Source organism: Streptomyces sp. V4I2, from assembly GCF_030817655.1.
Taxonomy (GTDB): domain Bacteria; phylum Actinomycetota; class Actinomycetes; order Streptomycetales; family Streptomycetaceae; genus Streptomyces; species Streptomyces plumbiresistens.
The window spans coordinates 4,233,656-4,291,326 of the sequence record NZ_JAUSZM010000003.1 but is presented as its reverse complement, the minus strand read 5'-3'; the positions used below and the strand labels follow the sequence as shown (position 1 = coordinate 4,291,326).

Sequence of the window (57,671 nt, the reverse complement as noted above, 5' to 3'; positions counted from 1 at the left end):
TCGGCTCCAAGGCGTCCGACGCGGTGCCGAAGAAGGCGTTCGCCGACGTGTACGCGGCCTACAAGAAGAAGTCCGGCATCACGGTCGACGTGAACACCAAGGACTCGAACACGTTCCAGGAGCAGATCAACTCCTACCTGCAGGGCACGCCGGACGACGTGTTCACCTGGTTCGCCGGCTACCGGATGCAGTTCTTCGCGGCCAAGGGCCTCGCCACGCCGATCGACGACGTGTGGCAGAAGATCGCGGGCAACTTCCCCGAGGCGATGCAGAAGCTCAGCAAGGGCGAGGACGGCAAGTACTACTTCGTGCCGCTGTACACGTACCCCTGGGCGCTGTTCTACCGGAAGAGCGTCTTCAAGCAGTACGGCTACGAGGTCCCCACCACGTGGGACGACTTCGTCGCGCTGTGCAAGCAGATGCAGAAGGACAAGCTGGTCCCGATCGCCTTCGGCGACAAGGACGCCTGGCCCGCGCTCGGCACCTTCGACCAGATCAACTTCCGCAAGAACGGCTACGACTTCCACGTCGACCTGATGGCGGGCAAGGCCTCCTGGACCGACGCCAAGGTGAAGTCCGTCTTCGACCTGTGGGCCGAGATCCTCCCCTACCACCAGGAGGGCGCCGTCGGCCGCACCTGGCAGGACGCCGCGCAGACCCTGGTGTCGAAGAAGGCCGGCATGTACCTGCTGGGCACCTTCGTGGGCCAGCAGTTCACCAACCCGGCCGACCTCGAGGACCTCGACTTCTTCGCCTTCCCGGAGATCGACCCGGCGTACGGCCAGGACACCGTCGAGGCACCTACCGACGGCTTCATGATGAGCAAGAGCCCGAAGAACAAGGCCGAGGGCGTCAAGCTCATGGAGTTCCTGGGCACCCCCGAGGCCGAGGAGGCCTACCTCAAGGCCGACCCGAGCGTCGTGGCCGCCTCCACCAAGGCCGACACCTCGGCGTACACGCCTCTGCAGAAGAAGGCGTACGACATGATCGCCGGGGCCAAGAGCCTCACCCAGTTCATGGACCGCGACAGCCGCCCGGACTTCACCTCGACGGTGATGCAGCCCGCGCTGCAGAAGTTCGTCCGTGACCCCAAGGGCGTCGACAGTCTGCTGTCCTCGATCGAGCGCCAGAAGAAGACGATCTTCGCCTCGTCATGACAACGGAAACCACAGAGGAGATCCCGGAGGCGGCCGCGGTGCCGCCTGCGGGCACTGCCCCCGCCAAGAAGAAGGTGCCCCACGGGCATCGCCGTCTGCTCACCCGCCGCGACCGGTTCACCCTGGCGTTGATGGCGGGTCTGCCGACGCTCCTGCACATCGCCCTGGTGTGGGTGACGGCCTTCGCGTCGATCGCGCTGGCCTTCACCACCTGGGACGGCATCGGCTTCGACTCGATCAAGTGGGTCGGGCTCCAGAACTTCAAGGAACTCTTCGAGCAGAACCCGCAGTTCTGGCCGGCCGTCCAGCACAACGTGATCTGGTTCGTGGTCCTGATCGCGATCCCGACCCCGCTGGGCCTGTTCCTGGCCGTGCAGCTGGACAAGAAGATCCGCTTCAGCCGGGTCTACCAGACCGCGTTCTTCCTGCCCGTGGTCATGTCGATGGCCGTGATCGGCTTCGTCTGGCAGCTCATCTACAACCCCGACACCGGCCTGATCAACAGCGTCATCGGGGCCAACGAGCCGGGCAAGTACATCGACTGGATCGGCGACCCGGACCTCAACCTGTGGGCCATCCTCATCGCCGCGTCCTGGCGCCACACCGGCTACATGATGATCCTCTACCTGGCCGGCCTCAAGGGCGTGGACCCCTCGCTGCGCGAGGCGTCCTCGCTGGACGGCGCCAACGAGTGGCAGACGTTCAAGAACGTCATCTTCCCCACCCTGCGCCCCACCAACACCGTCGTCCTGGTCGTCACCATCATCGAGGCGCTGCGCGCCTTCGACCTGGTCTTCGTCTTCAACAAGGGCGCCGAGGGCACCGAACTGCTCTCCATCCTGGTCACCAACAACATCATCGGCGAGTCCAGCCGCATCGGATACGGCTCCGCGATCGCGGTCGTGCTGCTGCTGATCTCCCTCGTCGTGATCATCCCGTATCTGGTGTCCACCTTCCGGAAGGAGCGGCGCGCATGAGCACCACCGTCATGACCAAGACCCGCACGCCCGTCCGCCCCGCCCGGATCCTGCTGCACCTCTTCCTCGCGGGCGCCTCGCTGGCCTGGCTCGCGCCGCTGCTCTGGGCGCTGTACTCGGCCCTGCGGCCGTACTCGGAGACCAGCGAGAAGGGTTATGTCTCCTGGCCGGACAAGCTGAGCCTCGACAACTTCACGAACGCGTTCACGCAGTCCGACATGGGGCACTACTTCGTCAACACGATGATCATCGCCGTGCCGGCGGTGCTGGTGACGCTGTTCCTGTCGTCGATGGTCGCCTTCTACGTCAGCCGCTTCGACTTCCGCGTCAACCTGTTCCTGCTGCTGGTCTTCACCGCGGGCAACCTGCTCCCGCAGCAGGTCATCATCACCCCGCTGTACCGCCTGTACCTGCTCGTTGACCTGCCCGGCATCACCATGTCCGGCAAGCTGTACGACTCCGCGCTCGGCCTGGTCCTCATCCACGTGGCGTTCCAGTCCGGCTTCTGCGCGTTCGTGCTGAGCAACTACATGCGCTCGCTGCCGCACGAGCTGACCGAGGCCGCGCTGGTGGACGGCGCCTCGGTGTGGCGCATGTACTGGCAGATCGTGCTGCCGCTGTGCCGACCGGCGATGGCGGCCCTGGCCACGTTGTTGTCCATCTGGATCTACAACGACTTCTTCTGGGCCCTGGTCCTCATCTCCACCGGCGAGAACATGCCCATCACCTCCGCGCTGAACAACCTGACCGGCGCGTACTTCACCGACCCCAACCTGGTCGCCGCCGGCGCCCTGCTCACCGCGATCCCGACGCTGATCGTGTACTTCGTGCTCCAGCGCCAGTTCGTCAGCGGCCTGACCCTGGGCGCCAACAAGGGCTGACCGCCCCCCGCTTGAAAGAGACCTCCGTGCACAACCCCTTCACCCCGGTCGCCTCCGTGCCCGTGGACGCGCGGAACGCCCGCGTCCACGAGGAGGGCTGGCAGTCCTGGAGCCCCAGCGGCGCCTACGCCCTCGACGCGACGCCGTACCGCCCGACGAACGACAACTGGGCGACGGTCTGCTACCGGCCGGGCGTCATCGTCCCCGAGGGCACCTTCCAGGGCGAGGGCCTGCTGGCGCTCGACCCGGGCGACGGTTCGCCGGTCCGGCTGTGGGCGGCGGCGGACCCGCTGACGGAGGTCCCGTCGATCCGCCTGCTCGTCGAGGGCGACACGGCGGAGATCAGCGCCGACGGCCCGGTGAAGGAGTTCACGGGTACGGACATCCGGTCGACGCTGGCGGACTGGGCCGCGGGCCTCGGGCTCGCGGCCCCGCGTCCGGCCCCGTCGGTCTGGTGCTCCTGGTACGAGTACTTCACGGCCGTCACCGAGGACGACATCCACGAGAACCTGCGTGCGATGGACACCCTCGACCTGCCCATCGACGTCGTCCAGATCGACGACGGCTACCAGAAGGCCCTCGGCGACTGGCTCACCCTCTCCGGCCGCTTCCGCTCCCGCGCGGGGATCGCCGACGCGATCCGCGCCCGGGGCCGCCGGGCCGGCATCTGGACGGCCCCCTTCCTGGTGGACCCGGCGAGCGACCTGGCCGCGGAGCACCCCGACTGGCTGGTCAAGGACGCCGACGGCGGCTTCGCGCACGCGGGCCGCAACTGGGGCCACGACCTGAGCATCCTCGACACCACCCACCCGGCCGCGGCGGAGTACCTGACCTCGGTCTTCACGACGCTGCGCGCAGAGGGCTACGACTACTTCAAGGTCGACTTCCTGTACGCGGGGGCTCTGGACGGCGTACGGCATTCATCCGTGGACGCTCTCCAGGCGTACCGCTCCGGCATCGAACTGATCCGCGACGCGATCGGCGAGGACGCCTACCTGCTGGGCTGCGGCGCCCCCCTCCTGCCCTCCATCGGCCTGTTCGACGCGATGCGGGTCAGCCCCGACACGGCCCCGCACCGCCGCCCCGAGGCCGACGACTACAGCCAACCCGGCCAGGACCCGGCCGAGTTCACCGGCGCCGGCCGCCAGTGGCAGCACGGCCGCCTCTGGATCAACGACCCCGACTGCCTGATGGCCCGCCCCGCGGTGGAGACCCGGGAGCGGTGGGCGGCGCACGTCGAGGCGACGGGCGGCCTGATGGCGTCCAGCGACCGGCTGCTGTCGCTGGACCAGTGGGGCGTGGAGACTACGCGCCGTCTTCTGACGGGAGTCGACCGTTGAGCACCTTGAAAGTTCCGGGTATCGCCTACGGCGGCGACTACAACCCCGAGCAGTGGCCCGAAGAGGTCTGGGCCGAGGACGTACGCCTCATGCGCGAGGCCGGCGTCACCATGGTCAGCGTCAACATCTTCGCGTGGGCGCTGCTGGAGCCGCGCGAGGGTGAGTACGACTTCTCGCGCCTCGACAGGATCCTCGCCCTGCTCCACGAGAACGGCATCGCCGCCGACCTGGCGACGCCGACGGCGGCCCCGCCGGCGTGGTTCTTCCGCGCGCACCCGGACGCGCTGCCGGTGGACCGGGACGGCCGCGGACTGTCGTACGGCAGCCGCCAGACGTTCTGCCCGAGCAGCCCCGCCTACCGCGAGGCCGCCCTGCGGATCACGGGCGAACTCGCCGCGCGGTACGCCGATCACCCGGCCGTGGTGATGTGGCACATCCACAACGAGTACGGCTGCCACAACGCGGAGTGCTACTGCGACGAGAGCGCGGCGGCTTTTCGCAGGTGGCTTCGGGTGAAGTACGACGACTTGGCGGCGCTGAACGCCGCCTGGGGCACCACCTTCTGGAGCCAGTGGTACTACGACTGGGACGAGATCATCCCGCCGCGCGCCACCGGAGCCGTCCCCAACCCGACCCACCAGCTGGACTGGCGTCGCTTCTGCAGCGACGAACTGCTGTCCCTGTACAAGGCGGAGCGGGAGGTGCTGCGGGAGGCGGCCCCTTCTGTGCCGGCCACCACCAACTTCATGGTGATGTACAACTTCGACGCGCTGGACTACTGGCGCTGGGCCCCCGAGCTGGACATCGTCTCGAACGACCACTACCTCCAGTCCGCGGACCCGGAGTCGGAGATCGACATCGCGCTGAGCGGCGACCTGGTGCGGTCGCTCGCGGGCGGGCGTCCGTGGCTGCTGATGGAGCACTCGACGGGCGCGGTGAACTGGCAGCCGGTCAACCGGGCGAAGAACGCGGGGGAGTTGCGCCGCAACGCCCTCGCCCACGTGGCGCGTGGCGCGGACGGCATCGCCTACTTCCAGTGGCGGGCCGCCAAGGCGGGTGCTGAGCAGTGGCACTCGGCGATGCTGCCGCACGCCGGGACGGACAGCCAGATCTGGCGGGACGTCGTCGCACTCGGCGCCGACCTGAAGGCACTGGCGGAGGTGCGCGGCAGCACGGGCACGGCGAAGGTTGCCATCGTCTGGGACTGGAACGCCTGGTGGTCCGTCGAACTGGCCTCACAGCCCAGCGGCGAGGTCCGCTTCCAGGACCTGGTCCGCTCCTGGTACGAGCCGCTGTGGCGGGCGGGCGTCGCCGTGGACTTCGTACGTCCGGACGCCGACCTGTCGGCGTACCGCCTGGTCCTGGCCCCGAGCCTCTACCTCGTCGACGACGAGGCCGCGGCCAACCTGACACGCTTCGCGGAGAGCGGCGGCACGCTGGCCGTCGGCTTCCACAGCGGCGCGGTGGACGAGAACTGCCATGTGCGGCTGGGCGGTTACCCGGGGGCGTTCCGGAAGGCGCTGGGTGTGCGGACGGACGAACTCTTCCCGTTGCTGCCCGGAGAATCGGTCGGCCTGAGCGAAGGCGGCACGGCGGGCCTCTGGTCGGAGCGCGTGCACCTGGCCGGCGCCGAGGCGATCACCTCGTACACGTCCGGGCCGCTGACTGAAGTCCCGGCGGTGACCCGCCACCCCCACGGCACGGGCACGACGTGGTACGTGGCGACGCTCCCGGACCCGACGACGCTCGCCGCGCTGCTGGACCGCATGTGCACGGAGGCGGGCGTCGAGCCGGTTCGCGTCACGCCGGAGGGCGTGGAAGCAGCACTCCGGCGCGGGGCGGACGCCGACTACCTCTTCCTGATCAACCACGGCGACCGGGACGCGGAGATCGAGGTCTCGTGCGACGGCGCCGAGCTGTTGACGGGCAACCGGGTCGAGGGCGGCACGGTCACCGTCCCTGCGGGGGACGTCGTGGTCGTGCGGGAGCCGCGCGGGTGAAGGACCGAGCTGAACTCCTCCTCGTTTCATAATCTGGGCTCCATGAGCGAGACCTCGTACGGCATCGGGGAAGGGCCGGCCACCCGGGTCAGCCTTTCCCTCCCGGAGGGGACGGCCGAGGCGATCCGCCAACGGGTCGGCAAGCGCGAGTTCTCTGCGTTCGTCACCGAGGCGGTGGAGCGTGAGCTGCGAGGCCAGATCCTCGACGAGTATCTGGCCGGCTACGAGCGCCGCAACGGACCGATCTCCGAGCAGGAACATGAGGGGGCCCGGCGCGTCTTCGACGAGGTGTTCGCCGAGGAGGGCCACGCCGTCCCGGTCCTCGCCCCGATTGACCCCGACGCGGTGCTCCGTGTCCGGGACGTCGTGTTCGCGCATCTGGGGCTCAGCGACTGAAGGTTCCCACCTTGACGGCGTGCAGGAGGTTGGCCAGGGCACGGGGCGTGGTCGTGGCGATCTCGTGTGGGTGGTCGCTTTCGCGGAGGCGGATGCAGGACGGGGCGGATGCCGCCAGTTCTACGCACTCGCCCTCGCCGCCGGTGCTGAACGACGACTTCTGCCAGGCGAGTTGAGGCACGGCAAGGTTCCTTTCAGCGGATTGTGAGTGCGCATCACCGTCGAGCGTGATTCCAGTTCTGCCAGGTCCCGGGCTGCGGGGCCGATCGTGTCGGCGAACTCGTCCCACCATCCCTTGCCGCGTTCCTGGGCCATGGCCATCAGGGTGTCGAAGTAGGGCCCGGGTGGGCAGCCGTATTCCCGGAGCACCTTGTACAGGCGGTTGTGGGACACGTCTAGGCGCCCGGTCTCGATGTTGCTGATGCGAGCACGGTCCGCGTCGAGGATCGCAGCCGCCTTTTCGCCGGACAGCCCTGCGCGTACGCGCAGCTTGCGCAGCTCTGCTCCCAGCCTGCGCTGACGCTCGCTGGGATTACTCCTGGGTGCCATGGTCAACCTCCTGATCAAGCAGTCTGCCGACCTCAACGCACTCGTCTTCCCGCCCCACCCCGCCTGGGTCCGCACCGCCCGCGAAACGGTCCGCAACCTGCTCGCCGTATCCGGTAGACACGAACTCGCCGACACCGTCGCCCTGTTGACCTCAGAGGCCGTCACCAACGCCATCAACGCCTGCGCCGACAAGGGCTGCACCACCCCCGTCACCCTCTTCGCCGGCTGGACGGACCCGCATCGCCTCCGCATCCTCATCCGCGACGAGGCCCCGGGCCTGCCCACCGTCCGCATCCCCGCCCAGGACGACGAGGACGGCCGCGGCATGCACCTCATCTCCCACGGCGCCGACGCCTGGGGCGTGTGCACGCACGGTCCCGGCCCGGGGAAAGCCACCTGGTTCGAGCTCGTGGATATACTGGATTCGCCAACGGATATCCAGGAGGTCCTCTCATGACCAAGACGCTGATCGACATCGACGAGGAACTGCTGGCCGAGGCGGCCATAGCGTTCGGGACCAAGACCAAGAAGGACACGGTCAACGCCGCACTCAGGGAAGGCGTCGAACGCAAGAAGCGCGCGCTCGCACTGGCCCGGCTCGCGGCACGGGCGGACGCCGGTGACTTCGACATGCTGCTGGACAAGGAGAGCTACCGTCGATGAGCGCGGCCACCTACCTCATCGACACCAGCGCATTGGTCCGCATCCTTAAACAGCAGGCTCGCACCCTCTGGGAGAAGCCGCTGCAAGAGGGCCTGATCGCCCGCTGTCCGCTGACCGAAGTCGAGTTTCTCCACAGCGCCAGGAACGCCGAGGACCGGGCCGTTCTGGTCCAGGATCTGGACGCGCTGTTCGGCTGGACGCCCCTCGACGACCGGGCCGTGACACGCGCCTGGGACGTGCAGGGGGAACTCACCGAGAAGGGCCAGCACCGTTCCGCAGGTGCGGTGGACCTGCTCGTCGCCGCGACGGCCGAACTCCAGGGGCTGACCATGCTGCACTACGACAACGACTTCGAGACCATCGCCTCGGTCACCGGGCAGCCGACTCAGTGGCTTACGGCCCCGGGCAGCCTCTGAGCCCTCCGAACCGCGAGCCGCGGCACGTCCCCTCCACGTGCCGCGCCCCGTCCCCCGGCCCCCCGGACAGTGGCTTACTCGGCCGCCGCCACCGGCGGAAGCGTCCCCGTCCGCGCCGCGTCGCGGTACCACAGCGCGCTCGACTTCGGTGTCCGCTCCAGCGTCGCGTAGTCCACGTACACCGCGCCGAACCGCTTGCCGTAGCCGTACGCCCACTCGAAGTTGTCCATCAGGGACCACAGGTAGTAGCCCCGCACGTCCGCGCCGTCCGCGATGGCGCGGCGGACCGCGCGCAGGTGGCCGTGGAGATACGCGATCCGCTCGGGGTCGTGGACGCGGCCGTCGGGGTCGGGCTTGTCGTCGTAGGCCGCGCCGTTCTCGGTGATGTAGATCGGCAGACCCGGCGCCTCACGCGTGTAGCGCATGATCAGGTCCTGCAGGCCGGTCGGGTCGATCGTCCAGCCCATCTCCGTGCGCTCGCCCGGCGTCTGGTGGAAGGCGACGTCGTCCGCGCCCGGCCAGGGGGACTGCGAGCTGGAGCCGTGGCCGTCGGCGCGCGGGCCGCTCACCGAAGTGTCCGCCGCCGACACCAGCGTCGGCGTGTAGTAGTTGAGCCCCAGCGCGTCCAGCGGCTGGTTGATCGCCGCCAGGTCGCCGTCCTGGACGTACGACCAGTCCGTGATCAGCTCCGTCGCGGCGTACAGCGTCTCCGGGTACGCGCCGTGCAGCATCGGTCCGTGGAAGACGCCGTTGGCGAGGTCGTCGATCTTCTGGGCGGCCGCCAGGTCGGCGGGGTCCTGTGAAAGCGGCCTGACCACCGAGGAGTTGAGGCTCACCGCCACCGAGTTGCGGGCCGGCATCGCGGCGCGCAACGCGGAAGCGCCCAGACCGTGCGCCAGGTTCAGGTGGTGCGCGGCCTTCAGTGAGGCCGCCGCGTCGGTGCGGCCGGGGGCGTGCACCCCGGAGGCGTAGCCCAGGAAGGCGCTGCACCACGGCTCGTTGAGGGTGATCCACTGCTCCACCCGGTCGCCGAGCGCCTCGCCGACGATCTGCGCGTACTCGGCGAAGCGGTACGCCGTGTCGCGCTCGGGCCAGCCGCCCGCGTCCTCCAACTCCTGCGGCAGGTCCCAGTGGTAGAGGGTGACGGCCGGCTTGATGCCCACGGAGAGCAGCTCGTCCACCAGCCGGCGGTAGAAGTCCAGGCCACGCTGGACCGCCGGGCCCCGGCCCGTCGGCTGCACCCGCGACCAGGAGATCGAGAACCGGTACGCGGTCAGGCCGAGGCCGGCCATCATCGCCACGTCGTCGCGGTAGCGGTGGTAGTGGTCGACAGCGATGTCACCGGTCTCGCCGCCGGCCGTCTTGCCCGGCGTATGGCTGAAGGTGTCCCAGATGGAGGGCGTACGGCCGTCCTCCCGCACCGCCCCCTCGATCTGGTAGGCGGAGGTCGCGGCGCCCCAGAGGAACGCGGGAGGAAAGGTCACCGGGGTCGCCGGGGTCGCCGGCGTTTCGGACTCAGGCATGGAAGCGCTCCCATAGGAGGTCGTGCCGACCGACAGTCGGGGGATGGGGGGAAGAGAGGGAAGAGAGGGGAGGAAGAGAGCGGGGGCCGAGGCAGCGGTGGCTCGGCCCCCGGAAGCAGCAGCGGACCGGGCCTCAGCCCTTGACCGCGCCCTGCATGATGCCGCCCACGATCTGCTTGCCGAAGATGGCGAAGACGAGCAGCAGCGGCAGCGTGCCCAGCAGCGCGCCCGCCATGATCAGCGACTGGTCGGGCGTGAAGCCGCGGCCGAGTCCCGCGACCGCGACCTGCACGGTGGGGCTGCCGGTCTGGGTCAGGACCAGGAACGGCCACAGGAAGTCGTTCCACGTCTGGACGAACATCAGCATGCCCAGGACGGCCATCGCGGGCCGCGCGGCCGGGAACACCACGTGCCACACCACCCGCCAGCTGCTCGCGCCGTCCACCCGGGCCGCCTCGATGATCTCGTCCGGCAGCGCCTGGATCAGGTACTGCCGCATGAAGAACACACCGAACGCGCTCACCAGCGACGGGAAGATGACGGCCTTCAGCTGATCGGTCCAGCCGAGCTCGGCGACCATCATGTACAGCGGGATCACACTGAGCTGCGGCGGCACCATCATGGTGCCGATCACGATCAGCATCATCGCGCCCCGGCCCTTGAACCGCAGCTTGGCGAAGGCGAACCCGGCGATCGTCGACAGGAACACGATGGTCGCCGCCGACACTCCCGCCACGAAGGTGGTGTTGATGAACGCCTCGCCGAGGTTGGCGTCGTTCCAGGCGATCTCGAGGTTGTCGAAGAGGTTCGAGCCGAACCAGAACGGCGGCGGCGTCTGCGCCAGGCGCTGGGTGTCGCGGGATGCGGCGATCGCCGTCCACACCAGTGGGAACAGCGAGCCGATGGTGAACAGGGCGAGGATGATGTACGCGATCGGACCGGCGTGCATCTGCCCGCCCGCGCGCGCCGACCTGGGCCGCCGTATGCGCTTGGGCTTCTCGTCGGTCGTGTCCTGCGGGGTCAGTGTCGTCGTCACGGCCGGTTCTCCTAACTACTGGCGCGCAGCCGGCGCGAGATGACGTAGTTGATGATCCCGACCACGATGAGGATGAGGAACATCGTCCAGGCGATCGCCGAGGCGCGGCCCAGGTGCTGGTTGACCCAGCCCTGCTCGTACAGGTAGAGGCCGAGCGTCTGGAACTGGTGCTGGGAACCGCCGGAGGTGCCCTTGTTCGCGTCGAACAGCAGCGGCTCACCGAAGAGCTGGGAGGCGCCGATGGTCGACACGACCACGGTGAACAGGATGGTCGGGCGCAGCGACGGCAGGGTGACGTGGATGAACTGCTGCCAGCGGTTGGCCCCGTCCAGGGCCGCCGACTCGTACAGGTCCTGCGGTATCGCCTGCATCGCGGCCAGGTAGATCAGCGCGTTGTAGCCGGTCCAGCGCCAGATCACGATCGACGAGACGGCGAACTGGGAGGCCCACTTGTCGTTCTGCCAGTCGATGTTGTCGATGCCGACGGCGTTCAGCGCCCAGTTGATCATGCCGTAGTCGCGGCCGAAGAGCAGCACGAACACCAGGGAGGCGGCCGCGATCGACGTCGCGTACGGCGCGAGCATCATGACCCGGTAGAAGGTCGAGCCGCGCAGCTTGTAGTTGAGGATGTGGGCGATGCCCATCGCCATCAGCAGCTGCGGGACCGTCGAGATGATGCCGATGGTCAGGGTGTTCTTCGCGGCGTTCCAGAAGAAGTCGTCCTCGAAGATCCGGGTGTAGTTGCGCAGGCCCGCCCACTCCATGTCGGTGGGCGCGGTCATCTCCACCGTGTGCAGCGAGGCCCAGCCGGTGTAGATCAGCGGGAACAGACCGAACGCGAGGAAGAGCAGGAAGAAGGGCGAGACGAACGCGTACGGGCTCCAGCGCATGTCCCGCTGCCAGCGGCGGGAGAGCCGGGCCCGGCGGCGCTTGTCCACCTCGGGCACGGCGTCGGCGGGCGGGCGGCCCGGGGCCGCGCCCCCCTCCTTGTCGGGGGGCGCGGCGGTGTCGTGCCGGGTGGTCATACCGGTCACTTCTCCAGGTTGTTGTCGATGGTCTTGGTGGCCGTCTCCCAGGCCTCCTTGGCCGACTTGCCCTGGGTGACCAGGATGACGCCGTTGTCGGTCAGACCCTGCTGGATGATCTGGTCCTTCGGGCCGATCACCTGGGCGGGGATCTGCTTGGCGGCGTCGGCGAAGATCGTGCCGATCGGGGCGTCACCGGTCATGGTGTTCTTCGCACCGGTGACCTGCGGCAGAGAGTACGCGGCCGGGGCACTCGGGAAGCTGCCCTGCTTGGCGAACAGCTTGGCCTGCTGCTCGGGCGCGGTCAGCCACGCGGCGAGCTTCGCGGCCTCCTCGGTGTTCTTGCCGGACTTCGGCACGGCGAGGAAGGTGCCGCCCCAGTTGCCGGGCTTGGGCGAGGTGGCCACGTCCCACTTGCCGGCCGCCTCGGGCTTCGACTTGCCCTTGATGTAGCCGAGCATCCACGGCGGGCAGGACATCGCGGCGAACTTGCTGTTGGCGATCGTCGTGTCCCAGGCGGGCTGGAACTGCGTCTGGTTGCCGATCAGCCCGTCCTCCGCGGCCTGCGCGGTGAGGTCGAAGGCCTTCTTGATGGCCGGGTTGGTCTTGTAGATGACCTCGCCGGAGGCGTCGTAGAACTTCTCGCTCTCACCGCTGACGATCGCGTTCAGCAGACCGCCGGGGGAGTCCAGGAAGGTGGTGCCCTTGGGCGCCTTCCCCTGGTAGGTCTTGCCCACCTCGACGAACTTCTCCCAGCTGCCCGCCCACGACTTGCCGACCTCCTCGCGGTCGGAGGGCAGACCGGCCTGCTCGAACAGGTCCTTGCGGTAGCAGATGGCCATCGGGCCGACGTCGGTGCCGAGACCGATGGTCTGGCCGTCCTTGGTGGTGGCCTGCTTCCACTTCCAGTCGAGCCAGTTGCTCGACTGGACGCCCGACACCTTGGACAGGTCCATCAGCTTCGCGGCCTGGGTGTTCACGACCTCGGCGATGTTGCCGACCTCGACGGCCTGGATGTCCTGCAGACCGCTGTTGGTGGTCAGGTGGTTGACGAGAGCGGGGTAGTAGTTCTCGTTCCGCTCGACGACGTTCTCGGCGATCTTGATCTTCGGGTTCAGCTTCTCGTACTCGGCGTAGAGGCCGGCTTCCTTGAAGCCCTGGGTGCCGAAGAGACCCAGAGTGATCGTGGTCTTGCCGCCGCCGCCTTCGCCCGAAGACGAACCGTCGCCGCCGTCGTCGCCGTCGTCGGCACAGCCGGCCAGCAGCCCGGAGCCCAGCGCGGCGACGGCCGCGAGGACCATCGTCTTGCGGGCGATTCGGGTACGTGCTCGCATTGCGTCCTCCTGTTGCCCTGACGTGCCGACCCCCCGGCCAACTGCGTTGTTGGGCCCGTTATTTCAAGCTGCGGCTCGGGCGGGGAACGTGCGGGATGTGTATGTGTCAGGTACCGTGGGAGCGCTCCCACCGGTGATGTGTTGAAGCGTCGTCGGTCCGAGCGGGGGTGTCAAGGGACTGGGGGCGGAGAGATGCGTTCAGTTATCGGGCTGTTAACTGGAACCCCGGGATCAGGTTTCGGCCACCCCGGGTGACTTCCTGCGGAAACCCGGGAGCCGACCAGGGACGGGCTCCCCTTTGACGATGACTGTTAGATTCCAGGCCAATGCAAGGGTCGACGGGAGGGCGAAGCCCATGGCAAGCCACGGAGCGCGGAGCCGGAGCGGTGGCCGGCCCACCCTCGAAGAGGTGGCAGCCCGTGCCGGCGTGGGCCGCGGCACGGTCTCCCGGGTGATCAACGGCTCGCCCCGGGTCAGCGACGCCACCCGCGCTGCGGTGGAGGCGGCGGTCGCCGAGCTCGGCTACGTCCCCAACACGGCCGCGCGCGCCCTCGCCGCCAACCGCACCGACGCGATCGCCCTCGTCGTCCCCGAGCCGGAGACCCGCTTCTTCGCCGAGCCGTACTTCTCCGACATGCTCAAGGGCGTCGGCGCCGAGCTGTCCGACACGCAGATGCAGCTGCTGCTGATCTTTGCGGGCAACGACCGGGAGCGGGCCCGCCTCGCCCAGTACCTCGCCGCACACCGGGTCGACGGCGTCCTGCTGGTGTCCGTGCACGCCGACGACCCGCTGCCCGACCTGCTCTCCCAGCTGGAGATTCCGGCCGTGATCAGCGGCCCGAGATCCGCCGCGGAGACCCTCCCCTCGGTCGACTCCGACAACTACGGAGGCGCCCGCTCCGCCGTCGAGCATCTGCTGGCCCGCGGCTGCCGGGCGGTCGCCCACATCACCGGCCGCCTCGACGTGTACGGCGCCCAGCGCCGCGTCGACGGCTACCGCGCCGCCCTGCTCGGCGCCGGCCACGAGCTGGACGAGCAGCTGATCCAGCCCGGCGACTTCACCGAGGAGGGCGGTCGGCGCGCGATGACCGAGCTGCTGGCCCGCCGCCCCGACCTGGACGCGGTCTTCGCGGGCTCGGACGTGATGGCGGCCGGCGCCCGCCAGGTCCTGCGCGAGGAGGGCCGCCGTATCCCCGACGACGTGGCGCTGGTCGGCTACGACGACTCGGCCATCGCCCGCCACATGGACCCGCCCCTGACGAGCGTCCGGCAGCCCATAGAGGAGATGGGCCGCAGGATGATCGACCTGCTCCTGACCGAGATAGCGGACCGGCGTCCCGCCGTCACCCGGGAACTGGAACGCAGGCAGGTGGTCCTGGCGACGGAGCTGGTGGCACGGCGGTCGTCCTGACGCGGTCATCGTCGGTGCCGTCCGCGCGGCCCCTCGGTGCGGTGCGTGGCGAACCAGGCGATGCCCAGCAGTACGACGCCGGCCAGCCAGAAGAAGATCACCAGCCAGGCGGCGGTGGACGAGCCCAGGTCGACCGCGTCCCGGCACAGCTCGCCGCCGCACCTCTGGCCGCCCTCGCCCGCCGCGTCCAGAGCGACCACGAGCCACAGCAGCATCCCCAGGTTGAACGCGAGGATCACCCACGTCAGCAGCCGCCACCGGGGAATCCGCCGCGACCGCATGACGAGCCTCCCGCCTCACGAATGGCTCACAAGGCGACAATACGCCCCTGTGATCCCGATCGGACCGGCGCGTCGGACCCTCGCGGGGCGGCCGTTCAGCGCCCGGCCGTCGAACGGACGGCGCGCGCTTTCAGGCGTCAGTCGCCCACGAGCAACCGCCACCGCCGCTCGCCGTCCTGTTCCTCCTCGGTCGGCGCCAGCCCGGCCGCCGCGGCGACCGCCGCCGACGCGAGGTGGTCGGGGTGGATGTGGGCGACCACCGTCCGTACGGGCACCCGCCCGAGCCACTCCACGAGCGCCCGCGCCGCCTCCGAGGCGAACCCGCGGCCCTGCCAGGGCGTGCCGACCACCCAGGCGATCTCCGCGGTGTGCCGTCCGGTGACCGTGGCCTGGACGGTGCCGACGAGACGGGCGTCCTCGCGCGGCCGCAGCACCCAGTTGCACCAGGAGACCCCTGGATCGGGCGCCCCGGTGACCAGCCGCTCGTAGCGGGCCCGCAGGGCGCCGGGGGAGTCGGGCGTACCGCCGATGAAGGCGTGCAGGGCCGGGTCGGACAGTACGGCGGCCATCTCCTCGGCGTGCTCGACGCGCAGGGGAAGGAGGTCCAGGCGCGGTGTGGCGAGAGGCTCGGCCGACACGAGAGGATCGGTCATCGGCCCAGCCTAAGAGCGCACGCGCTCAGCCCCACCCGGCTTGGAGCGCCTTCTGACGCATCGGCCCCGGCCCGACTGAAGGCCGGCGCCGGAAACGACGTCAGCCGGTGACCTTGTCTCCAAGGTCACCGGCTGACGTATCAGGGTGAGTGACGGGACTTGAACCCGCGGCATCCTGGACCACAACCAGGTGCTCTACCAGCTGAGCTACACCCACCATGTCGGCTGTTCGGATTGCTCCGACCGGCCGAGAAAAAGTGTACAGGGTCGAAAGGGGTGCTCGCGCCCGGCTTTCGGCGGCGCCTACTCCGCAGGCAGGACGTACTTCGCGGCGATCGTCTTCGCGGTGTCCGAGTCGGGTCCGGGCTGCGGTACGAAGACGGCCTCGCGGTAATAGCGCAGTTCCGCGATGGACTCCCGGATGTCGGCGAGGGCGCGGTGGTTGCCGTTCTTCTTCGGGCTGTTGAAGTAGGCGCGCGGGTACCAGCGGCGGGCCAGCTCCTTGATGCTGGACACGTCGACGATCCGGTAGTGGAGGTAGTCCTCGAGGGTCGGCATGTCCCTCAGCAGGAAGCCGCGGTCCGTGCCGACCGAGTTGCCGCACAGCGGGGCCTTGCCCGTTTCCTTCACGTGCTCCCGTACGTACGCCAGGACCTGCGCCTCGGCGTCCGCGAGCGTCGTGCCGCCGGACAGCTCCGTGAGGAGTCCGGACGCGGTGTGCATCTGACGCACCACCTCCGGCATCGTCTCCAGCGCCCGGTCCGGTGGGCGGATGACGATGTCGATACCGTCGCCGAGGATGTTCAGCTCGGAGTCGGTGACGAGGGCGGCCACCTCGATGAGCGCGTCGTCGGACAGCGAGAGGCCGGTCATCTCGCAGTCGATCCACACCATGCGATCATTCATGCGACCACCCTACGGCTGGCGTGCGGTTTTGTGGTCCCTGGTACGGGGGTGCACGTTCCTGGGGGCTTCGCCCCCAGACCACCGGGCCTATGCCCACCCACCACCCGACTCCACCCGACTCGGTCTCTTGATTGGTTCACCCCTCGACCCACCGAGTCCGGCGGTGGGTGGGCGAAGGCCGGGGGTCCAGGGGGCGGAGCCCCCTGGTACGGGGTCGAAGGGGCAGCACCCCTGGAGGATGGGACGGGTAGGGGTGGCGGGGGCGAGTTCCGCCCCGGCCACCCCCACCCACCTCACCCGAACCTCACATCCCGCTGCGCTGCCCCGGCAGACTCGCCCGGCTCCCCGCGTACGCCTCGCGCCCGCTGTCCGAAGAAGACGAGGACGAGGACGAGGACGATGCCGACGCCGACGACAGGGACGCGGACGTCCCGACCGGACTCGGCGGTGCCGTGCGACGGGTCTGGAGCGGTACCGGACCGCCCTCGGAGTGCAGCGAAGACGGCGCACTCGGCGGCCCCGCCGCGCTCTCGGGATCCGGCTGCCGCTCGGCCTGCGGCCGCCGCGCCCGATAGGCCGCACGGTACGCGGCCGGCGACGACCCCAGCTGACGACGGAAGTGCCCGCGCAGCGCCACCGGCGAACGGAAGCCGCAGCGACCCGCGACCTCGTCCACCGAGTAGTCCGACGTCTCCAGCAGACGCTGTGCCTGAAGCACCCGCTGGGTGATCAGCCACTGCAACGGCGCGCTGCCCGTCAGCGAGCGGAACCGGCGGTCGAACGTACGCCGGCTCATGTACGCGCGCGCGGCCAGCGTCTCCACGTCGAACTGCTCGTGCAGGTGCTCCAGCGCCCAGGCGACGACCTCGGCGAGCGGGTCGGCGCCGATCTCCTCTGGTAAAGATCGATCGAGGTAGCGCTCCTGGCCGCCGCTCCGGCGCGGGGGGACCACCAGGCGTCGGGCCAGCGCACCGGCCGCCTCGTTGCCGTGGTCCGTCCGCACGATGTGCAGACAGAGGTCGATTCCGGCCGCCGTACCCGCGGACGTCAGCACATCGCCGTCGTCCACGAACAGCTCACGCGGGTCGACATGCACCGACGGATAGCGCTTGGCGAGCGTCGGTGCGTACATCCAGTGGGTGGTGGCCGGGCGGCCGTCCAGCAGGCCCGCCGCCGCCAGCACGAAGGCGCCGGTGCACAGGCCCACGATGCGGGCGCCCTCTTCGTGCGCCCGGCGCAGTGCGTCGAGCGCGTCCTCCGGTGGCGGGGAGGTGATCGAACGCCAGGCCGGCACGACGACGGTGCCCGCCCGGGAGATCGCCTCCAGGCCATGCGGTGCGGTGAGTTCCAGGCCCCCTGTGGTCCGCAGTGGGCCTTCCTCACCGCCGCACACCAGCAGTCGGTAGCGCGGCACGCCGGCGTCCTGGCGGTCGATGCCGAATACCGAGAGCGGTATGGAACTCTCGAAGATGGGGCCGCCGCTGAACAGCAGCACCGCGACGATCTCCTTGCGGCGTCGCCCGGAAAGTTTCCGGGCTGCGGCTTCCGGCGCGGCAGTGGAGTCGTGGCTCATCCTGCTAAGCCCCCCTCGGTGGTCGCGGCACCCTTAACCTTTCGGGTCTGTCGCTCCAACACGTTTCCCCTCGGTCCTGCACGAGTCCCCCGCCGTAAGACAGTCAAGATCGAATCTACTGCGTCCCTTGGTGCCGGGGAGACCAGTTCGTCATCCGGCAGATTGTCGACTTGGCAACTTGGCGTGAAGCATTCGATCACGAAGCGTTGCACTCGTGGGGCGTGCAGGGAAGTGCGCCTTGTCGCAGTGGCCAATCCACGTAGGGTGCGCAGGGTGCCCCAGGCCCTTTCCGTGCAGGTGGAACGGGGGTTGGGGGGTGGTCGGGGCAAAGGATGCGCGGTGGCCGGAAGTTGGCTGAAAAGAGTCGGGCGCGTGCGCGGAAACCGGTCAGCCGACCGGTGTATTTCCCCCACTGTGACGTCCGCCTCTGTGTGCCCCCGATCCGGTCCTGTGACGGCCTCCGCGATGCGGGGAGCGCTCCTCGGCGAGCAGGCGGGCCGCGCCGCGCTCCGACTGGCGCAGGAGGATACGGCAGACCATGGTGACGGCGGCCAGACCGAGGGCTGTGCCTGCGGCGCCGGCGAGGGAGGTGCCGTACCAGAGGAGCACCACGGGGACCAGGACGCAGCTGAAGACCGCCCAGCGGACGACGTCGGTGGAGGAGTCCCGGGCGGGGGGCTGCGGTCCGGACATGGCGTACTCCCTGTGACGTGGCTCGGGGGGTTCAACGCCTGTTCGATCCGTCGGTCACTGTGCGGCCGGTTTTGTGCCGGGACAGGCCGGCCGGTACGTGAATCCTGTGCGAACCGCCTGTACAACGCAGCAACCATTGCGTTACGGGCGCACCCTCGTGCATGCTCCCTGGAACCCCCACGCACCGTGGGCGCGATCTGGGCTAAGGAGGCGTGCCGCCGTACCCTTGGGGGTATGGGGTTGGGAAGATGATTCCCGGACACAGACTCCGCCGCACACTGTCGGCCCACCCATAAAAGGATCACAACGCCGAGACAGCCATGGCCGGTCACGAATTCTTCGAACCAGCGGACCGCAAGCGGCCTGTCGCCGACCCCACGGCGGCCGAGCCCCTGGCGGCGGAAGAGCCACGCCAATCCTGCGACCCCGCCTTCAAGCACGGCGTCGTGGTGGGCTTCGACGGCTCCATGTCCAGTGAGCGCGCCCTCGCGTATGCCATCGGTATGGCACATCGCTCCGGGTCGGGCCTGATCATCGTCCACGTCGCCAACCGGCTGCCCACCACCGTGTGGGCGGGCTGCGAGCCACCGGTCTTCGTCGACGTGCCGGACCACCGCACCGAGGTGCTCGGCCTCGAGCTCGCCTGTGCGGAGTACCTCGCGGAGGTGCCCTGGATCCTCGTCGAGCGCGGCGGAGACATCTGCCACGAACTCGAAGAGGTCGGGCGTGAGTACGAGGCGGACGCGATCGTCGTCGGCTCCACCCACGGCATCGTCGGACGCATCTTCGGCTCCGTCGCCGGGCGGCTCGCCAAGCGGGCGAAGCGCCCCGTCGTTGTCATTCCGTAACTCGCCGTTCTCCCAGGTGAGATGTGCCGTGGGAACGGCCGAACTCCCTTGTGCAGTGCGTAAATCTACTGGCGCGTAGATGTGTTTGTGCCCTTGTGAAGGGCATATAACGCTCACCGCACAACCGCACATGCATGAAGGGAGCCCGCCGTGGACAACGACGTCTCCGCGGGAAGCACCACTACGATCGTCGGCCGACTCGCTCTCGGCATCACCCTGTTGGCCGTGGGCCTTGGGTACACCGAGGTGATCGACGGCGTGACGGCGGCCGACGCCGTGTCAATTGCCCAGTACGTGGGCGGAGTCGCCCTCTTCGTCGCCGGACTCATGGCCTTCCGCGACGGTGACTCCGTCGGTGGTACGGCGTTCTCGGCGCTCGGCGCGCTCTGGTTCACGTGGGCGGTTTCCGCCGACAACCAGGTGTCCGCCAACGCGGCCGGACTGTTCCTGCTGCTCTTCGCCCTCGTGGCGCTGTCTCTCACGATCGCTGTGGGCGACCAACTCGCCAAGGGCACCTACGGGTTGTTCGTCGTGTCGTTGGTGCTGCTCGCCGTCGCGAACTTCGCCGACAACGGGAGTCTCGCCAAGGTCGGGGGCTGGTTCGCCGTGGCGGCGGGGGCGGTGGCCTGGTACGCGGCTACCGCGGCCCTCGCTCACTGGCCGACGGCTGTTCCGCGACGTGCTGCTCGCCGGGGCGTGACGGCCACCGGTTAGCTGCGCCGGCTGGGGGTTGGGCGGCCCCCGGCGATGAGAACGGACCCTCCGTGTTTTGGTGGCAACACGTGGGGGTCCGTTCTCTTGTTCGGCCTCTGCGGGTGCGTCGTGGTTGCTCGCGCCCACGCGGCGGAGCCGCACATTGATACAGCCCCGCGCCCCTGAAGGGGCGCTACTCGACCGTCACCGACTTGGCCAGGTTCCTCGGCTTGTCGATGTCCCTGCCCAGCGCCAAGGCCGTGTGGTACGCGAGGAGTTGGAGGGGGATGCCCATCAGGATCGGGTCCAACTCGTCCTCGTTCTTGGGGACGATGATCGTCTGGTCGGCCTTCTCCTGGTGCTGGTGGGCGACCGCGAGGATCTTGCCGCTGCGGGCCTTGATCTCCTCCAGGGCGGCGCGGTTCTTCTCGAGGAGGTCGTCGTCGGGGACGATCGCGACCGTGGGGAGGGCGGGCTCGATGAGGGCCAGCGGGCCGTGCTTGAGCTCGGAGGCCGGGTAGGCCTCGGCGTGGATGTAGGAGACCTCCTTGAGCTTCAGGGAGGCCTCACGGGCCACCGGGTAGCCCCGGACGCGGCCGATGAAGAGCATCGAGCGGGCCTCGGCGTACTCCGCGGCCAGCTTCCTGATCTCGTCCTCCTGCTCCAGCATCTCGGAGATCTGCGCGGGCAGCCTGCGCAGGCCCTCGATGATCCGCTTGCCGTCCCGGACGGAGAGGTCACGTGTGCGGCCCAGGTGGAGGGCGAGGAGCGCGAAGGCGACCGTGGTGTTGGTGAAGCACTTCGTCGAGACCACGCAGACCTCGGGGCCCGCGTGCACGTAGACGCCGCCGTCCGCCTCGCGGGCGATCGCCGAGCCGACCACGTTCACCACGCCGAGGACCCGCGCGCCCTTGCGCTTCAGCTCCTGGACGGCCGCCAGCACGTCGTACGTCTCACCGGACTGGGAGACGGCGATGTACAGGGTGTCGGGGTCGACCACGGCGTTGCGGTAGCGGAATTCCGAAGCCGGCTCGGCGTCCGCCGGAATACGGGCCAGCTCCTCGATCATCTGGGCGCCGATCATGCCGGCGTGGTACGAGGTGCCGCAGCCGAGGATCTTGACGCGGCGGATCTGGCGCGCCGCGCGGGCGTCCAGGTTCAGGCCGCCAAGGTGCACGGTGGAGAAACGGTCGTCGATGCGGCCGCGCAGCACGCGGTCCACGGCCTCGGCCTGCTCGTGGATCTCCTTGTGCATGTAGGTGTCGTGGATGCCCATGTCGTACGACGCGGCCTCCCACTCCACGGTGGTCGGCTCCGCGGTGGTGCGGGTGCCCTCGGTGGTGTACGTACGGAAGTCGTCGGCCTTGAGGGTGGCCATCTCGCCGTCGTCGAGGGTGACGATCTGCCGGGTGTGGGCGACCAGGGCGGCGATGTCCGAGGCGACGAACATCTCCTTCTCGCCGATGCCGAGGACGACCGGGGAGCCGTTGCGGGCGACCACGATCCGGTCGGGGAAGTCGGCGTGCAGCACGGCGATGCCGTACGTGCCCTCGATGACCCGCAGGGTGTCGCGGACCTTGTCCTCCAGCTTCTCGGCCTGCGAGCGGGCGATCAGGTGGACGAGGACCTCGGTGTCGGTCTCGGAGAGGAACTCGACGCCGTCCGCCTCCAGCTTGCGGCGCAGGTCGGAGGCGTTGTCGATGATGCCGTTGTGGACGACGGCGACCTTGCCCTCGGCGTCCAGGTGCGGGTGGGCGTTCACGTCGGACGGGGCGCCGTGGGTGGCCCAGCGGGTGTGGGCGATGCCGGTGGTGCCCTTGAAGCGGGCGGGGACCTTGGCCTCCAGGTCACGGACCCGGCCCTTGGCCTTGACCGTCTTCAGGCCGGCCGCCTTCGGGGAGGTGACGGCGATGCCCGCCGAGTCGTAGCCGCGGTACTCCAGGCGCTGCAGGCCCTCCAGGAGCAGGGGCGCGACGTCACGCTTCCCGATGTATCCGACGATTCCGCACATACAGATGTGTCCCTTAGCCGTAGACCATGCGGCGCAGCTGTCGGAGCGAGAGCTCCGGTGGTGCCACCGCCCGGTATTTCAGGTCCGCCTCGATCCGTCCGAAGATCTCCGCGTTCACCAGGCCCTGGGCCTGGAGCTCGCGGTGGCGGCGACGGACGTACTCCTCGGTCGTCTCGTCGAAGTAGGCGAGCACGTCCTGGACCACCCGCAGTGCCTCGCCCCGGCTGAGGGGCGTGGACCGCGTCAGATGATCAACAAGTTCGTCGTGCACCCGGTAGATCCTGGGGTACCGGCGGCACTTTCGCAAGAAAGCTGCCCGATTTCGGGCAAGCACCTGTTGGAACTCTTTGGGGGAACGTTGAAGCTGTCATGAGTGCCTGTTCGTGAGCCGTCCATCCGGCGTCCGGCAACTCGTCGCCTGAGGGGACGAGTTTCAGACGCCATGGACATTCCTCGCATGGGAGTACCCGACCGGCTCGCCGAGCGCATGAGCATGGCCGAGCAGCACGAATACCTGCGCGCCAGATTCTCCCGGCGCACGATGATCAGGGGCGGCGCGGTCACCCTGGGCGCCGTCGCGGGCGGCGCGTTCGTACCGGGCGCCACCGCACAGGCAGCGACCCCGACCACTGCTCCGAGCACCGAGACCGTCGACGGCGCCCTCGTCGCCCCCTTCGGCCGCCACCTCGCCTACGGCAACGACCCGCGCACCGAGATGACCGTCTCCTGGCAGGTCCCGGTCGCCGTGAAGCGGCCCTTCATCCGGATCGGCGCCCGGCCCTGGGACCTCTCCCGCAAGATCGAGGCCGAGGTGCGCACCCTGTACACCCCGGCCGGCGTGGGCGCGAGCGCCGACCACACGCAGTACTACCTGCACGCCAGGCTCACGAACCTCCGCCCCGGCCAGACGTACTACTACGGCGTCGGCCACGCCGGCTTCGACCCGGCCGAGCCCCACCTGCTCGGCACCCTCGGCACCTTCACCACCGCCCCCGCGCACAAGACGCCGTTCACCTTCACCGCCTTCGGCGACGAGGGCGTCAGCTATCACGCGCTGGGCAACAACAGCCTGCTGCTCGGCCAGAACCCCGCCTTCCACCTGCACGCCGGCGACATCGCCTACGCCGACCCGGCCGGCCAGGGCAAGACCGCCGACACCGGCTTCGACTCGCGGGTGTGGGACCAGTTCCTCGCCCAGACCGAGTCCGTCGCCAAGTCCGTCCCATGGATGCCGGCCTACGGCAACCACGACATGGAGGCCTGGTACTCGCCGGGCGGCTACGGCGGCGAAGAGGCCCGCTGGAACCTGCCGGACAACGGGCCCGACAGGAAGAACCTCCCGGGCGTCTACTCCTTCGTCCACGGCAACACCGCGGTCATCTCGCTCGACGCCAACGACATCTCCTTCGAGATCCCGGCCAACCTCGGCATCTCGGGCGGCACCCAGACCAGGTGGCTGGAGGCGCAGCTCAAGAAGTTCCGCGCCGCGCGGGACATCGACTTCGTCGTCGTGTTCTTCCACCACTGCGCCTACTGCACCTCCACCTCGCACGCCTCGGAGGGGGGCGTGCGCCAGGAGTGGGTGCCGCTGTTCGAGAAGTACACCGTCGACCTGGTGATCAACGGCCACAACCACCAGTACGAGCGCACGGACGTCATCAAGGCGGGCGCGGTCACCAAGAAGCTCCCGATCGGCGGCACGGCCTACCCCGAGACCGAGGGCGTGGTGTACGTGACGGCGGGGGCGGCGGGCCGCAGCCTGTACGCGTTCAGCGCCCCGCTGTCCTACGAGGGCCACGAGAACGAGGTGGAGTCCGTGGCCTCGTTCGTCAACGTCAAGGACGGCAAGCAGGACGAGACCGTCACCTGGTCCCGGGTCCGCTACCTCGACTACTCCTTCCTGCGCGTGGACGTCACCCCGGCCGCCACGGGCCGCACCGCCACGCTGACGGTGCGGGGCATCGCCGAGACCGGCGAGCAGGTGGACCACTTCACGGTGGCGCGCAAGGCGGGGTGACTCACCGCATCCGTTTGAGGATCGCCTGCTTGGCCAGCGTGAACTCCTCGTCCGTCAGCACGCCCGTGCGGTGCAGCTCGCCGAGCTCGCGCAGGCGTCGCAGCAGGGCGTCGTGGCTGTCCTCGGCGGCGGTCGCGGGCGCGGCGAGGGCCTGGGGTTCCGGCGGCCGTACGTCCTTGGAGGCGGTCGCCGGATGCGGGAGCCGGGCCTGGACGGCCGCCGCGACCAGGGCCATCAGCGGGTCCTTCTTGAAGCCCCACAGTTCCACGGAGTTGGGGTCGTACTTGGGCGGGGCCTTGGTCGGGGCGTTCTTCACGGTGAACCGGAGGTGGCCGTTCTCCAGGCCGGCCGCCGGATACCACTCCACGGCGGTGAGGTCGGTGAGCGCGAGCGTGCGGGTACCGGCGGCGGCCTTGGCGTCCTCGGTCTTCCAGTTCCACTCCAGGCGGATCTGCTCGCCGTCGAAGCTCGCGGTGCCGTCCCCGGCGGAGACGGAGAGCGGCACGGCCGGGCCCGGCAGCAGGTAGGCCTCGACCGGGTCGGCCGGAACCTGGTCCAGGAGCAGGGCGTTGCGGACCTCGTCCACGAAGTACTCGGCGACGCCGTACCGGTCGGACTCGACGACCAGCTGGTACGGGTCGTGGGGCTCGGCGAGCCGGCCGCCGGTGGCGTGCAGCAGCGGGTCGGAGCCGTCGCGCAGGCGCAGCCTGAGCCGGCCGGTCTTCTTCCCGTGCTCGAACGAGACGCCCGCCAACGCGCCCAGTGGGACGACGAGTTCGCCCAGGGCCTTGCGAAGCAGGCTGACGTTCTTGTCTCTTCCCGGCGTCAGTCGCAGGGCGTCGCCGTCGAAGACCCAAGTGCCGTCCTTCTGGAGGATTTCCGCCATGAGGGGATTGTTTCATTGGTTCTGAGGGAGAGTTGGTCCATACCTGTCCGGGCTCAAGGAAGGGACCGTAGGTGAGACAGCACCACAGAACGACCCGCCTTCTCGGCTCGTTGCTGCTCGTCGCGGCGGCGAGTGTCTCCGCCGTCGGCGCTACCCCGACTCCCACCGCGCAGAACGCGGTTCCGCTCGACCGGATCGTCCCGGCCCCCGCGTCGGTCACCCCGGGCGGATCGCCGTACCGCCTCACCCGCGACACACACATCCGCGTCGACGACTCCCGCGAGGCCCGCCGCATCGGCGCCTACCTCGCGGACGTCCTGCGCCCCTCGACCGGCTACCGCCTGCCGGTGACCACGCACGGCAAGGGCGGCATCCGACTCAGGCTGGCCAAGGGCCCCTTCGGCGCCGAGGGCTATCGCCTCGACAGCGGCGGCAAGGGCGTCACCATCACGGCGGCCAAGCCCGCCGGGCTCTTCCACGGGGTGCAGACCCTGCGCCAGCTGCTCCCGGCGGCCGTCGAGAAGGACTCCGTCCAGTCCGGCCCGTGGCTGGTCGCGGGCGGCACCGTCACGGACAGCCCGCGCTACGGCTGGCGCGGCGCGATGCTCGACGTCTCCCGGCACTTCTTCACCGTCGACCAAGTCAAGCGGTACATCGACCAGTTGGCCCTCTACAAGGTCAACAAGCTGCATCTGCACCTCAGCGACGACCAGGGCTGGCGCATAGCCATCGACTCCTGGCCCCGCCTGGCGACGTACGGCGGCTCCACCCAGGTCGGCGGCGGCCCCGGCGGTTATTACACCAAGGCCGACTACCAGGAGATCGTCGGCCACGCCGCCTCCCGCTACCTGGAGGTCGTCCCCGAGATAGACATGCCGGGCCACACCAACGCGGCCCTCGCCTCCTACGCCGACCTCACCTGCGACGGCGTCGCACCCCCGCTCTACACCGGCACCGAGGTCGGCTTCAGCTCGCTGTGCGTGGAGAAGGAGATCACGTACGACTTCGTGGACGACGTCATCCGGGAGCTGGCCGCCCTCACACCCGGCCGCCACCTCCACATCGGCGGCGACGAGGCGCACTCCACCAGCCACGAGGACTACGTCAAGTTCATGGACCGGGTGCAGCCGAGCGTCGCCGAGTACGGCAAGACGGTCGTCGGCTGGCACCAGCTGACCGGCGCGACCCCGGTCAAGGGGGCGCTCGCCCAGTACTGGGGCCTGGACTCGACGAGCGCGGCGGAGAAGGCGCAGGTCGCCAAGGCCGCGCAGAACGGGACCGGGCTGATCCTGTCCCCGGCCGACCGGATCTACCTCGACATGAAGTACGACGCGAACACCCCGCTGGGGCTGTCCTGGGCGGGCTACGTCGACGTGAAGCGGTCGTACGACTGGGATCCGGGCAGCTATCTGCCGGGGGCGCCGCCCGAGGCCGTGCGGGGCGTCGAGGCGCCGCTGTGGACCGAGACGATCGAGACCGGCGCGCACATCGAGTACATGGCCTTCCCGCGGCTCGCGGGCGCCGCCGAGCTCGGCTGGTCGCCGGCGGCCACGCACGACTGGGACGGCTACAAGGTGCGGCTCGCCGCGCAGGGGCCGCGGTGGGACGCGCTGGGGATCGGGTACTACCGGGCGCCGCAGGTCCCCTGGCCCGCCGGGTAGTACGGGCACGACGGCGGGCACGACGGCGGGCACGGCGACGGGCACCTCGGAGGACCGTACTCCGAGGTGCCCGTCTGTCTGTGGGGGGCGGTGCGATGGCTACAGGCCCGCGATCGGGTTCTCCAGGTTGCCGATCAGCTGGAGGGCGCCGGCCGGGTCCGAGAGGTCCACCATCTGCTCGTTGTTGCGCAGCTGGAGGCGGTTGAGGCAGGACAGCGCGAACTCGGGGGCGAACATGTCGTACCGCTTGAACTTGTCGGCGAGTTCGGGCACCGAGTGCTGGTAGTCGCGGGTCACCTCGGCGACCGTGCGCCAGAAGTCGTCCTCCTCCAGGATCCCCTCGGCGGCGAGGTTCGCGGCGAGGAAGCGGAAGAAGCAGTCGAAGACGTCCGTGAAGATCGACAGGAGCTTCTTGTCCTCGGGGACCTCGACGCGCAGCCGCTCGACCGTCGGCGGCAGCACCGCGTCCGGGTCCATGACGGCGATCTCCTCGGCGATGTCCTTGTAGATCGCGCGCTGGACCACGCCGTCCTTCAGGACCAGGATGACGTTCTCGCCGTGCGGCATGAACACCAGGTCGTAGGCGTAGAAGCTGTGCAGCAGCGGGGTGAAGTACGCCCGCAGGTAGCGGCGCAGCCACTCCGTCGGCGTCAGCCCGGACCGCTCGATCAGCGCGCCCGCGAAGGAGGCGCCCTCGTGGTCCACATGGACGAGGGAGGCCATGGTCGCGAGGGACTCGCCGTCCTGGAGGGAGGACACCGGGCTCTCCCGCCACAGCGCGGCGAGCATTTTGCGGTACGGCGAGTAGCGGTCCGTCGCCTGCTCGTACTCCAGGTGCCGGTAGCCCACGGCCGCCCGCTCGCGGATGATCGTGAGGCCCGTCGCCTTCAGCACCGGGTCGCCCTCGATGAGCTGGGCGAGCCAGTCGTTGATCGCCGGGGTCGCCTCCATGTAGGCGGCCGACAGCCCGCGCATGAAGCCCATGTTGAGGACGGACAGGGCCGTCTTCACGTAGTGCTTCTCGGGGTTCGACGTGTTGAAGAAGGTCCGGATGGACTGCTGGGCCAGGTACTCGTCGTCGCCCTCGCCCAGGCACACGAGGTGGCCGCGGGCGACCTCGGCGGCGAAGGTGACGGTGAGCTTGTTCCACCACTGCCAGGGGTGGACGGGGATGAGGAGGTAGTCGGCCGGGTCGAGCCCCTGGTCGGTGAGCTGCCCGTTGAAGCGCTCGACCGTCTGGGCGCCCAACTCGTCCCGCACGAACGACTCGTACTCGATGCCGACCCCCGCCGTGAACGCCGCCCGCGAGCGGTGCGCGGCCAGCCAGACCAGGCGGACCGGGCTCGCGGTCTCGGGGGCGTACGACAGGTACTCGTGGATGCCGAAGCCGAGCCGTCCGTTGTTGGCGACGAAGCAGGGGTGGCCCTCGGTCATGCCGGTCTCGATGGCCTGGAAGTCGCTCTTCACCAGCTCGGCGACCGGGATCTGCGGCTTGGTGAGTTTGAAGCAGGTGCCGGAGAGGGTGGAGGAGATCTCCTCCAGGTAGACCGGCAGGATCCGGTCGCTCAGACCCAGGGTGTTCTTCAGCTCGATGAAGAAGTCCAGGGCGGCGAGCGGGAGTTGGTTGCCGTCCCGGGTGCGGGTGATCGAGTCGGCGTCCACCTGCCAGTGGTCCAGGGCGCGGCGGGTGGCGGTGAAGCGGTAGCGGGTCAGGCCGTCGTCGCCGCGGACGACGTACTCGTCGCCGTCCTTCTCCGGCGTGAGCAGCCGCTCGTGCGCGAACTCGGCCAGGGCCTTGCGGACCAGCTGGCGGTTGGCCGTCTCCCAGCGCTCGGGGGAGAGGTGGGCCACGGCGTCGGCGAGGGTCATGCCGTCACCGCCGTAGTCGCACGGCTGTGCCTGTTCAAGAAGCGCTCCCGGGTGCAGAAGCTCAACAACGCCTTCTTCTCCGGCTTCTGTATCTCGCGGTCGGGCACGAACCCGACGGCTTCGTTCAGGGCGTGGACGGCCTTGTTGGACACGTCCGGTTCGACGACGACCCGGACGGTGCCCGGGTCCTCGAAGAGGTGCGCCATCACGGCCGTGATGACCGCGCGGGTGAACCCGTGCACGGGCCGGTCGGTGGGGGCGACCAGGAAGTGCATGCCGACGTCGCCGGGCTGGGGCTCGTACAGGCCGACCAGCTCGTGGTGGGCGGGGTCGTACTTCTCCATCAGGAACGCGGGCACGCCGTCGTGCAGGCCCAGCAGGGCGTGCCAGTGCTCGTCGGCGGCGATCTCCATGTACGCGCGCTCGACGTCCTCCAGTTTGGCGTCCTGCATCATCCAGAAGGCCGCCTTGGGGTGGGTGACCCAGGAGTGCACGAGCTCGGCGTCCTTGAGCGGATCGAGGGGGCGGAGCGTCAAGGTGCCCAGGTCAGTGGTGGTGGTGTTCATACTGCGAACTCCTGGAAGGCGATCGTCTTCTCGACCGGGTAGTACTCGCTGCCGAGCAGCTCACGGATGATGGAGCTGTTGCGGTACGCGCCCATGCCCAGGTCGGGGCTGGTGATGCTGTGCGTGTGGACGCCGGCGTTCTGCAGGAAGACGCCTCTGCCCGTCACGTCGATCGCGTAGTTGCGGGCGATGTCGTAGTTGCCCCGCGAGTCGTAGCACAGCCGGTCGCGGACCGGCTTGAGGAACTCCGGTTCGGCGTACTTGTAGCCGGTGGCCAGCACCAGGCCCTGGGAGGCCAGCTCGTAGTCCTTCCCCTGCTCCTCCTGGCGCAGTCCCAGCGTGTACGTGCCGTTCTCGTACGTCGCGCTGTTCAGCGAGGAGTTGGTGAGCAGCCGCGTGGGCACCGGACCGCCGAGGTTCTTCTGGTAGAGCAGGTCGAAGATCTCGTTGATCAGGTCGCCGTCGATGCCCTTGAACAGGCCCTTCTGCTCGGCCGTGAGGCGGTAGCGGGTGTCCTCCGGCAGCGCGTGGAAGTAGTCGATGTACTCCGGGGAGGTCATCTCCAGCGTGAGTTTCGTGTACTCCAGCGGGAAGAAGCGCGGTGAGCGGGTGACCCAGTTCAGCCGGTAGCCGTGGACGTCGATCTCGCTGAGCAGGTCGTAGTAGATCTCGGCGGCGGACTGGCCGGAGCCGACGAGGGTGATCGACTCCTTCTTCTGCAACTCCTCCTTGTGCCGCAGGTACCGGGAGTTGTGCACGAAGTCGCCGCCCAGACCCTGGCAGGCCTCGGGGATGTGGGGCGGGGTGCCGGTGCCGAGGACCAGGCGGCGGGCGCGGAAGGTCTCGCCGGCCGTGGTCTTCACGACGTACAGCTCGGCCCCCTCGTCGTACGTCACTTCCTCGACCGTCGTGTTGAAGCGGACGCAGCTCAGCTTGTTCGCGGCCCAGCGGCAGTAGTCGTCGTACTCGACCCGCAGGGGGTAGAAGTTCTCGCGGATGTAGAACGAGTACAGCCGGCCCTTCTCCTTCAGGTAGTTGAGGAAGGAGTACGGCGAGGTCGGGTCGGCGAGGGTGACCAGGTCCGACATGAACGGGGTCTGGAGGTGGGCGCCGTCCAGGAACATGCCGGCGTGCCACTCGAAGTCGGGCTTCGAGTCGAGGAAGAGGCCGTCGAGCTGGTCGATGGGCTCGGTGAGGCACGCCAGGCCGAGGTTGAACGGGCCGAGCCCGATCCCCACGAAGTCGTAACTGCGGGCGGATTCAGGAAGCGCGGTCAAGGGACTCTCCCAGGTACTGCTCGGCGTGGCCGGCGATCAGATCGAGTACGGCGGCCATGTCGTCGGTCGTCGTCTCGGGGTTGAGCAGGGTGAACTTCAGGTAGTGCCGACCGCCCACCTTGGTGCCCGCGACCACCGCGTCGCCGGAGGCGAACAGGGCCTTGCGGGCGTACAGGTTGGCGCGGTCGATCTCGGCCGGGTCGGTGACGGCGGCCGGGATGTAGCGGAAGACGAGGGTGGAGAGGGTCGGCTCGACCACCACGTCGAAACGCGGGTCGGCGGCAAGGAGCTGCCAGCCTTCGACCGCGAGATCGCAGACCTCGTCGAAGAGCTGCCCGATGCCGTCGGCGCCCATCACGCGCAGCGTCATCCACAGCTTGAGCGCGTCGAAGCGGCGGGTGGTCTGCAGGGACTTGTCCACCTGGTTGGGGATACGTTCCTGCACCATGCGGCGCGGGTTGAGGTACTCCGCGTGGTAGGTGGCGTGGCGCAGGGTGCTCGCGTCCCGGACCAGCACGGCGGACGAACTGACCGGCTGGAAGAAGGACTTGTGGTAGTCGACGGTGACCGAGTCGGCGCGCTCGATGCCGTCGATGCGGTCGCGGTACTTGACCGAGGCGAGCAGCCCGCAGCCGTACGCGGCGTCGACGTGCATCCACACGCCGTACTGCTCGCACAGCTCGGCGATCTCGGGCAGCGGGTCGATGGAGCCGAAGTCGGTGGTGCCGGCGGTGGCGACGACGGCCATGGGGACGAGGCCGTCCTGCTTGCAGCGCTCCAGCTCACGGGCGAGCGCGACGGTCTGCATGCGCTTGTCGGCGCCGACGGGGACGGAGACCACGGCGTCCTGGCCGAGTCCGAGGAGCTTCGCGGACTTCTTCACGCTGAAGTGGCTGACCTCGGAGGCGAAGATGCGCAGTTTGGCTGCCGTGTCCGTCTTGGCCTCCTCGCGGGCGAGGAGCAGCGCCTGGAGGTTGGACTGGGTGCCGCCGGAGGTGAAGACGCCGTCGGCGTTCTCGCCGAGGCCGATGCGGGCGGTGGTCCAGTCGATGAGCTTGCGCTCGATGAGGGTGCCGCCGGCCGACTGGTCCCAGGTGTCCAGGGAGGAGTTGACGGCGGACAGAACCGCCTCGCCGACCACGGCCGGGATGACGACCGGGCAGTTGAGGTGGGCGAGGTAGCGGGGGTGGTGGAAGTAGATCGCGTCCCGGAGGTAGACGTCCTCCAGCTCGTCGAGCACCGCCGCGGTGTCGTACAGCGGCTCGTCGAGGTCGATCTCTTCGATGCGGGGGGAGAGGGCGTCGACGGTGACGCCGGTGAACGGACGGGAGGTGGTGGCGAGTTTGGCCGCCACCCGCTCTATTCCTTCGGTCACGGAGCGGCGGTAGTGCTCCGCGGTCGTGTCGTTGAGCAGGTGCGAGCGCATGTGCGGGTCCTCCGGTGGGGACAGTCCGTGGGCTGGGGAGCGGGGCGGAGCCTCGGCTTTAACTTAGGTTAGCCTAACCTAATTAACTTGAGTGAAACCCAGCCCCTTCCGTGACTGCCGTCACTCTGAACACAGGCCTGGCGTCAGCCGGTTGGGGTCCTACGGGAGTCCACCGCCGAGCGTCACTCCTGCTCGCGCAGCTGCTCCTCGGTCAGGCCCTGCCGCCAGTAACCGACGAAGGTGACTCTTCGGCGGTCGAACTCGCGCTCGCGCACGAAGTGCCGGCGCAGCGACTTCACACACCCGGACTCGCCCGCGATCCAGACGTACGGGTGCTCGGCGGGCGGGAGTTGGGTGTCGCGGAGGGCGCTGAGCGCCAGGGGCGGACTCTGGGCGGCCTTCTCCTCCTGCACCAGCCAGGTGATCTCGGCGTCCGCCTCCGTCACCACGTCCTGGATGTCACCGGCGTGCGGGACCTCCAGCCAGACCCGGGCGGGGGTGCCGGCCGGCAGCGACTCGACGATGGAGCGGGCGGCCGGTACGGCGGTCTCGTCACCCCAGATCACCACCAGGTCGGTGTCCTCGGGCGGCCGGAAGCGGATCGCCCGGTTGTCCGCGACCGCCGGGCCCAGCAGCACGACCTTGTCGCCGGCCGCGGCACCCGCGGCCCACCGGGAGGCGGGGCCCGCTTCGATGGCCGCGTCCGTCTCGACGCCGTGCAGCACGAATTCGATGTCGATCTCGGCCGTGTGGCCGTCGGCGTCCCGGCGCAGGGAGCGGAGCGTGTACGAGCGCATCACCGCCCGTACGTCCTCCGGGAGTTCGCGCCAGCCCTGCCACCAGCCCTCACCCAGCTCGATCGGCACCTGAGGCTCGCTCTGGCCGGGGTGCGGGATGAACAGCGACAGGGACTGGTCCTGTCCGTCGGAGTGGAAGTCGCGGAGGTCGGGGCCGTCGAAGGTGACCCGGACCAGGGACGGGCCGAGCCGCCTCGTCCGTACGACCTGGAGGGAGAAGAAACGGAACGGGGCGGCCACGGCGGTACTCACTCTTGTTCTCCTGAGAGTCAGGAAGATGTGGTCGGGTCAGGTGCGGGGCGGGCCGGACCGCTTGGAGTCGGCCGGCCCGCGCGCAAGGGTCAGCTGACCTTCTTGGCCTTCTCCAGCGCCTCGGCGAGGCTGGTGAGCAGCGGGGTGCACTTGGCGTAGGACAGGATCGGCTCGGGGGAGCGCGCGATGATCTGGCCGGCCTTGACGGCGGGCAGCTGCTTCCAGGTGGCCTCGGTGATGTCGGCCGGCTGGATGGTCGAGGAACGGTCGTCCATCATGATGATGTCGGCCTTGTACTTGTCGACGTTCTCCCAGCTCAGCGACTCGAACCAGCCGCCGCCGACCTTCTTGGCGCTCTCCGGCGGCTCGACGAAGTTCACGCCGAGGGCCTTGAAGTACTCCAGGTCGATGGAGAGGTTGGTGCCGGAGACGTAGAACAGTTCCGCGCTGGCGGAACCGGCCATCACCTTGATGTCGGGCTTGGCCTTGGCGGCCGCGCGCAGGCGGGTGGCGGCCTCCTCGAACGTCTTCTTGGAGTCGGCGACCGCCGCGGCCTTCATGTCGGCGCCCAGCGACTCGGCGAGCTCCCACATGCGCTGCAGCGGCGCGGTGAGCTGGCGGTCGTAGACGGAGATGCCGACGCTCGGGGCCAGCTGGGCGATCTTGTCCTTCGACGCCTCGGGGACGTACCAGAGCGTGCCGGCGTCGTCGAACATCGTGGAGATCAGCACGTCGGGCGCGAGGGCCGCGTACTTCTCGACGTTGAACTGGTCCCAGGCGTTGCCGAGGACGGTGAGCTTGCTGATGTCCATGTCGCCGGCCTGGACGTCGGCCTTGCCGTCCGAGGTCTTGGTCGGGCCGAACACGCCCTTGACCGAGATGCCGTAGTCGAAGAGGGCGGCGGCGACACCGGTGAACGCGACGATGTTCGCGGGGGCCTTGTCCAGCTTCACGGTCGTGCCGCGGTCGTCCTTGAAGCTCCAGGGGCCGGAGGCCTTGGCGGACGCCGTCGAGTCCGAGCCGCTGCTCTCCGAGTCGCTGTCGCCGCACGCGGCCAGGAAGGCGCCGAGGCCGAGCGCGCCACCGGTGGCGAGCAGCCCGCGGCGGGAGAAGTTGGCGGTTCTGGCGTTCGACATGGGATGGGTCTGCTTTCGTGCGTACGGGGGCCACTGGGGGTCCGCGCCTGCGGGTGGCTGGAATCAGGCTTAGGTTAGCCTAACCTTCTATTCTGTCCAGCGGGCACCCGGTACCTGTTCCCGGCTCGCGGGGAGGGATGCTTGCGCATTCTGTGATGCGGGTCACGGCTGCCAAGGGGCGGTGGAACGGGGCCTGTTGGGGGGCGCCGGTGAACTCCCGCACAGCGCCCGCGCCTTCAGCCCATCGGCCCGCCGAACCTACGGGTGACGATGGTGCCGGCGGGAGCCACCGGCGCGCTGTGAGGGTCAGGCCGTCAGGCCCGGCTCCGGCCCGTTCCGACTCCGACGCATCAGGGTCGCGCTGCGAACCTCACTCAAGACGGTTCGTGACCGGGGGTGGTGTTCTCGCGCAGGGGGCACGGCCGGGTCGGGCAGTCGATGTCCGCGCACGTGCTGCTGGGGTCGTCTCGCCCGTGGTCGCGTCGACCGCCAGTTCCGCCGTGCCCTGATGGTCCGACGCCAGGAAGTGGACGCCGTCCGCATCGCGACCGTCGAGCCGCCGAAGGAGTAGTAGCGGGTCGCCGTCACCGTGCCGTCGACATTCGTGACCGTCGTCAGTTCGCCCTGCTTGTCGCAGTTCAGCGACTGGGTGTCGCCTCCGGGGACACGTGTCTTGGTGTTGCCGGACACGTCGTAGGTGTAGGTGTCCTTGGACGTCATCTGCGGGGTCGTGCTCGTCGCAGTCGTCGAACGGGGACACTTCCCCGACCGTCGAGGACGACGCAGCGGAGGAGTAGGCGCTCTCCGAGGCTCCCGTGCCTGACGCCCCGCCGGAGGTCACCGATGACGTCCACGTGTCGGTCAGCCGGCGCAGGCCGTCGTACGTGAACCGCTGGACGTCACTCGTGCGACCGGTCGGGGTGTCGGCGATCGACAGGATGTCGCCGATGGCGTTGTGCGTCCAGGTAGGGGACGTCCGAGATGTAACTGCCGCCGCTCAGCGACGTGTTGGAAGGCGCCGTAGAGAATGTGAAGATGGCTGACCTGTCTACGCCTGTGAGATGACCACCCCGGTGCCGAGGGTCTCCAGGTCAGTGCAGGGGGAAGTTGCCCGCGTGTGACCAGTGTGACGCTTGTCACCCACTGAGGTGTGGGAGGTGTGTTGCATGTGCACCTCAAGTGGAGCCATGATCCCTTGACCTTTTTAGATTCTCTTTATGTACGGGGCATAGGTGACAAGGGTGGGGAAAGCATGGCGGCGTAGTGCTGCCACTGTTCTGGCAGGGGCACTGCTGGCCTTGGCGGGCGCATCCGGCGGTACGCCCGCCGCGGCCGCCGTCGCGTGCCCGTCGGGGACCGATTCGGACTTCAACGGCGACGGCGTCAGGGACACGGCGATCGCCGACCCGGAGGCAAGCGTCGACGGCGTGCAGAAGGCGGGGGTGGTGCACGTCGTGTACGGCGGCGGCAAGGGCACCCTCTCCTTCTCGCAGGCGCTCGACAACATCCCCGGCGCACCCGAGGCCAACGACCGGTACGGCCACGCGCTGGCCGTGTACGACGCCGACCTCGACGGATGCAGCGACCTCGTGGTCGGCACGCCGTACGAGGACATGGGCACCGTGCCCGACGCCGGGGTCGTGCAACTCATCCACGGCTCCACGAGCGGGCTGAACGCCGGCACCAAGCCGGTGAAGGAGTTCTACCAGGGCACCGACAAGCCCCTGGGCGGCGGAACCGAGACCGACGACTGGGTCGGCTACTCCCTCGCCGCGGGCAAGACCTCGGCCGGCGCGCCGTATCTGCTGATCGGCACTCCCGGCGAGTCCATCGGCACCCTCGAGGACGCGGGCGGCTTCTACTACGTCGGCGGCACCGCGCAGACCGTGGCCTTCGTCCACCAGGACACCGAGACCGCGGGCGCCGTGTCGGGCATCGCCGAGCAGGACGACCGCTTCGGCACCACCATCGCCGCGACCCCGACCCACTTCGCGGTCGGCACCCCCGGCGAAGCGCTCGGCACCGTCCCCTTCGCCGGCGGCGTCGCCTTCTTCAGCCACGCGCTCACCTCGAACTCCCCGAAGCCGCTCGGCGGCCTCGGCCAGGACCAGGACGTGATCACCGGCGCCCCCGAGGTGGACGACCAGTTCGGCGCCGCGCTCGCCATGGTGCCGTACCGGGCCTCCGGCGCCACCTCCACCACCGAGTCGCTGCTCGTGGTCGGCGTGCCCGGCGAGGACCTGGTGACCACCGTCGACGCGGGCGCCGTCCAGGTGTTCAAGCTCGCAGCCAACGGCACGTTCACCGAGACCGCCTGGATCGACCAGAACGTCGCCGACATGGGCCAGGAGTCCGAGGCCGGCGACTTCTTCGGCAAGCAGCTCGCCGCCGTCAACACCTCGCCGAACGCCACCTCCACGGCCACCACCACCCGCCTCGCCATCGGCGTGCCGGGCGAGGAGTCGTCCGAGGAGTACGCGGAGAAGGGCGGCGTCCAGATCGTCCCGCTGGTCGGCGCGCCCGGCGCCTCCGACCAGTGGATCGACCCCGGCTACGGCGTGCCGGGCGCTCCCGCCTTGCGCCAGCTCGCCGGCCTCTCCCTGGCCGCCACCCCCTCGGTGCTGTACGTCGGCATGCCCTACGGCCCCGCCGAGACCCGCGGGGTCCACGGCTTCCCGTGGAACGTGGCCTCCGGCGGCGCGCCGACGGTGACGATCAAGCCCGGTGAGGGCGGTCTCCCGGCGACCGGTGTGGCTTTCGGGGCGATCGTCCGCTGACGACGCCCGCGCGGTGGCCGGCCGGCCTCGGAACGGCCGGCCGGCGCGTGACCACCTCACCCTCACAGCCGTGCCAGGCACGGCTTCCGGAGGCAGGCCTCCCCTTCGTGGTGACGGCCCGGTGCCTTTGGCCTCTCGACTTCCCGACTTCCCAGACAGACATGAACCGACGGGAGTGTGGACGCGTGTCCGCAGACAGACCCAGACCGATACGGCGCGGCCTCGTGCTGCGCGCCGCTGTCGCGGCAGCCGTCACCGGCGCCGTGGTGGCCGGCGCCGCGACGCTCCCGAACGGTGCCGGGGGACCGGACCAGAGCCCCGTCCCGGCCGCGGCCGACCAGCCGCTGGTCACCGAGCAGCAGGCCATGGCCTCCGCGAAGGACAGCGGCAAGCGGGCCGAGGTGGTCGGACTGCGCACCGAGCGCAGGGAGATCTTCGCCGAGCCCGACGGCACCTTCACCGCCCGCGAGTACACCGAGCCCGTCCGCACCGTCCAGGGCGGCAAGTGGGTCTCCGTCGACCCGGCGCTCGTCAAGCGCGCCGACGGCACCTGGGGGCCGAAGGCCGCCACCGTCGACCTGGCCTTCTCCGCCGGACAGGCGGGCAAGCCCTTCGTCACCATGCGGCGTGCGGGCCGCGAACTCGCCCTGACCTGGCCGTACGGCAAGCTGCCCGCGCCCAGCGTCGACGGCGACACCGCCACCTACGCCGAGGTCCTGCCCGGCGTCGACCTGACCGTACGGGCGGAGGCGGACGGCTTCGGCCATCTGATCGTCGTCAAGACGCCCGAGGCCGCGGCCGATCCCCGGCTGGCCCGGCTCGACCTCGGCATGACCACCGACGGTCTGAAGGTCGCCGAGGATGCCACCGGCGCGATCCTCGCGGAGGACGCCGTCGTCGGCGGCACCGTCTTCCAGGCCGGCAAGCCCACCATGTGGGACTCCGCCGCTGTCGAGGAGAACGCCGCGCGCAAGCAGGGGCCGACGGCGGTCGCGAAGGCGCTGAAGTCGGCGACGGCGGGCGCGGCCGACACGAGCGCCGCCGCCCCCGGACCGGAGGCGGCCCCCGAGCCCGCCCTCGACGGTCCCGGCGGCGGCGGGCGCGTCGCCCCGCTGGGCGTCGAGGTCGGCAAGGACAAGCTGAGCCTCGTCCCGGACCAGAAGCTCCTGAAGGGCGAGGACACCGTCTTCCCGGTCGTCATCGACCCGATCCAGCGCACCACCTCGCGCACCGCCTGGACCGGCGTCATGTCCGGCATCCCCGGCGAGCAGGACTGGAAGTACTCGGGCAGCGCGGGCGTCGGCAAGTGCCCGACCGACTACAACCCGGTCTCCTGCAACGGCGTCGGCTCCCGGCGCGTGATGTTCACGATGCCGCTGTCCTTCTACAAGGGGAAGCAGATCCTCGGCGCGACCTTCTCCGCCCGCGTCGAGCACATCTACAGCGCCTCCCCGACCGCCGAGCCCATCCAGCTCTACCGGATCGGCGGCGCGAACTACAGCCTCACCTCGTCCAGCAACTGGTCCAACACCTCGGACGACTGGGACGACTATCTCCAGACCGTCGACAAGGCGATCTCCCCGACCTCCTGCTCCAGCCAGGCCAACCTGCACTTCGAGAGCGGTTCGACCGGCGAGCTGACCAGCGAGATCAAGACGGCCGCCGCGGGCGGCTGGAACGCGATGACGCTGGGCCTGCGCGCGGCCGACGAGTCCCGCTTCGCGGAGTGGAAGCGGATCTGCGGCAACGCGTATCTGTCGATCAAGTACAACAACCTGCCCCGGCAGATCAAGATCTCGGACATGTCCACCGACCCCGGCGGCGTGTGCAAGTGGGGCACGGGCCGTGCCACCACCGACGTGCCGCCGAAGCTCCAGGCCATCGCGAGCGACCCCGACCACGCCAACGGCCAGACCGACAAGGTGAAGGTCCAGTTCAAGGTCGAGTGGGGCGGAACCACACCCGGCTCGTACACGTACACCAGCCCGGACTGGCTCTCCCCGACGACCGGCACCAAATTCGTGCACACCGTGAAGTCGTCGATCCCGCAGGGCACCCCCATCTACTGGAGCGCGCGGGCCTACGACGGTGACGGCTACGGCCCGTGGAGCTCGGACGGCGACACCCCGCAGCGCTGCGAGTTCACCTACGACAAGACCTGGCCCGGCAAGCCGCTGGTGCTGTCCAAGCAGTACCCGTCCGACACCGTCTACCACGACGGCGTGGGCACCTACGGCACCTTCACCTTCTCGCCGAACCCGAACGACGCCATCCCGGACAACGACGTCGTCAAGTACCAGTACTCCTTCAACGGCGCGGCGATGACCACCCTCACCCCGTCCTCACCGGGCGGTTCGGTCTCCGTCCAGTGGCTGCCGACCCGTTCCGGGCGCCAGGTGCTGGAAGTGGTCGCCATCGACAAGGCGGCCCACGCCAGCAGCACGCCGTACGACTTCCTGGTGACCGAGGGCAGGCCGGTCGTCGCCCAGTGGAACCTCGCCGACCAGACCGGTGACACCGAGGCCCACGACGAGAGCGGCGAGTTCTCGGCGACCGCCGGCACCGCCGTCACCTTCGGCGCGGACGGCCCCGGCGGCAAGGTCGACAAGGCGGCCCGCTTCGACGGCAGCGCCGATTCCTACCTCGACGCCAGCGAGACCGTGCTGGACACCGCCAGGAGCTTCAGCGTCAGCGCCTGGGTGCGGCCCACGGCCCTCGACAAGGACATGACGGTCGTCAGCCAGGACGGCACCGGCGAGCCCGGCTTCACCCTCGGCTACGACGCCACCGCGAAGACCTGGAAGTTCTCCGTCCCGGTCAACGACGTGGACTCGCTCGGCGAGTGGAAGGCCGTCTCCACCGGCATCTCCGTGGTCAAGGACCAGTGGGTCCTGCTGACCGGCGTGTACGACGCGCAGAAGACCGGCGGCCCGCAGCTCCAGCTCTACATCAACAAGGACCTGAAGGGTTCGGCCGCCCGGCGCTCCACGTGGAAGTCGTACGGCCCGCTGCAGATCGGCCGCTCGACGGCCAAGAGCGGCTACCGCGACAACTTCGTCGGCGACCTCGCCGAGATCCGCGTCTTCGACCGTCTCCTGCCGGCGGCCCAGGTCGCCGAGCTGATGACCATCAAGCCGGAACGCAAGGGCTACTGGCAGCTGGACCAGGCCACCAACGGCTCGGTGACCGAGACCGGCGGCGGCCAGGCGCTGACCCTCGCGGGCAACGCCTCCATCTACCGCCCGGCCGACCCGCTGTTCGACACCGCCGCCCTGGTCGGCGACGGCAACCTCGTCCTGGACGGCGACGGTGACTACGCGTCCACCGCCACTGCCCCGGTCACCGGCAACAGCAGCTTCACCGTGACCGCCCGCGCCCAGCTCACCTCGCTGGACCCGGAGAAGTCGCAGACGGTGCTGGCCCTGCCGGGCACCAACGCCAACCGCGTTCAGGTCCGCTACCAGGCCGCCACCGGCCAGTGGGAGCTGGCCGTGGCGAAGACCGACGTGGCCGCCCCTGAGGTCGTCACCTTCACCGACGACCAGGAACTGCCCGACACCGGCGGCTCCGGCCAGCACCTGGCGGTCGTCTACGACGCCTTCGCCAACTCGGTCCGCCTGTACGTCGAGGGCCAGCTCGTCGCCGGCGCCTACGGCACGGACAACACCCTGTGGCCCGCCACCGGCGGTCTCCAGGTGGGCCGTTCGCTGCGCGGGGCGAGCGAGTACTTCGCCGGCGCCATCGACGAGGTCCGCGTGTACAGCGGCGCGGCCGACCCGATCGCGGTGCAGCAGATGGCCGCGCTGACGGCCGTGCCCGACATGTGACAGGGCGTCATCTCTGAGGTGTGCCGGGTCCGTAAGGGCCCGGCACACCTGTCCTGTCCGCGTTCGTTCCCTCTCTCTTCATGACTTTCCTGTCATGACCTTCCTGTCATGACCTTCCCCCTACGATCAGGGAGTTGCCGGATGTTCTTCCGTGGCCGCTCACTGAGCCGCCGCATGCCCAGACAGACGGTCGTCGCCACAGTGATCGGGCTTTCGCTCGCGCTGTCCGCGTCGTCGGTCCAGGCAGTGGCGCTCGACGACGGTGACCGGGGCCGCACCAGCCGCCCCGGTGTCCAGGACGACGGGGATCCCGCCAAGGGATCCGACGCCAAAGCGAAGTCCCGCCCCTCCGACCCGGCGCGCAAGGCCGCGGTCAAGGGCCTCGACAAGGCGGTGTGGCCGAAGCGGGGCGGCGCCGAGATAGCCGTCGGCGCGGCCGCCGCGAGTGAGGCCGGCGGTCTGCCGGTCAAGGTCGGCAAGGCGAGGGCCAGGGCGGCGACGGCGGCGGGCAAGGTCCGCGTCGACGTCCTCGACCCGAAGCGGGCCGCACAGCTCGGCGCCGGCGTCCTGCTGGGCGTGGAACGTGCGGACGGTGCGGACAAGGCGGCCAAGGTCCGTCTGACCGTGGACTATTCGGAGTTCGCCGAGGGCTTCGGCGGCTCCTACGCCTCGCGTCTCCAGCTGGTCCAGCTTCCTTCCTGCGCCACGGTCGCCGTGCCCGGCAGCAAGGAGTGCCCGCAGCAGCCCAAGGTGCTGCCCACGGTCAACGATCTGAAGTCGGGCACCGTCTCCGCCGACGTGACCGCGGCTCCGGCCCCGGCCGAGGGCGTGTCCACGATGGCGGGCGAGGCGACCTCCCTGGTCGCCGTCGCGGCAGGCCCCTCCAGCGCCCAGGGCACCTACAAGGCCACTGCCCTCGCCCCCTCGTCGAGCTGGAGTGTCGCCACCTCCTCCGGCGCGTTCAACTGGAACTACCCATTCCGCTCGGTGCCGACCCCGGGTGGCCTCACGCCGACCGTCGGCCTCGGCTACTCGTCCCAGTCGGCGGACGGCCGCACCTCGGCGACGAACAACCAGGGCTCCTGGATCGGCGAGGGCTTCTCCTACGACCCGGGTTACATCGAGCGCCGCTACAAGCCGTGTGCCGACGACGGCCACGACAACTCCGGTGAGCAGTGCTGGGCGTTCGAGAACGCCACGGTCATGCTCAACGGCTCCGCCGGCGAGCTGGTCAAGGACGACACCACCGGCAAGTGGCACATGTCGTCCGACGACGGCAGCAAGGTCGAGAAGCTGACCGGTGCCACCAACGGCGACAACGACGGTGAGTACTGGCGCATCACCACCTCGGACGGCACCGAGTACTACTTCGGCCAGAACCGCCTTCCGGGCTGGGCCACGGGCAACGAGGAGACCAACTCGACCTGGACCGCCCCGGTCTTCGGCGACGACTCCGGCGAGCCCTGCTACAACGCCACCTTCACCAGCGCACACTGCCGGCAGGCCTGGCGCTGGAGCCTCGACTACGTCAAGGACAGCCACGGCAACGTGATGTCCTACTTCTACGACCGCGAGACCAACTACTACGCGCTCAACGCGAAGACGGACGTCAACGGCACCGCGTACCACCGCGGCGGCTACCTCAAGCGCATCGACTACGGTCAGCGCGATGGCCAGGTCTACGCGGCCAAGGCGCCGGCCCGGATCGTGTTCAACACCGCCGAACGCTGCCTGCCCACCGCCGACTTCGACTGCGCGGAGAGCAAGCGCACCAAGGCGAACGCCGCTCACTGGCCCGACGTCCCGGTCGACCAGGAGTGCAAGGCGAGCACGAAGTGCACCTCGCCGGTGCAGACGTTCTTCACCACCAAGCGGCTGACCTCGGTCGTCACGCAGATGCGTAAGGACGCCACGGCCTACCAGGACGTGGACGCCTGGACGCTGACGCACCTGTTCACCGACAACGGTGACGACTCCAAGACGTTGTGGCTGTCGAAGATCGAGCACGAGGGCCGCGCCGGTACGGCGATCAAGCTGCCCTCCGTCGACCTGTTCGGCGAGCAGCTCGCCAACCGCGTCGACGCGATCGGCGACAACATCGCGCCGTTCCACCGCTTCCGCCTCTCGATGGTCCTCAGCGAGACCGGCGCCCAGCTCGACGTCAACTACGCGCCCACCGACTGCACCAAGGCCACGCTGCCCACGCCGGGCGAGTCGACCAAGCGCTGCTACCCCGTGAAGTGGGCCCCGCCGGGCTACCTGGAGCCGATCACCGACTGGTTCCACAAGTACGTCGTCTCGGCGGTCATCGAGACCGACCGCACCGGCGGCAGCGACGGCATGGTCACCCGCTACGACTACCAGGGCGACGCGGCCTGGCGTAAGGCGAAGCCGGACGGCATCACCGACGCCAAGTACCTCACCTGGGGCGGCTGGCAGGGCTACGGCAAGGTGAAGGTCACCAGCGGCACGGCCGACGTGCAGAAGACGCGCGTCGACTACACGTTCATGCAGGGCATGGACGGCGACAAGGACGCGGCGGGCAACGCGCGTTCGGTGACGGTGAAGGACTCGACCGGGGCGTCGTACTCCGACGACGAGGAGTTCACGGGTCACCAGCTGGAGGTCGCCACCTACGACGGCGCCAAGCTGATCTCCAAGTCCATCCAGACCCCGTGGAAGCACTACTCCGCCACCCAGGCCCAGAGCTGGGGCACCACCCGCGCGGTGATCGTGCGCTCCCAGACGGGCCGCGGCTTCAACCTCCAGTCCGACGGCACCTGGGTGGAGACGAAGTCGACCACGACGTACGACACGTCCAACGGCACTGGCCGGGTGCTGACGGTCGACGACCAGGGTGACGTTTCCAGCACCAAGGACGACACCTGCACCCGCACCACGTACGCGGACAACACGGCGAAGAACGTGCTCGCCCTGCCCGCGCGCAGCGAGTCGGTGTCCGTGAAGTGTGCGACGACGCCCGACCGCAAGACCCAGGTCCTGGCCGACGAGCGCACCTCCTACGACGGCGGAGCGTTCGGCGCGGCACCCACCAAGGGTGACGCCACCAAGACCGAGCGGATGACGTCGCACAACGGCACCACGGCGACGTACCAGGTCACCGGCACCACCACCTACGACGCCTTCGGCCGCCCGCTGTCCCAGAAGGACGCCAAGCAGCAGGGCACGACGCAGGAGACGAAGACCGCCTACACCGAGACCAACGGTCTGCTGACGAAGACCACCGTCACCAACGCCGCCGGTCATGTCACCACCACCGACTACGCCCCCGCCTGGGGCATGTCCAAGGGTCAGACCGACCCCAACGGCAAGCGGACGGACCTCGCGTACGACGCCATGGGCCGGCTCACGTCTGTGTGGCTGCCGGACCGTGTCTCGACCCAGACACCGAGCATCAAGTACTCCTACAACGTCCGCAAGGACAAGGTCACCTCGATCAAGACGGAGAAGATCGAGAACGACGGCAGCTACGGTGCCGAGTACCAGCTCTACGACAGCATGCTGCGGTCCCGTCAGATCCAGACGGAAGGGCCTGACGGCACCCGGATGGTCGCCGACACGTGGTACGACGGCACCGGGAACGTCAAGAAGACCAACTCCACCTACAACGCGTCGGGCCCCGCCGCGGACGAACTGCTGCTTGTGTCCAGCGGCCAGGTCGGTGCGCAGAGCCTGATGGAGTACGACGGTCTGGGCCGGCCGACCGCGCAGATCTTCGCCGTCGGCGGCGGCGAGCAGTGGCGCACGACGACCCGGTACGACGGTGAGCTGACCCATGTCGACCCGCCGGTCGGCGGCGTGCCGACCACGACCGTCACGGACGGCCAGGGCAACACGTCGGAGATCCGGCACTACCGCGGAGCGTCGCCCAACGTCGGTGTGCCCTATGAGTCGACCAAGTACACGTACACCGTGGCCGGCCAGCTGGAGACCGTCACGGACTCCCAGGGCAACGTGTGGCAGTACGAGTACGACCAGCTGGGGCGCCAGACCAAGTCCGTCGACCCTGACGCGGGCACCTCGCGTACGGAGTTCGACGAGTTGGACCGCCCGGTGGCCGCCTACGACGGCCGGAACAAGAAGACCTCCACGGTCTACGACAACCTCGGCCGCGTGCTCTCGACCTGGCAGGGCGACCCGAACACCGGTACCAAACTGACGGAGACCAAGTACGACAAGGCGGGTTGGCTGGGTCTGGCCTACGGCTACCTGAGCTACGTCTCGCCGACGGAGTACTTCGCCGTTGCGGTCCAGTCGGTGGACGACTTCTACCAGCCGCTGAAGACCGCTTACCAGATCCCCGCCTCGCAGGGGTCACTGGCCGGCACGCACGTCTTCACCACGTCGTACAACCGGGACGGTTCGGTCCAGAGCAGCGGCCTGCCCGCCATCGGTGATCTGCCTGCGGAGGCGGTCACCTACACGTACGACTCGCTCCAGCGGCCGATGACGATGACGGGCAGCGACTCCTACGTCACCAACACCGTCTACTCCGGGACCAGCCAGGTCCAGCAGATGGAGCTGTCCACGGGCAGCGGCAAGAAGGTCTGGCAGACCTACAACTACGAGAAGGGCACCAACCGGCTGACCCGCTCGGTGGTCGACGTCTACGGCGGGACCGCACCGGCCAAGGACTCCCGGTACTCCTACGACCAGGCCGGCAACGTCCTGTCCATCGCGGACACCGCGAACTCCGCCTCGCCGGACGTGCAGTGCTTCGCCTACGACACCCGTCAGCGGCTGAAGGACGCCTGGACGCCGGCGGCGACCGCGACGAGCGCGGCCGGCATGGGCACTCGCGGCTCCGCCATCCCGGTGGAGGGCACCGGCCCGACAGCCTGTGACTCTGCCGCCGGGTCGAGCGCCCTCGGTGGACCGGCCCCGTACTGGAAGTCGTACGAGACCGACGCCATCGGCAACCGTGTCTCCGAGACCAACCACGACACAGGGCTGGACGCGGCGAAGAACATCACCCGCACCTACGAGTACGGCGGCGCGGGTGCCCTGGGCGATGGACCGCACCAGGTCACCAAGGTCGTCGAGAAGACCCCGACCGGTGACAAGCAGTCGTCGTACGAGTACGACGACGCGGGCAACACCACCAAGCGCACCATCGGCGGCAACGCGCAGACCCTGCTCTGGAACGACTCGGGTCAGCTCACGGAGACCACCGAGGCGAGCGGTGCGAAGACCAGTTACCTCTATGATCCGACCGGCACGCGTGTACTGCGCAAGGACTCCTCCGGCACGACCCTCTACCTGCCCGGCACCGAGCTGAAGCTCTCTGCCGACGGTACGAAGACGGAAGCTACCCGCTACTACACCTACCTGGACCAGACCGTCGCGGTGCGTACCGCCGGCAAGGTCTACTTCCTCGGGTCCGATCATCACGGCACAGGCGAACTCGCCATCGACGCCGCGACCGGAACGCTGTCTCAGCGGCGTTTCGACCCCTATGGTGTCGACCGCGGCGAGAAGACCGGAACCTGGCCGGGGGAGAAGGGCTTCGTCGGCGGCACGATCGACTCCTCGACAGGGCTCACGCACCTGGGAGCACGGGAGTACGACGCCCAAATCGGCAAGTTCATATCAGCCGATCCAGTCATCGACGTGACGCAGCCGCAGCAGATCAACGGCTACGCGTACGCGAACAACTCCCCCGTCACGCACGCCGACCCCAGCGGCATGATCATCCCGGAGTGCCGGGAGGGCCTGATCGAGTGCCGCGGCGGCCAGCCGTACTTCCCGAAAAACGACGTCGAGAAAGCGGAGTCGGACAAGGACAAGGCGTCCTGGAACGTCACGCAGGCCCAGGGACAGCAGTCCGCTGCCAAGCAGCGCATCAAGTCCGCGGGTAAGGCCCTGGTCAAGATCGCGCGCGACATCCTCGGTGTCGACGCGGCCCTGGACTGCATCTCCACCGGTGACGTCGGTGCCTGCGGCGAGACCCTGCTCAACATCGCCGGCAGCTTCGCGGGCGGCCTCGCGGGCAAGATCCTCGCCAAGTACGGGGCGCCCTGGAACTGGGCCAAGGGCATCAAGCTCGCCAAGCGGGTCACCGGCCTGGTCGGTGATCTGATCGGCGGAGCCAAGGACCTGTGGAAGGCCAACAAGGCCGTGGGCAAGGCCCAGGCCGGGCTGGCCAGGGCGGGAGACAAACTCAAGGAAGCCAGGAAGAAGGCGGCCGAGGCCCTCAAGAAACGGAAAAAGAACGAGGAGGGAGCCTCCTGCCCGGTCGGCGGGAAGCACAGCTTCCTGCCGGGCACGAAGGTCCTGTTGGCGGGCGGCAAGACCAAGCCGATCGAGAAGGTGAAGCTCGGCGACAAGATCACCGTCACCGACCCGAAGACGGGCGGCGCGACGGTCCGTGAGGTCGTCGGCACGATCGTCACCGAGGACGACAAGCACTTCGTCGACCTGACGGTCGAGGACGGGTCTGGAACGTCAGACCTGGTCTCCACCACAACTCATCCGTTCTGGGTGGACTCCGAGCAGGCCTGGATCGAGGCCGGCGACCTTGAGCCGGGCATGCGGCTGCACACGGTGGACGGCAGCCCGGTCACCCTTACGGCCGTCAGCGCGTTCGACAAGCGGCAGCGCACGCACGACCTGACCGTCGAGGACGTGCACACGTACTACGTGTACGCGGGCGGCATCTCCCTGCTGGTGCACAATTGCGGTGAGAACGACGGTGATTCCGACCCGCTCATGGACGCGGTGCAGTCCGTGGCGGACGAGGCGTCGCAGATCAAGAAGAACAAGGAACGGCCGGCTGTCTCGGAAGGGATCCAGCTGTCGGACGGCACGGTCATGGCCAGTACCAGCATCCGCGGTGCCAAGGTGAGGGTGCACCCCGCCGTGCAGGCCGTGCTGAACACGATGGCCTCGCATGGCACCAGGGGCAAGGGACACGGTCAGTGCGGACTCGTGGTGTGTGTGTCGCAGGCGCTGTTCGCCGGCAAGAGTCCCACCGGGGCCAGAGGCGCGGCGGTGACGATCCGCAACGACGTGAACCACGAGAAGCACGGAATGCCCATCGGCCCGTGCAACAGCTGTGCTGCCTTGGTGGAGCACTTCGACATCGACTTCGTGACATGAGGGGGACCGGTGAGGAATAGATCATGAGGCACGGTTCCAGGTCGGACAGAGGACGGCGGAGAAGATGGAGAACCTGACGGAAGAGATCGAGCGCGCCCTGTCAGCCGCCGGATGGCGGCCTGGCAGGCGGGTGTCGACCAGCGAGTGGCAGAGCCGTCTGGAGGCCTCCGGAGAGGTCACCATGCACGAGGCGGCCCGCCGGTTCCTCGCGGAGTTCGGTGGACTGTCCTTCCCGCACTCGGGGACCGGCATCTCGATGGCTCGTCAGCCGTTCGACCTCGACCCTCTGCTGTGCCTTGGGGAGGAGGGACGGTTCGCTGAGTGGAGCGACGAGAGTGGAGAGAGCATCTTTCCGGTCGGCGAGTTCGACGAAGGCCGGGGAGGCTTTCTCGGCATCGACGAGAAGGGCATGCTCTACCAGGTCGTCGACACGTTGAGCCGCTTCGCAGAGGAACGGGCGGGGCTGGAGTGCCTGATTCTCGGAATCGCTCCGGAGCCGCTCCTCGACTGAGCGGTTGAGCCGCCTGCTCCAGCAGACTGAGGACCGGGGCCCGGTTTGACCCCTCAGACGCTGTTGGTTGATTCGGGCCCTGCGTGACGTCGGCCTTCAAGACCTGATGGTGGTCTTGAAGGCCGACGTTGCCGTGTGGGGTGGGTGCGGGTGTCACGCAGTCGAAGGGATCGGGGGAGATCCCGGCGGAGACGGTGCGGGTGGCGCGGGCTGCGTTCTGAAGGGGAGCCTGGCGATCCGGGTCCGGGACGAACTGGGACCACTGTTCACCGAGGTGGAGTTCGCGGACCTGTTCCCGGCGCGGGGGGAGCCTGCCTGGTCACCGGGCCGGCTGGCGTTGGTGCTGGTGTTGCAGTTCGTCGAGGGCTTGACCGACCGGCAGGCCGCGTAGGCGGTGGGGCTGGGAGTGGCTGGGCGAGGGACCCACATGAGATCCACCGGCGGAACTGCGACAGCCCACCCAGGTATGGGTGCACAACCCGAAGGCGGACACGCCGGTCGAGTACGCCGTCGTCTGTGACGGCTCCCTGCTGCGTCTGGAGGGTCCGGCGTACGAGGGCGGGACCGGGCTCGGCTCCTGGACGCAGTCGCCGACAACCGTCAGGTTCGGCGCGTACGGCGGCGGTTGGGGCGGTAGGGCCGAGTGGCCCTCGCCGGCCCGCCCCGGCGGACGCGGGCCGGCGAGCCGCGCGCTCAGCCCACCAGCCCCAACTCCCGCGCGATCAGCATCCGCTGCACCTCGCTCGTGCCCTCGCCGATCTCCAGGATCTTGGAGTCGCGCCACATGCGGGCGACCGGGTACTCGTTCATGAAGCCGTAGCCGCCGTGGATCTGGGTGGCGTCGCGGGCGTTGTCCACGGCGATCGTCGAGGAGTACAGCTTCGCCAGGGCGGCCTCCTTCTTGAAGGGGTCGCCGGACACCAGGCGGGACGCCGCGTCGCGCCAGGCGAGGCGGGCGGTGTGGGCCTTCATCTCCATGTCGGCGATCTTGAACTGGATGGCCTGGTTGGCGCCGATGGGGCGGCCGAACGCGTGGCGTTCCTTCGCGTACGTCACCGACTCGTCCACACAGCCCTGGGCGAGCCCCGTCGCCAGCGCCGCGATGGCGATCCGGCCCTCGTCGAGGATGCGCAGGAACTGGGCGTAGCCCCGGCCCTCCTCGCCCAGCAGGTTCGCGGCCGGGACCCGGACGTCGGAGAACGACAGCTCGCGGGTGTCGGAGGCGTTCCAGCCGACCTTCGAGTACGGCGCCGCGACTGAGAAGCCCGGGGTGCCCGAAGGGACGATGATCGCCGAGATCAGCGGCCTGCCGTCCGGCTTGCGGCCCGTCACCGCCGTGACCGTGACCAACCCGGTGATGTCCGTGCCGGAGTTGGTGATGAAGCACTTGGTGCCGTTGATCACCCACTCGTTCGTCTCCGAGTCGAGCCGGGCCGTCGTATGCGTCGCCCCCGCGTCGGAGCCGCCGTCCGGCTCCGTGAGGCCGAACGCGCCGAGCATCTCGCCCGTGCACAGGCGGGGCAGCCACTCCCGCTTCTGGGCCTCGGTGCCGTACAGATGGATCGGCATCGCGCCCAGCGAGACGCCCGCCTCCAGCGTGATCGCCACCGACGAGTCGACGCGCGCGAGTTCCTCCAGCGCGATGCCGAGGGCGAGATAGTCGCCGCCCATGCCGCCGTACTCCTCCGGGAACGGCAGCCCGAACAGGCCCATGCGGCCCATCTCGCGGACGATCTCGTACGGGAACTCGTGCCGCTCGTAGAAGTCGCCGATCTTCGGGGCGACGACGTCGTGGGCGAACTCCTCGACCGTGCGGCGGAGTTCCTCCAGCTCGGGGGAGAGACGGTGGTCCATGGCAGGTCACTGCTCCTTGGGGTCCTTGTGGGACAAGGCTCGGACGGTGCGGGAGGGGCTCGGTCGGCCCAGTTGTTCGGCCATCCACGCGCTCGTGGCGACGAGGCGGGCGAGGTCGACTCCCGTGTCGATGCCGAGGCCCTGAAGCATCCACACGAGGTCTTCGGTGGCGAGGTTGCCGGTCGCGGACTTCGCGTACGGGCAGCCGCCGAGGCCGCCCGCGGAGGCGTCGACCGTGGTGACGCCGTACTGGAGGGCGGCCAGGGTGTTGGAGAGCGCCTGGCCGTACGTGTCGTGGAAGTGCACGCCCAACGCACCTGTGGGGACCCGGTGTTCCGTGAGCTCGGTGAGCAGCGCGAGGACGTGGCCCGGCGTCGCCACCCCGATCGTGTCGCCCAGGCTCAGTTCGTCGCAGCCCATGTCGAGGAGGGCTCGGCAGACGTGGACGACCTGGGGGACCGGGACCGCGCCCTCCCACGGGTCGCCGAAGCACATCGACAGGTAGCCGCGCACGTGGACATCCTGTGACTTGGCCCTCGCCACCACCGGCTCGAACATCGCCAGCGCCTCGTCGACCGTGCGGTTGAGGTTGGCCTTGGCGAAGGACTCGGTGGCGCTCGCGAAGACGGCGACGCGACGGGCGCCCAGCGCGAGGGCCCGGTCCAGGCCGCGTTCGTTCGGTACGAGGACCGGGAGCGCCACCTCCAAGTCGCTCACCAGCGGGAACAGCTGCTCAGCATCGGCCAGTTGGGGCACCCACTTGGGGTGGACGAAGCTGGTGGCCTCGATGGTCGTCAGGCCGGCCTCGGCCAGCCGGCGGACGAACTCCGCTTTGACCTCGGTGGGCACGGTCGCCTTCTCGTTCTGCAGGCCGTCGCGCGCGCCGACCTCGTGGATGCGGACGCGCGCGGGCAGGCCCGGGGCCGGTACGACCATCGGTAGGCCCAGTTCCGGAGTGCTCATGCCGTCTCCTCCTCCACGGGGGCGATGACCGCCAGTACCTGGTCCATGGCGACCGTCGAGCCCGGCGCCACGTCCAGCTCGGTGACCGTGCCGGCGTGCGGGGCGGAGATGACGTGCTCCATCTTCATCGCCTCGACGACCAGCAGGCTCTGCCCGGCGGTCACCTCGTCGCCGACGGCGACCTTCACGACGGTGACCGTGCCGGGCATCGGTGCGGTGAGGGAGTCGGCGCCCGCGTGTCTGGCCCGGGTGAGCGAGGCGGCGACCGGGTCGTGGTCGCGCACGTGCCACGCGTCGCCGTCCCGGCCCAGCCAGGTGCCGTCCGGCAGCGCGGCGAAGGTGTGGGCGATCCCGTCGAGCTGGACGGTGAAGCGCGCCTCGGCGCCCGGGCCCGGGGGCGGACCCGCGCGTACCGGGAGGGGCACCTCCGCGCCGTCGGGCAGTACCTCCGCCCCGCCGCCCGGTGTGCTGCGCACGCGGACGGTGAGCGGGTCGTGCCCCGCCACCCGCAGGTGGTGCGCCGTCCAGGCCCGTTCGCCGCCCAGGCGCCAGCCGTCCGTGGCGGAGAACGGGTCGGCCCAGCCGGTGCCTTCCGCGCCGCCGAGGGCGGCCTGGCGCAGCAGCGCCGCCGCCACGTACACCTCCCGCGGCACCTCGGCCGGTACGAGCCCTTCGACCTCCCGCTCGACCAGCCCCGTGTCCAACTCGCCCGCCACGACCGCCGGATGCGCGAGCAGCCGCCGCAGGAACCCGGCGTTGGTCGGCACGCCCAGCGTGACCGTCTCCGCGAGGGCCGCCCGGAGCTTGCGGAGCGCGGTCGCCCGGTCCGGGCCGTACGCGATCACCTTGGACAGCATCGGGTCGTACAGGCTGCCGACCTCGGTGCCCTCGCTGAGCCCGGAGTCGGTGCGTACGCCGTCGCCCTGCGGCTCGTGGAGCTCGAGCACTGTCCCGCCGGAGGGCAGGAACCCGCGGGTGGGGTCCTCGGCGCAGAGGCGGGCTTCGATCGCGTGCCCGGTGAGCCTGATGTCGTCCTGTTCGTACGGCAGTCGCTCACCGGCCGCGACCCGCAGCTGCCACTCCACCAGGTCGAGGCCGGTGACCAGTTCGGTGACCGGGTGCTCCACCTGGAGGCGGGTGTTCATCTCCATGAAGTAGTACGACGCCGGGTCGTTCCCGGGGACGATGAACTCGACCGTCCCCGCGCCCGCGTACCCGCATGAACGCGCCGCCTGCACCGCCGCCTCGCCCATCGCCGCGCGGGTCTTGTCGTCGAGGAGCACGCTGGGCGCCTCCTCGATGATCTTCTGGTGGCGGCGCTGGAGGGAGCACTCGCGCTCGCCGAGGTGGACCACGTGCCCGTGGCCGTCCGCCAGGACCTGGATCTCGATGTGCCGGGGCCGGTCGACCCACCGCTCGACGAGCAGCGTGTCGTCGCCGAAGGAGGCGCGGGCCTCGCGGCGCGCGGCGGCGATCTCGTCGGCGAGGACCGCGGGGTCCCGCACCAGCCGCATGCCCTTGCCGCCCCCGCCCGCGCTCGGCTTCAGCAGCACCGGCACGCCGATCTCCCGGGCGGCGTCGGCGAGTTGGGCGTCGCTGAGTCCGCTGCCACTGGAGCCGGGGACGACTGGCACGCCCGCCGCCTGCACCGTCTCCTTGGCGCGGATCTTGTCGCCCATAAGGGAGATGGCGTCGGCCGGCGGCCCGATGAACACCAGCCCCGCGTCGGCGCACGCGCGTGCGAAGCCGGCGTTCTCGGCGAGGAAGCCGTAGCCGGGGTGGACGGCCTGGGCGCCGGTGCGGGCGGCCGCCTCCAGGAGCCGCTCGGCGGACAGATAGCTCTCGGCGGCGGGCGCCGGACCGATCCGTACGGCCGTGTCGGCCTCCCGGACGTGCCGGGCGTCCGCGTCGGCGTCGGAGAAGACGGCCACCGAGCGCACGCCCAGCGACCGCAGCGTACGGATCACGCGGACGGCGATCTCGCCCCGGTTGGCCACAAGGACTGTGTCGAACATCGTGGTGAAGCCCCTCGTCGTCATGGCGCCCCTCACATCCGGAAGACGCCGAACTGGGGGTCGCCCAGCGGCGCGTTGGCACACGCCGTCAGGGCCAGCCCCAGCACCTGCCGGGTGTCGAGCGGGTCGATGACCCCGTCGTCCCACAGCCGGGCGGTCGCGTAGTAGGCGTTGCCCTGGCGTTCGTACTGCGCGCGGATCGGCGCCTTGAAGGTGTCCTCCTCCTCGGCGGGCCACTGCTCGCCGCGCGCCTCCAGCTGGTCCCGCTTCACGGTGGCCAGGACCGACGCGGCCTGTTCGCCGCCCATGACGGAGATCTTGGCGTTGGGCCACATCCACAGGAAGCGGGGGGAGTAGGCCCGGCCGCACATGGAGTAGTTCCCGGCGCCGTACGACCCGCCGACCACGACCGTCAGCTTCGGCACGCGCGTGCAGGCGACGGCCGTGACCATCTTGGCGCCGTGCTTGGCGATGCCGCCGGCCTCGTAGTCCTTGCCGACCATGAAGCCGGAGACGTTCTGCAGGAACAGGAGCGGGATCCCGCGCTGGTCGCAGAGCTCGATGAAGTGGGCGCCCTTCTGGGCGGACTCGGAGAACAGGATGCCGTTGTTGGCGACGATCCCCACCGGGTGGCCCTGGATGCGGGCGAAGCCGGTGACGAGGGTCTGCCCGAACTCGGACTTGAACTCGGCGAAGCGGGAGCCGTCGACCACGCGCGCGATGATCTCGCGTACGTCGTAGGGGGTACGGGAGTCCACCGGCACGGCGCCGTACAGCCCGTACGGGTCGACCTTGGGCTCTGCGGCGGGCGTGACCTCCCAGGGGAGGGGCCCGCGCGCGGGGAGCGTGGCGGCGATGGTGCGTACGATCCGCAGGGCGTGCGCGTCGTCCTCCGCGAGGTGGTCGGTGACACCGGACACGCGCGCGTGCACCTCGCCGCCGCCGAGTTCCTCCGCGGTGACGACCTCGCCGGTGGCGGCCTTCACGAGCGGGGGGCCGCCCAGGAAGATCGTCCCCTGGTTGCGCACGATCACCGCCTCGTCGCTCATGGCCGGGACGTACGCCCCTCCCGCGGTGCACGACCCGAGCACCGCGGCGATCTGCGGAATGCGGGCGCCGGACATCCGGGCCTGGTTGTAGAAGATCCGCCCGAAGTGCTCGCGGTCGGGGAAGACCTCGTCCTGCATGGGCAGGAAGGCGCCGCCGGAATCGACGAGGTAGATGCACGGAAGCCGGTTCTCGAGGGCGACCTCCTGCGCGCGCAGGTGCTTCTTGACCGTCATCGGGTAGTACGTCCCGCCCTTGACGGTGGCGTCATTGGCGACGATCACGCACTCGCGCCCGCCGACCCGGCCGATCCCGGCGATGACGCCGGCGGCCGGGGCCTGTCCCTCGTACATCCCCTCGGCCGCGAGGGGCGCCAGCTCCAGGAAGGGCGAGCCGGGATCGAGGAGGGCGTCGACCCGGTCCCGGGGCAGCAGCTTGCCGCGCGCGGTGTGCCGTGCCCGCGCCTTCTCGCCGCCGCCCAGGCGGGCCGCGGCGAGCTTGCCGCGCAGTTCCTCGACGAGTGCGAGGTGGGCCTTTTCGTTGGCCCGCCAGGCCTCGGACGCGGGATCTGCCGCGCTCGTCAGCTCTGCTGCCTCCTGCATCCTGCGGTCCCCTCACCCAGCGATCGACTGTTAATGAGCGTTAACCATTTCCACCAGGTTAACGACCGCTAACCTCCCTGTCTAGAATTACTTTCATGGCCACGAGAACCGACGCCCCCACCCGCCGCGAGCAGATCCTCAAAGAGGCCGCGCGCCTGTTCGCCGAACGCGGCTTCCACGGCGTCGGCGTCGACGAGATAGGTGCCGCGGTCGGCATCAGCGGGCCCGGTCTGTACCGGCACTTCGCGGGCAAGGACGCGATGCTGGCGGAGCTGCTGGTGGGGATCAGCGGGCAGCTGCTGACGGGGGCGAAGCGGCGGGCCCAGGAGGCGGACGGGGTTGACCCGGAGGTCCTCCTCGACTCCTTGATCGAGGGCCACATCGACTTCGCCCTCGACGACCGTCCGCTGATCACGCTGCACGACCGTGAGCTGGACCGGCTGCGGGACAGTGACCGCAAGCTGGTGCGGCAGCTTCAGCGGCAGTACGTCGAGCTGTGGGTGGAGGTGGTGCGGAAGGTGTACCCGGCGCTCGGCGAGCCGACGGCGCGGTCTGCTGTGCACTCGGTGTTCGGGCTGCTGAACTCGACGCCGCATCTGGGGAGAGCGGGGGCGTTGCCGGGGCGGGGGGTCACCGCGGGGTTGCTGCATCGGATGGCTCGGGGGGCGTTTGCGGCCGCGGGTGGGTGAGGGGTGCACCCGGCCTCCGGCCGGGTTTTGTTGTTCCCACCCGCACCACCCGTACAACTCTCGTCGTCGGGTGCGGGTGGCCCTCGTGGGGGTTGAGCGCCGTCGGCGGCTGCGGCCTCGCGGGCCGGGGGGCGGAACCCCTGCCGGGGCCCGGGGCGGAGCCCCGTGAGGGGTGCCATCTCATCGCACCGAGTTGGGTGGGTGGGGGGAAAGGGTCGGGGTCCAGGGCGCGGCCCGGGTTTTACGTGACGAGCGTTACCTGGACGCGCCTTCGTACTCGCCGGTACGGTAAGTGAGCAAGCGCTTAGACATGCCGAGAGTACGTGGAGGTGGCGCGGTGCGCCGTACGGTGTTCAACGAGGATCACGAGGCGTTCCGGGAGACCCTGCGCGCCTTCATCGAGGCCGAGGTCGTCCCGGTCTACGACGAGTGGTTCGCGGCAGGCCAGGCGCCGCGCGACTTCTACTACAAGCTCGCCGAGCTCGGCGTCTTCGGCATCCGCGTGGACGAGGAGTTCGGCGGCGCCGGCATCGACTCGTACAAGTTCGAAGCCGTGATGTACGAGGAGACCTCCCGCGCGGGCGTCCAGTTCGGCGGCTCCGGTGTGCACGTGCTGCTCGGCCTGCCGTACATCAAGATGCTCGCCACCGACGAGCAGAAGAAGCGCTTCCTGCCGAAGTTCGTCTCCGGCGAGGAGATGTGGGCGCTCGCGATGACCGAGCCGGGCACCGGCTCCGACCTCGCGGGCATGAAGACCACCGCCAAGCTCTCCGAGGACGGCACGCACTACGTCCTCAACGGCTCCAAGACCTTCATCACCGGCGGCGTCCACGCCGACCGCGTGATCGTCTGCGCCCGCACCTCCGCGCCCACCGCCGAGGACCGCCGCTTCGGCATCTCCCTCTTCGCGGTGGACACCAAGTCCGAGGGCTACTCCATCGGCCGCAAGCTCGACAAGCTCGGCCTGAAGACCTCCGACACCGCCGAGCTGGCGTTCGTCGACGTCAAGGTCCCCGTCGAGGACCTTCTCGGCGAGGAGAACAAGGGCTTCTACTACCTCGGCCACAACCTCGCCTCCGAGCGCTGGGGCATCGCCTTCGGCGCCTACGCGCAGGCCAAGGCCGCGGTCCGGTTCGCCAAGGAGTACGTGCAGGACCGCACCGTCTTCGGCAAGACCGTCGCCTCCTTCCAGAACACCAAGTTCGAGCTGGCCGCCTGCCAGGCCGAGGTCGACGCGGCCGAGGCCGTCGCCGACCGCGCGCTCGAGGCCCTCGACGCGGGCGAGCTGACCCCCGCCGAGGCCGCCAGCGCCAAGCTGTTCTGCACCGAGGTCGCGCACCGCGTGATCGACCGCTGCCTCCAGCTGCACGGCGGCTACGGCTTCATGAACGAGTACCCGATCGCCCGCCTGTACGCGGACAACCGCGTCAACCGCATCTACGGCGGCACCAGCGAGATCATGAAGTCGATCATCGCGAAGGACATGGGTCTGTAAGACCGCCGAAAACACTGACCAGTAGAAATGACTGCATGAGTCAGGCACTACAGAGTCTCCTCGATCTGCTCGACATCGAGCAGATCGAGGAGAACATCTTCCGCGGCCGGTCCCGGTCCGCCGTCGTCCCCCGCGTCTTCGGTGGGCAGGTCGCGGCCCAGGCGCTCGTCGCCGCCGGGCGGACGGTCCCCGAGGACCGCCTCGCCCACTCGCTCCACGCGTACTTCCTGCGTCCCGGCGACCCCGGCGCGCCGATCGTCTACACGGTCGACCGCATGAACGACGGCCGTTCCTTCACCGCGCGCCGCGTCGTCGCCGTCCAGCACGGCCAGCCGATCTTCGCGCTGTCCGCCTCCTTCCAGCGGCACGAGGAGGGCTTCGAGCACCAGACTCCGATGCCGCTCTCCGTCGACCCCGTCACGCTGCCCACCTCCGAGGAGCGGCTGCGCGGCTACGGCCACCTCGCCCCGGAGGTCGTGGAGAGGTTCCTGGAGGCCCGCGAGGCGATCGACCTGCGTT

General features: G+C 69.4%; 45 protein-coding genes, 1 tRNA gene and 2 pseudogenes (2 of these 48 running past the window's edge). 22 read left to right on the top strand and 26 right to left on the bottom strand.

Annotated elements, in window-relative coordinates; genetic code table 11:
• From QFZ76_RS20215 to QFZ76_RS20190, 6 genes and pseudogenes are all read left to right on the top strand, one after another.
• Positions 1 to 1,157: the 3' portion of an ABC transporter substrate-binding protein gene (locus QFZ76_RS20215; protein ID WP_307675058.1), read on the top strand. It extends 157 nt beyond the left edge of the window; the window shows 1,157 of its 1,314 coding nt (coding positions 158-1,314); the start codon falls outside the window, past its left edge; it ends in the stop codon at positions 1,155 to 1,157.
• On the top strand, positions 1,154 to 2,134 hold the full coding sequence (locus QFZ76_RS20210) for a carbohydrate ABC transporter permease (protein ID WP_307675057.1): 981 nt from the start codon (positions 1,154 to 1,156) through the stop codon (positions 2,132 to 2,134). The genes QFZ76_RS20215 and QFZ76_RS20210 overlap by 4 nt, the downstream gene beginning before the upstream one ends.
• The gene (locus tag QFZ76_RS20205) at positions 2,131 to 3,015 is read left to right on the top strand and encodes a carbohydrate ABC transporter permease (protein ID WP_307675056.1); all 885 of its coding nucleotides are present in this window, start codon (positions 2,131 to 2,133) and stop codon (positions 3,013 to 3,015) included. Before QFZ76_RS20210 ends, QFZ76_RS20205 begins: the two co-directional genes overlap by 4 nt.
• A gap of 26 nt (positions 3,016 to 3,041) precedes the next feature.
• Positions 3,042 to 4,355 carry a glycoside hydrolase family 36 protein gene (locus QFZ76_RS20200; RefSeq protein ID WP_307680076.1) on the top strand — a complete coding sequence of 438 codons (1,314 nt, stop codon included), beginning with the start codon at positions 3,042 to 3,044 and terminating at the stop codon, positions 4,353 to 4,355.
• Complete coding sequence (locus tag QFZ76_RS20195; protein ID WP_307675055.1) at positions 4,352 to 6,355, top strand: beta-galactosidase; 2,004 nt, start codon at positions 4,352 to 4,354, stop codon at positions 6,353 to 6,355. The genes QFZ76_RS20200 and QFZ76_RS20195 overlap by 4 nt, the downstream gene beginning before the upstream one ends.
• Positions 6,356 to 6,397: 42 nt before the next feature.
• Positions 6,398 to 6,658: pseudogene (locus tag QFZ76_RS20190) on the top strand (hypothetical protein); the annotation flags it as partial.
• Positions 6,659 to 6,740: 82 nt separating this feature from the next.
• On the opposite strand, the gene QFZ76_RS20185 reads toward QFZ76_RS20190, so the two are convergent.
• Both QFZ76_RS20185 and QFZ76_RS20180 read right to left on the bottom strand, forming a co-directional pair.
• On the bottom strand, positions 6,741 to 6,932 hold the full coding sequence (locus tag QFZ76_RS20185) for a DUF397 domain-containing protein (RefSeq protein WP_307675054.1): 192 nt from the start codon (positions 6,930 to 6,932) through the stop codon (positions 6,741 to 6,743).
• A complete protein-coding gene (locus QFZ76_RS20180) occupies positions 6,872 to 7,300 on the bottom strand; it encodes a helix-turn-helix domain-containing protein (RefSeq protein ID WP_307675053.1) in 429 nt (142 codons plus the stop codon). Before QFZ76_RS20180 ends, QFZ76_RS20185 begins: the two co-directional genes overlap by 61 nt.
• On the opposite strand from QFZ76_RS20180, the gene QFZ76_RS20175 reads away from it, so the two are divergent.
• From QFZ76_RS20175 to QFZ76_RS20165, 3 genes are read left to right on the top strand one after another with little or no spacing between them, the layout of a single operon-like run.
• On the top strand, positions 7,299 to 7,757 hold the full coding sequence (locus QFZ76_RS20175) for an ATP-binding protein (RefSeq protein WP_307675052.1): 459 nt from the start codon (positions 7,299 to 7,301) through the stop codon (positions 7,755 to 7,757). The two genes, QFZ76_RS20180 and QFZ76_RS20175, sit on opposite strands and share 2 nt — an antisense overlap.
• Positions 7,754 to 7,963 carry a type II toxin-antitoxin system VapB family antitoxin gene (locus QFZ76_RS20170; RefSeq protein WP_307675051.1) on the top strand — a complete coding sequence of 70 codons (210 nt, stop codon included), beginning with the start codon at positions 7,754 to 7,756 and terminating at the stop codon, positions 7,961 to 7,963. The genes QFZ76_RS20175 and QFZ76_RS20170 overlap by 4 nt, the downstream gene beginning before the upstream one ends.
• Positions 7,960 to 8,379 carry a PIN domain nuclease gene (locus tag QFZ76_RS20165; RefSeq protein ID WP_307675050.1) on the top strand — a complete coding sequence of 140 codons (420 nt, stop codon included), beginning with the start codon at positions 7,960 to 7,962 and terminating at the stop codon, positions 8,377 to 8,379. Before QFZ76_RS20170 ends, QFZ76_RS20165 begins: the two co-directional genes overlap by 4 nt.
• A 74-nt stretch (positions 8,380 to 8,453) precedes the next feature.
• Here the strand turns inward: QFZ76_RS20165 and QFZ76_RS20160 are convergent, their stop codons facing one another.
• The 4 genes from QFZ76_RS20160 to QFZ76_RS20145 form a co-directional block, all read right to left on the bottom strand.
• Positions 8,454 to 9,902 carry a GH1 family beta-glucosidase gene (locus QFZ76_RS20160; protein WP_307675049.1) on the bottom strand — a complete coding sequence of 483 codons (1,449 nt, stop codon included), beginning with the start codon at positions 9,900 to 9,902 and terminating at the stop codon, positions 8,454 to 8,456.
• A gap of 133 nt (positions 9,903 to 10,035) precedes the next feature.
• Complete coding sequence (locus tag QFZ76_RS20155) at positions 10,036 to 10,938, bottom strand: carbohydrate ABC transporter permease (protein WP_266439205.1); 903 nt, start codon at positions 10,936 to 10,938, stop codon at positions 10,036 to 10,038.
• A gap of 11 nt (positions 10,939 to 10,949) precedes the next feature.
• Complete coding sequence (locus tag QFZ76_RS20150; RefSeq protein ID WP_307675048.1) at positions 10,950 to 11,963, bottom strand: carbohydrate ABC transporter permease; 1,014 nt, start codon at positions 11,961 to 11,963, stop codon at positions 10,950 to 10,952.
• Between the two features lie 5 nt (positions 11,964 to 11,968).
• Positions 11,969 to 13,297 (bottom strand): ABC transporter substrate-binding protein, encoded by a 1,329-nt coding sequence (locus QFZ76_RS20145; protein WP_307675047.1) that lies wholly within the window; start codon positions 13,295 to 13,297, stop codon positions 11,969 to 11,971.
• Positions 13,298 to 13,652: 355 nt separating this feature from the next.
• On the opposite strand from QFZ76_RS20145, the gene QFZ76_RS20140 reads away from it, so the two are divergent.
• The gene (locus tag QFZ76_RS20140; protein ID WP_307675046.1) at positions 13,653 to 14,708 is read left to right on the top strand and encodes a LacI family DNA-binding transcriptional regulator; all 1,056 of its coding nucleotides are present in this window, start codon (positions 13,653 to 13,655) and stop codon (positions 14,706 to 14,708) included.
• A gap of 5 nt (positions 14,709 to 14,713) precedes the next feature.
• On the opposite strand, the gene QFZ76_RS20135 is transcribed toward QFZ76_RS20140, so the two are convergent.
• From QFZ76_RS20135 to QFZ76_RS20110, 6 genes are all read right to left on the bottom strand, one after another.
• Positions 14,714 to 14,989: a hypothetical protein gene (locus QFZ76_RS20135; RefSeq protein WP_307675045.1), complete on the bottom strand. Its 276-nt coding sequence runs from the start codon at positions 14,987 to 14,989 to the stop codon at positions 14,714 to 14,716.
• Between the two features lie 137 nt (positions 14,990 to 15,126).
• Positions 15,127 to 15,642 (bottom strand): GNAT family N-acetyltransferase, encoded by a 516-nt coding sequence (locus QFZ76_RS20130; protein WP_307675044.1) that lies wholly within the window; start codon positions 15,640 to 15,642, stop codon positions 15,127 to 15,129.
• A 144-nt stretch (positions 15,643 to 15,786) separates the two neighbouring features.
• Positions 15,787 to 15,859 (bottom strand) — tRNA-His (locus tag QFZ76_RS20125).
• Between the two features lie 86 nt (positions 15,860 to 15,945).
• Positions 15,946 to 16,548 carry an oligoribonuclease gene (orn, locus tag QFZ76_RS20120; protein ID WP_307675043.1) on the bottom strand — a complete coding sequence of 201 codons (603 nt, stop codon included), beginning with the start codon at positions 16,546 to 16,548 and terminating at the stop codon, positions 15,946 to 15,948.
• A gap of 304 nt (positions 16,549 to 16,852) precedes the next feature.
• Positions 16,853 to 18,121 carry a helix-turn-helix domain-containing protein gene (locus QFZ76_RS20115; RefSeq protein WP_307675042.1) on the bottom strand — a complete coding sequence of 423 codons (1,269 nt, stop codon included), beginning with the start codon at positions 18,119 to 18,121 and terminating at the stop codon, positions 16,853 to 16,855.
• Positions 18,122 to 18,508: 387 nt separating this feature from the next.
• Positions 18,509 to 18,814: a hypothetical protein gene (locus tag QFZ76_RS20110; RefSeq protein WP_266439224.1), complete on the bottom strand. Its 306-nt coding sequence runs from the start codon at positions 18,812 to 18,814 to the stop codon at positions 18,509 to 18,511.
• A gap of 320 nt (positions 18,815 to 19,134) precedes the next feature.
• Here QFZ76_RS20110 and QFZ76_RS20105 point away from each other — a divergent pair, with 320 nt between their 5' ends.
• On the top strand, positions 19,135 to 19,662 hold the full coding sequence (locus tag QFZ76_RS20105; RefSeq protein WP_266439227.1) for a universal stress protein: 528 nt from the start codon (positions 19,135 to 19,137) through the stop codon (positions 19,660 to 19,662).
• 150 nt (positions 19,663 to 19,812) lie between these two features.
• Positions 19,813 to 20,376 carry a GPR1/FUN34/YaaH family transporter gene (locus QFZ76_RS20100; protein ID WP_307675041.1) on the top strand — a complete coding sequence of 188 codons (564 nt, stop codon included), beginning with the start codon at positions 19,813 to 19,815 and terminating at the stop codon, positions 20,374 to 20,376.
• Between the two features lie 172 nt (positions 20,377 to 20,548).
• On the opposite strand, the gene glmS is transcribed toward QFZ76_RS20100, so the two are convergent.
• Together glmS and QFZ76_RS20090 are read right to left on the bottom strand one after the other, a co-directional pair.
• The gene (glmS, locus tag QFZ76_RS20095; RefSeq protein ID WP_307675040.1) at positions 20,549 to 22,366 is read right to left on the bottom strand and encodes a glutamine--fructose-6-phosphate transaminase (isomerizing); all 1,818 of its coding nucleotides are present in this window, start codon (positions 22,364 to 22,366) and stop codon (positions 20,549 to 20,551) included.
• Between the two features lie 13 nt (positions 22,367 to 22,379).
• On the bottom strand, positions 22,380 to 22,637 hold the full coding sequence (locus QFZ76_RS20090; RefSeq protein ID WP_266439235.1) for a hypothetical protein: 258 nt from the start codon (positions 22,635 to 22,637) through the stop codon (positions 22,380 to 22,382).
• 186 nt (positions 22,638 to 22,823) lie between these two features.
• Between QFZ76_RS20090 and QFZ76_RS20085 the strand changes: the two genes are divergently transcribed.
• A complete protein-coding gene (locus QFZ76_RS20085) occupies positions 22,824 to 24,383 on the top strand; it encodes a metallophosphoesterase family protein (protein ID WP_307675039.1) in 1,560 nt (519 codons plus the stop codon).
• Position 24,384: 1 nt separating this feature from the next.
• On the opposite strand, the gene QFZ76_RS20080 is transcribed toward QFZ76_RS20085, so the two are convergent.
• Positions 24,385 to 25,269: a DUF4429 domain-containing protein gene (locus tag QFZ76_RS20080; RefSeq protein ID WP_307675038.1), complete on the bottom strand. Its 885-nt coding sequence runs from the start codon at positions 25,267 to 25,269 to the stop codon at positions 24,385 to 24,387.
• A 71-nt stretch (positions 25,270 to 25,340) separates the two neighbouring features.
• Between QFZ76_RS20080 and QFZ76_RS20075 the strand changes: the two genes are divergently transcribed.
• Positions 25,341 to 26,930, top strand: a complete 1,590-nt coding sequence (locus tag QFZ76_RS20075; protein WP_307675037.1) for a beta-N-acetylhexosaminidase — start codon at positions 25,341 to 25,343, stop codon at positions 26,928 to 26,930.
• Positions 26,931 to 27,029: 99 nt separating this feature from the next.
• On the opposite strand, the gene QFZ76_RS20070 is transcribed toward QFZ76_RS20075, so the two are convergent.
• The 7 genes from QFZ76_RS20070 to QFZ76_RS20040 form a co-directional block, all read right to left on the bottom strand.
• The gene (locus QFZ76_RS20070) at positions 27,030 to 28,799 is read right to left on the bottom strand and encodes an IucA/IucC family siderophore biosynthesis protein (protein WP_307675036.1); all 1,770 of its coding nucleotides are present in this window, start codon (positions 28,797 to 28,799) and stop codon (positions 27,030 to 27,032) included.
• Positions 28,796 to 29,365: a GNAT family N-acetyltransferase gene (locus tag QFZ76_RS20065; protein WP_307675035.1), complete on the bottom strand. Its 570-nt coding sequence runs from the start codon at positions 29,363 to 29,365 to the stop codon at positions 28,796 to 28,798. The genes QFZ76_RS20070 and QFZ76_RS20065 overlap by 4 nt, the downstream gene beginning before the upstream one ends.
• Positions 29,362 to 30,642: a lysine N(6)-hydroxylase/L-ornithine N(5)-oxygenase family protein gene (locus QFZ76_RS20060; protein ID WP_307675034.1), complete on the bottom strand. Its 1,281-nt coding sequence runs from the start codon at positions 30,640 to 30,642 to the stop codon at positions 29,362 to 29,364. The genes QFZ76_RS20065 and QFZ76_RS20060 overlap by 4 nt, the downstream gene beginning before the upstream one ends.
• The gene (gene desA, locus QFZ76_RS20055) at positions 30,626 to 32,068 is read right to left on the bottom strand and encodes a lysine decarboxylase DesA (RefSeq protein WP_307675033.1); all 1,443 of its coding nucleotides are present in this window, start codon (positions 32,066 to 32,068) and stop codon (positions 30,626 to 30,628) included. Before desA ends, QFZ76_RS20060 begins: the two co-directional genes overlap by 17 nt.
• A 182-nt stretch (positions 32,069 to 32,250) precedes the next feature.
• Complete coding sequence (locus tag QFZ76_RS20050; RefSeq protein ID WP_307675032.1) at positions 32,251 to 33,117, bottom strand: siderophore-interacting protein; 867 nt, start codon at positions 33,115 to 33,117, stop codon at positions 32,251 to 32,253.
• Between the two features lie 89 nt (positions 33,118 to 33,206).
• Positions 33,207 to 34,253 carry an ABC transporter substrate-binding protein gene (locus tag QFZ76_RS20045; protein WP_307675031.1) on the bottom strand — a complete coding sequence of 349 codons (1,047 nt, stop codon included), beginning with the start codon at positions 34,251 to 34,253 and terminating at the stop codon, positions 33,207 to 33,209.
• A gap of 306 nt (positions 34,254 to 34,559) precedes the next feature.
• Positions 34,560 to 34,973, bottom strand: coding sequence for a hypothetical protein (locus QFZ76_RS20040; protein ID WP_307675030.1), 414 nt, complete (start codon positions 34,971 to 34,973; stop codon positions 34,560 to 34,562).
• Between the two features lie 578 nt (positions 34,974 to 35,551).
• On the opposite strand from QFZ76_RS20040, the gene QFZ76_RS20035 reads away from it, so the two are divergent.
• The 5 genes and pseudogenes from QFZ76_RS20035 to QFZ76_RS20015 all read left to right on the top strand — a co-directional run.
• Positions 35,552 to 37,030 carry a VCBS repeat-containing protein gene (locus tag QFZ76_RS20035; RefSeq protein WP_307675029.1) on the top strand — a complete coding sequence of 493 codons (1,479 nt, stop codon included), beginning with the start codon at positions 35,552 to 35,554 and terminating at the stop codon, positions 37,028 to 37,030.
• A 185-nt stretch (positions 37,031 to 37,215) separates the two neighbouring features.
• Positions 37,216 to 40,857 (top strand): LamG domain-containing protein, encoded by a 3,642-nt coding sequence (locus QFZ76_RS20030; RefSeq protein WP_307675028.1) that lies wholly within the window; start codon positions 37,216 to 37,218, stop codon positions 40,855 to 40,857.
• A gap of 174 nt (positions 40,858 to 41,031) precedes the next feature.
• Positions 41,032 to 47,976 carry a polymorphic toxin-type HINT domain-containing protein gene (locus tag QFZ76_RS20025; protein WP_307675027.1) on the top strand — a complete coding sequence of 2,315 codons (6,945 nt, stop codon included), beginning with the start codon at positions 41,032 to 41,034 and terminating at the stop codon, positions 47,974 to 47,976.
• 64 nt (positions 47,977 to 48,040) lie between these two features.
• Positions 48,041 to 48,487, top strand: coding sequence for an SUKH-3 domain-containing protein (locus QFZ76_RS20020; RefSeq protein WP_307675026.1), 447 nt, complete (start codon positions 48,041 to 48,043; stop codon positions 48,485 to 48,487).
• A 150-nt stretch (positions 48,488 to 48,637) separates the two neighbouring features.
• Positions 48,638 to 48,875, top strand: a pseudogene (locus QFZ76_RS20015) (IS5/IS1182 family transposase); the annotation flags it as partial.
• A gap of 305 nt (positions 48,876 to 49,180) precedes the next feature.
• Here the strand turns inward: QFZ76_RS20015 and QFZ76_RS20010 are convergent.
• From QFZ76_RS20010 to QFZ76_RS19995, 4 genes are read right to left on the bottom strand one after another with little or no spacing between them, the layout of a single operon-like run.
• Positions 49,181 to 50,341 (bottom strand): acyl-CoA dehydrogenase family protein, encoded by a 1,161-nt coding sequence (locus tag QFZ76_RS20010; RefSeq protein ID WP_307675025.1) that lies wholly within the window; start codon positions 50,339 to 50,341, stop codon positions 49,181 to 49,183.
• A gap of 6 nt (positions 50,342 to 50,347) precedes the next feature.
• On the bottom strand, positions 50,348 to 51,304 hold the full coding sequence (locus QFZ76_RS20005) for a hydroxymethylglutaryl-CoA lyase (RefSeq protein ID WP_307675024.1): 957 nt from the start codon (positions 51,302 to 51,304) through the stop codon (positions 50,348 to 50,350).
• The gene (locus QFZ76_RS20000) at positions 51,301 to 53,319 is read right to left on the bottom strand and encodes an acetyl/propionyl/methylcrotonyl-CoA carboxylase subunit alpha (RefSeq protein WP_307680075.1); all 2,019 of its coding nucleotides are present in this window, start codon (positions 53,317 to 53,319) and stop codon (positions 51,301 to 51,303) included. Before QFZ76_RS20000 ends, QFZ76_RS20005 begins: the two co-directional genes overlap by 4 nt.
• A 32-nt stretch (positions 53,320 to 53,351) precedes the next feature.
• Complete coding sequence (locus QFZ76_RS19995; protein WP_307675023.1) at positions 53,352 to 54,968, bottom strand: carboxyl transferase domain-containing protein; 1,617 nt, start codon at positions 54,966 to 54,968, stop codon at positions 53,352 to 53,354.
• A gap of 95 nt (positions 54,969 to 55,063) precedes the next feature.
• Between QFZ76_RS19995 and QFZ76_RS19990 the strand changes: the two genes are divergently transcribed.
• The 3 genes from QFZ76_RS19990 to QFZ76_RS19980 all read left to right on the top strand — a co-directional run.
• Positions 55,064 to 55,657 (top strand): TetR/AcrR family transcriptional regulator, encoded by a 594-nt coding sequence (locus QFZ76_RS19990; RefSeq protein WP_266439266.1) that lies wholly within the window; start codon positions 55,064 to 55,066, stop codon positions 55,655 to 55,657.
• A 337-nt stretch (positions 55,658 to 55,994) separates the two neighbouring features.
• Positions 55,995 to 57,152 (top strand): acyl-CoA dehydrogenase family protein, encoded by a 1,158-nt coding sequence (locus tag QFZ76_RS19985; protein ID WP_307680074.1) that lies wholly within the window; start codon positions 55,995 to 55,997, stop codon positions 57,150 to 57,152.
• Between the two features lie 35 nt (positions 57,153 to 57,187).
• Positions 57,188 to 57,671 carry the 5' portion of an acyl-CoA thioesterase II gene (locus tag QFZ76_RS19980; protein ID WP_307675022.1) on the top strand. 395 nt of this gene lie beyond the right edge of the window, so only the first 484 of its 879 coding nucleotides appear in the window; its start codon is at positions 57,188 to 57,190; the stop codon falls past the right edge of the window.

Bases quoted from the DNA above. Each gene is read 5' to 3' on its own strand.
- QFZ76_RS20170 (WP_307675051.1), top strand. From the start codon at position 7,754: ATGACCAAGACGCTGATCGACATCGACGAGGAACTGCTGGCCGAGGCG.
- QFZ76_RS20140 (WP_307675046.1), top strand. From the start codon at position 13,653: ATGGCAAGCCACGGAGCGCGGAGCCGGAGCGGTGGCCGGCCCACCCTC.
- QFZ76_RS19995 (WP_307675023.1), bottom strand. From the start codon at position 54,968: ATGCAGGAGGCAGCAGAGCTGACGAGCGCGGCAGATCCCGCGTCCGAG.
- orn (WP_307675043.1), bottom strand. From the start codon at position 16,548: ATGAATGATCGCATGGTGTGGATCGACTGCGAGATGACCGGCCTCTCG.
- QFZ76_RS20165 (WP_307675050.1), top strand. From the start codon at position 7,960: ATGAGCGCGGCCACCTACCTCATCGACACCAGCGCATTGGTCCGCATC.
- QFZ76_RS20110 (WP_266439224.1), bottom strand. From the start codon at position 18,814: ATGTCCGGACCGCAGCCCCCCGCCCGGGACTCCTCCACCGACGTCGTC.
- QFZ76_RS20180 (WP_307675053.1), bottom strand. From the start codon at position 7,300: ATGGCACCCAGGAGTAATCCCAGCGAGCGTCAGCGCAGGCTGGGAGCA.
- QFZ76_RS20020 (WP_307675026.1), top strand. From the start codon at position 48,041: ATGGAGAACCTGACGGAAGAGATCGAGCGCGCCCTGTCAGCCGCCGGA.
- QFZ76_RS20010 (WP_307675025.1), bottom strand. From the start codon at position 50,341: ATGGACCACCGTCTCTCCCCCGAGCTGGAGGAACTCCGCCGCACGGTC.
- QFZ76_RS20040 (WP_307675030.1), bottom strand. From the start codon at position 34,973: ATGACGTCCAAGGACACCTACACCTACGACGTGTCCGGCAACACCAAG.
- QFZ76_RS20025 (WP_307675027.1), top strand. From the start codon at position 41,032: ATGCCCAGACAGACGGTCGTCGCCACAGTGATCGGGCTTTCGCTCGCG.
- QFZ76_RS20210 (WP_307675057.1), top strand. From the start codon at position 1,154: ATGACAACGGAAACCACAGAGGAGATCCCGGAGGCGGCCGCGGTGCCG.
- QFZ76_RS20145 (WP_307675047.1), bottom strand. From the start codon at position 13,297: ATGCGAGCACGTACCCGAATCGCCCGCAAGACGATGGTCCTCGCGGCC.
- QFZ76_RS20105 (WP_266439227.1), top strand. From the start codon at position 19,135: ATGGCCGGTCACGAATTCTTCGAACCAGCGGACCGCAAGCGGCCTGTC.
- QFZ76_RS20085 (WP_307675039.1), top strand. From the start codon at position 22,824: ATGGGAGTACCCGACCGGCTCGCCGAGCGCATGAGCATGGCCGAGCAG.
- QFZ76_RS20175 (WP_307675052.1), top strand. From the start codon at position 7,299: ATGGTCAACCTCCTGATCAAGCAGTCTGCCGACCTCAACGCACTCGTC.
- QFZ76_RS20205 (WP_307675056.1), top strand. From the start codon at position 2,131: ATGAGCACCACCGTCATGACCAAGACCCGCACGCCCGTCCGCCCCGCC.
- desA (WP_307675033.1), bottom strand. From the start codon at position 32,068: ATGCGCTCGCACCTGCTCAACGACACGACCGCGGAGCACTACCGCCGC.
- QFZ76_RS20160 (WP_307675049.1), bottom strand. From the start codon at position 9,902: ATGCCTGAGTCCGAAACGCCGGCGACCCCGGCGACCCCGGTGACCTTT.
- QFZ76_RS20000 (WP_307680075.1), bottom strand. From the start codon at position 53,319: ATGTTCGACACAGTCCTTGTGGCCAACCGGGGCGAGATCGCCGTCCGC.
- QFZ76_RS19990 (WP_266439266.1), top strand. From the start codon at position 55,064: ATGGCCACGAGAACCGACGCCCCCACCCGCCGCGAGCAGATCCTCAAA.
- QFZ76_RS20065 (WP_307675035.1), bottom strand. From the start codon at position 29,365: ATGAACACCACCACCACTGACCTGGGCACCTTGACGCTCCGCCCCCTC.
- glmS (WP_307675040.1), bottom strand. From the start codon at position 22,366: ATGTGCGGAATCGTCGGATACATCGGGAAGCGTGACGTCGCGCCCCTG.
- QFZ76_RS20080 (WP_307675038.1), bottom strand. From the start codon at position 25,269: ATGGCGGAAATCCTCCAGAAGGACGGCACTTGGGTCTTCGACGGCGAC.
- QFZ76_RS20135 (WP_307675045.1), bottom strand. From the start codon at position 14,989: ATGCGGTCGCGGCGGATTCCCCGGTGGCGGCTGCTGACGTGGGTGATC.
- QFZ76_RS20115 (WP_307675042.1), bottom strand. From the start codon at position 18,121: ATGAGCCACGACTCCACTGCCGCGCCGGAAGCCGCAGCCCGGAAACTT.
- QFZ76_RS20070 (WP_307675036.1), bottom strand. From the start codon at position 28,799: ATGACCCTCGCCGACGCCGTGGCCCACCTCTCCCCCGAGCGCTGGGAG.
- QFZ76_RS20150 (WP_307675048.1), bottom strand. From the start codon at position 11,963: ATGACCACCCGGCACGACACCGCCGCGCCCCCCGACAAGGAGGGGGGC.
- QFZ76_RS20005 (WP_307675024.1), bottom strand. From the start codon at position 51,304: ATGAGCACTCCGGAACTGGGCCTACCGATGGTCGTACCGGCCCCGGGC.
- QFZ76_RS20045 (WP_307675031.1), bottom strand. From the start codon at position 34,253: ATGTCGAACGCCAGAACCGCCAACTTCTCCCGCCGCGGGCTGCTCGCC.
- QFZ76_RS20130 (WP_307675044.1), bottom strand. From the start codon at position 15,642: ATGACCGATCCTCTCGTGTCGGCCGAGCCTCTCGCCACACCGCGCCTG.